At 47.5% G+C, this 57671-nt stretch carries 57 protein-coding genes and 2 tRNA genes (1 of these 59 running past the window's edge); 23 read left to right on the forward strand and 36 right to left on the reverse strand.

The features are described from left to right. A partial coding sequence (locus FJ023_07910; GenBank protein MBM4447254.1) for a phenylacetate--CoA ligase occupies positions 1-1111 on the reverse strand: 1111 nt, incomplete at its 3' end. Between the two features lie 124 nt (positions 1112-1235). Continuing rightward, a complete protein-coding gene (locus FJ023_07915; protein MBM4447255.1) occupies positions 1236-2561 on the reverse strand; it encodes a phenylacetate--CoA ligase in 1326 nt (441 codons plus the stop codon). A gap of 217 nt (positions 2562-2778) precedes the next feature. Between FJ023_07915 and FJ023_07920 the strand changes: the two genes are divergently transcribed. Genes FJ023_07920 through pfkB form a run of 3 tightly spaced genes read left to right on the forward strand, consistent with a single transcriptional unit; the run spans position 2779 to position 6156 of the window. Continuing rightward, positions 2779-3777: a tagatose 1,6-diphosphate aldolase gene (locus tag FJ023_07920; GenBank protein ID MBM4447256.1), complete on the forward strand. Its 999-nt coding sequence runs from the start codon at positions 2779-2781 to the stop codon at positions 3775-3777. Between the two features lie 10 nt (positions 3778-3787). Next, a complete protein-coding gene (pyk, locus tag FJ023_07925) occupies positions 3788-5230 on the forward strand; it encodes a pyruvate kinase (protein ID MBM4447257.1) in 1443 nt (480 codons plus the stop codon). After that, entirely contained in the window at positions 5227-6156 is a 930-nt protein-coding gene (gene pfkB / locus FJ023_07930; GenBank protein MBM4447258.1) for a 1-phosphofructokinase, read from the forward strand. Before pyk ends, pfkB begins: the two co-directional genes overlap by 4 nt. A 72-nt stretch (positions 6157-6228) precedes the next feature. On the opposite strand, the gene FJ023_07935 is transcribed toward pfkB, so the two are convergent. Next, the gene (locus FJ023_07935) at positions 6229-6870 is read right to left on the reverse strand and encodes an HAD family hydrolase (GenBank protein MBM4447259.1); all 642 of its coding nucleotides are present in this window, start codon (positions 6868-6870) and stop codon (positions 6229-6231) included. Positions 6871-7007: 137 nt separating this feature from the next. Here FJ023_07935 and FJ023_07940 point away from each other — a divergent pair, with 137 nt between their 5' ends. From FJ023_07940 to FJ023_07965, 6 genes are all read left to right on the forward strand, one after another. Next, positions 7008-8183 carry a radical SAM protein gene (locus FJ023_07940; GenBank protein ID MBM4447260.1) on the forward strand — a complete coding sequence of 392 codons (1176 nt, stop codon included), beginning with the start codon at positions 7008-7010 and terminating at the stop codon, positions 8181-8183. Between the two features lie 136 nt (positions 8184-8319). Next, positions 8320-10038, forward strand: a complete 1719-nt coding sequence (locus FJ023_07945; protein MBM4447261.1) for an ABC transporter substrate-binding protein — start codon at positions 8320-8322, stop codon at positions 10036-10038. A gap of 106 nt (positions 10039-10144) precedes the next feature. Beyond that, the gene (locus FJ023_07950; protein ID MBM4447262.1) at positions 10145-11122 is read left to right on the forward strand and encodes an ABC transporter permease; all 978 of its coding nucleotides are present in this window, start codon (positions 10145-10147) and stop codon (positions 11120-11122) included. Beyond that, complete coding sequence (locus FJ023_07955) at positions 11115-12077, forward strand: ABC transporter permease (GenBank protein ID MBM4447263.1); 963 nt, start codon at positions 11115-11117, stop codon at positions 12075-12077. The genes FJ023_07950 and FJ023_07955 overlap by 8 nt, the downstream gene beginning before the upstream one ends. 8 nt (positions 12078-12085) lie before the next feature. Further along, on the forward strand, positions 12086-13054 hold the full coding sequence (locus FJ023_07960; GenBank protein MBM4447264.1) for an ABC transporter ATP-binding protein: 969 nt from the start codon (positions 12086-12088) through the stop codon (positions 13052-13054). Further along, a complete protein-coding gene (locus FJ023_07965) occupies positions 13051-14037 on the forward strand; it encodes a dipeptide ABC transporter ATP-binding protein (protein ID MBM4447265.1) in 987 nt (328 codons plus the stop codon). Before FJ023_07960 ends, FJ023_07965 begins: the two co-directional genes overlap by 4 nt. 174 nt (positions 14038-14211) lie before the next feature. Here the strand turns inward: FJ023_07965 and FJ023_07970 are convergent, their stop codons facing one another. Then, positions 14212-15582 carry a tRNA uridine(34) 5-carboxymethylaminomethyl modification radical SAM/GNAT enzyme Elp3 gene (locus tag FJ023_07970; protein MBM4447266.1) on the reverse strand — a complete coding sequence of 457 codons (1371 nt, stop codon included), beginning with the start codon at positions 15580-15582 and terminating at the stop codon, positions 14212-14214. Positions 15583-15641: 59 nt separating this feature from the next. Here FJ023_07970 and FJ023_07975 point away from each other — a divergent pair, with 59 nt between their 5' ends. Continuing rightward, on the forward strand, positions 15642-16316 hold the full coding sequence (locus FJ023_07975) for a class I SAM-dependent methyltransferase (protein ID MBM4447267.1): 675 nt from the start codon (positions 15642-15644) through the stop codon (positions 16314-16316). Between the two features lie 82 nt (positions 16317-16398). Here the strand turns inward: FJ023_07975 and FJ023_07980 are convergent, their stop codons facing one another. The 4 genes from FJ023_07980 to FJ023_07995 all read right to left on the reverse strand — a co-directional run bounded on the left by FJ023_07980 (position 16399) and on the right by FJ023_07995 (position 23050). Then, on the reverse strand, positions 16399-19428 hold the full coding sequence (locus tag FJ023_07980; protein MBM4447268.1) for a diguanylate cyclase: 3030 nt from the start codon (positions 19426-19428) through the stop codon (positions 16399-16401). Between the two features lie 238 nt (positions 19429-19666). Beyond that, a complete protein-coding gene (locus tag FJ023_07985; GenBank protein MBM4447269.1) occupies positions 19667-21349 on the reverse strand; it encodes a GH3 auxin-responsive promoter family protein in 1683 nt (560 codons plus the stop codon). A gap of 255 nt (positions 21350-21604) precedes the next feature. After that, positions 21605-22279, reverse strand: coding sequence for a hypothetical protein (locus FJ023_07990; GenBank protein ID MBM4447270.1), 675 nt, complete (start codon positions 22277-22279; stop codon positions 21605-21607). A gap of 18 nt (positions 22280-22297) precedes the next feature. Continuing rightward, positions 22298-23050, reverse strand: coding sequence for an MBL fold metallo-hydrolase (locus FJ023_07995; protein MBM4447271.1), 753 nt, complete (start codon positions 23048-23050; stop codon positions 22298-22300). A 218-nt stretch (positions 23051-23268) separates the two neighbouring features. On the opposite strand from FJ023_07995, the gene FJ023_08000 reads away from it, so the two are divergent. After that, positions 23269-23832, forward strand: coding sequence for a hypothetical protein (locus FJ023_08000; protein MBM4447272.1), 564 nt, complete (start codon positions 23269-23271; stop codon positions 23830-23832). Positions 23833-23838: 6 nt separating this feature from the next. On the opposite strand, the gene rtcA is transcribed toward FJ023_08000, so the two are convergent. Then, positions 23839-24888 (reverse strand): RNA 3'-phosphate cyclase, encoded by a 1050-nt coding sequence (gene rtcA, locus FJ023_08005; GenBank protein MBM4447273.1) that lies wholly within the window; start codon positions 24886-24888, stop codon positions 23839-23841. Positions 24889-25012: 124 nt separating this feature from the next. Beyond that, complete coding sequence (locus FJ023_08010) at positions 25013-25867, reverse strand: hypothetical protein (protein ID MBM4447274.1); 855 nt, start codon at positions 25865-25867, stop codon at positions 25013-25015. Between the two features lie 104 nt (positions 25868-25971). Between FJ023_08010 and FJ023_08015 the strand changes: the two genes are divergently transcribed. Beyond that, entirely contained in the window at positions 25972-26457 is a 486-nt protein-coding gene (locus FJ023_08015) for an HIT domain-containing protein (protein ID MBM4447275.1), read from the forward strand. A 3-nt stretch (positions 26458-26460) separates the two neighbouring features. Here the strand turns inward: FJ023_08015 and pheA are convergent, their stop codons facing one another. From pheA to FJ023_08040, 5 genes are read right to left on the reverse strand one after another with little or no spacing between them, the layout of a single operon-like run. Further along, entirely contained in the window at positions 26461-27276 is an 816-nt protein-coding gene (gene pheA / locus FJ023_08020; protein ID MBM4447276.1) for a prephenate dehydratase, read from the reverse strand. A gap of 20 nt (positions 27277-27296) precedes the next feature. Continuing rightward, positions 27297-27959 (reverse strand): TrkA family potassium uptake protein, encoded by a 663-nt coding sequence (locus FJ023_08025; protein ID MBM4447277.1) that lies wholly within the window; start codon positions 27957-27959, stop codon positions 27297-27299. Between the two features lie 19 nt (positions 27960-27978). Then, positions 27979-28380, reverse strand: coding sequence for a TrkA family potassium uptake protein (locus tag FJ023_08030; GenBank protein ID MBM4447278.1), 402 nt, complete (start codon positions 28378-28380; stop codon positions 27979-27981). A 5-nt stretch (positions 28381-28385) separates the two neighbouring features. Further along, positions 28386-28817 (reverse strand): universal stress protein, encoded by a 432-nt coding sequence (locus FJ023_08035; protein ID MBM4447279.1) that lies wholly within the window; start codon positions 28815-28817, stop codon positions 28386-28388. Between the two features lie 44 nt (positions 28818-28861). Continuing rightward, the gene (locus FJ023_08040) at positions 28862-30403 is read right to left on the reverse strand and encodes an APC family permease (GenBank protein ID MBM4447280.1); all 1542 of its coding nucleotides are present in this window, start codon (positions 30401-30403) and stop codon (positions 28862-28864) included. Between the two features lie 150 nt (positions 30404-30553). Here FJ023_08040 and FJ023_08045 point away from each other — a divergent pair. The 6 genes from FJ023_08045 (at position 30554) to FJ023_08070 (ending at position 32831) form a co-directional block, all read left to right on the forward strand. After that, positions 30554-30630 (forward strand) — tRNA-His (locus FJ023_08045). 45 nt (positions 30631-30675) lie between these two features. Next, positions 30676-30752: transfer RNA gene (locus FJ023_08050), tRNA-Arg, on the forward strand. 112 nt (positions 30753-30864) lie between these two features. Beyond that, a complete protein-coding gene (locus FJ023_08055) occupies positions 30865-31509 on the forward strand; it encodes a hypothetical protein (GenBank protein MBM4447281.1) in 645 nt (214 codons plus the stop codon). Positions 31510-31605: 96 nt separating this feature from the next. Beyond that, positions 31606-31989 (forward strand): sporulation protein YtfJ, encoded by a 384-nt coding sequence (locus FJ023_08060; protein MBM4447282.1) that lies wholly within the window; start codon positions 31606-31608, stop codon positions 31987-31989. Continuing rightward, complete coding sequence (locus tag FJ023_08065) at positions 31990-32595, forward strand: DUF2953 domain-containing protein (protein MBM4447283.1); 606 nt, start codon at positions 31990-31992, stop codon at positions 32593-32595. Then, on the forward strand, positions 32577-32831 hold the full coding sequence (locus FJ023_08070) for a hypothetical protein (protein ID MBM4447284.1): 255 nt from the start codon (positions 32577-32579) through the stop codon (positions 32829-32831). Before FJ023_08065 ends, FJ023_08070 begins: the two co-directional genes overlap by 19 nt. A gap of 63 nt (positions 32832-32894) precedes the next feature. Here the strand turns inward: FJ023_08070 and FJ023_08075 are convergent, their stop codons facing one another. Continuing rightward, on the reverse strand, positions 32895-33803 hold the full coding sequence (locus FJ023_08075) for a diacylglycerol kinase family lipid kinase (GenBank protein ID MBM4447285.1): 909 nt from the start codon (positions 33801-33803) through the stop codon (positions 32895-32897). A gap of 181 nt (positions 33804-33984) precedes the next feature. Between FJ023_08075 and FJ023_08080 the strand changes: the two genes are divergently transcribed. Further along, positions 33985-34875 carry a PAC2 family protein gene (locus tag FJ023_08080; protein ID MBM4447286.1) on the forward strand — a complete coding sequence of 297 codons (891 nt, stop codon included), beginning with the start codon at positions 33985-33987 and terminating at the stop codon, positions 34873-34875. A 43-nt stretch (positions 34876-34918) separates the two neighbouring features. Here the strand turns inward: FJ023_08080 and FJ023_08085 are convergent, their stop codons facing one another. Together FJ023_08085 and mtaB are read right to left on the reverse strand one after the other, a co-directional pair. After that, entirely contained in the window at positions 34919-35137 is a 219-nt protein-coding gene (locus FJ023_08085; protein MBM4447287.1) for a DUF167 domain-containing protein, read from the reverse strand. Further along, positions 35127-36398 (reverse strand): tRNA (N(6)-L-threonylcarbamoyladenosine(37)-C(2))-methylthiotransferase MtaB, encoded by a 1272-nt coding sequence (gene mtaB / locus FJ023_08090; protein MBM4447288.1) that lies wholly within the window; start codon positions 36396-36398, stop codon positions 35127-35129. The genes FJ023_08085 and mtaB overlap by 11 nt, the downstream gene beginning before the upstream one ends. Before the next feature lie 252 nt (positions 36399-36650). On the opposite strand from mtaB, the gene recJ reads away from it, so the two are divergent. Continuing rightward, complete coding sequence (gene recJ, locus FJ023_08095) at positions 36651-38360, forward strand: single-stranded-DNA-specific exonuclease RecJ (GenBank protein ID MBM4447289.1); 1710 nt, start codon at positions 36651-36653, stop codon at positions 38358-38360. Here the strand turns inward: recJ and lgt are convergent. From lgt to FJ023_08115, 4 genes are all read right to left on the reverse strand, one after another. Then, positions 38329-39153: a prolipoprotein diacylglyceryl transferase gene (gene lgt / locus FJ023_08100; protein MBM4447290.1), complete on the reverse strand. Its 825-nt coding sequence runs from the start codon at positions 39151-39153 to the stop codon at positions 38329-38331. The genes recJ and lgt overlap by 32 nt on opposite strands. Positions 39154-39166: 13 nt before the next feature. Beyond that, positions 39167-40075: a signal recognition particle-docking protein FtsY gene (gene ftsY / locus FJ023_08105; protein MBM4447291.1), complete on the reverse strand. Its 909-nt coding sequence runs from the start codon at positions 40073-40075 to the stop codon at positions 39167-39169. A gap of 128 nt (positions 40076-40203) precedes the next feature. Continuing rightward, positions 40204-40821, reverse strand: a complete 618-nt coding sequence (locus FJ023_08110; protein ID MBM4447292.1) for a hypothetical protein — start codon at positions 40819-40821, stop codon at positions 40204-40206. 24 nt (positions 40822-40845) lie between these two features. Beyond that, the gene (locus tag FJ023_08115) at positions 40846-41283 is read right to left on the reverse strand and encodes a transcriptional repressor (protein MBM4447293.1); all 438 of its coding nucleotides are present in this window, start codon (positions 41281-41283) and stop codon (positions 40846-40848) included. 129 nt (positions 41284-41412) lie between these two features. Here FJ023_08115 and FJ023_08120 point away from each other — a divergent pair, with 129 nt between their 5' ends. Beyond that, complete coding sequence (locus FJ023_08120) at positions 41413-42096, forward strand: hypothetical protein (protein MBM4447294.1); 684 nt, start codon at positions 41413-41415, stop codon at positions 42094-42096. Here FJ023_08120 and FJ023_08125 read toward each other — a convergent pair. The 3 genes from FJ023_08125 to FJ023_08135 all read right to left on the reverse strand — a co-directional run bounded on the left by FJ023_08125 (position 42093) and on the right by FJ023_08135 (position 45356). After that, a complete protein-coding gene (locus FJ023_08125) occupies positions 42093-44372 on the reverse strand; it encodes a DEAD/DEAH box helicase (protein ID MBM4447295.1) in 2280 nt (759 codons plus the stop codon). The two genes, FJ023_08120 and FJ023_08125, sit on opposite strands and share 4 nt — an antisense overlap. Before the next feature lie 307 nt (positions 44373-44679). Next, positions 44680-44973 (reverse strand): DUF503 domain-containing protein, encoded by a 294-nt coding sequence (locus tag FJ023_08130; GenBank protein ID MBM4447296.1) that lies wholly within the window; start codon positions 44971-44973, stop codon positions 44680-44682. A gap of 89 nt (positions 44974-45062) precedes the next feature. After that, entirely contained in the window at positions 45063-45356 is a 294-nt protein-coding gene (locus tag FJ023_08135; GenBank protein ID MBM4447297.1) for a zinc-binding protein, read from the reverse strand. Positions 45357-45580: 224 nt separating this feature from the next. Between FJ023_08135 and FJ023_08140 the strand changes: the two genes are divergently transcribed. After that, positions 45581-46135, forward strand: a complete 555-nt coding sequence (locus FJ023_08140; GenBank protein ID MBM4447298.1) for a hypothetical protein — start codon at positions 45581-45583, stop codon at positions 46133-46135. Between the two features lie 10 nt (positions 46136-46145). Further along, complete coding sequence (locus tag FJ023_08145) at positions 46146-46856, forward strand: PKD domain-containing protein (GenBank protein ID MBM4447299.1); 711 nt, start codon at positions 46146-46148, stop codon at positions 46854-46856. 27 nt (positions 46857-46883) lie between these two features. Here FJ023_08145 and FJ023_08150 read toward each other — a convergent pair whose 3' ends face one another. From FJ023_08150 to FJ023_08200, 11 genes are all read right to left on the reverse strand, one after another. Continuing rightward, positions 46884-47606 carry a UPF0280 family protein gene (locus FJ023_08150; protein MBM4447300.1) on the reverse strand — a complete coding sequence of 241 codons (723 nt, stop codon included), beginning with the start codon at positions 47604-47606 and terminating at the stop codon, positions 46884-46886. After that, positions 47607-48020, reverse strand: a complete 414-nt coding sequence (locus FJ023_08155) for a 4Fe-4S dicluster domain-containing protein (protein ID MBM4447301.1) — start codon at positions 48018-48020, stop codon at positions 47607-47609. It lies immediately after the preceding gene. Positions 48021-48035: 15 nt separating this feature from the next. Next, on the reverse strand, positions 48036-49241 hold the full coding sequence (locus FJ023_08160; GenBank protein MBM4447302.1) for a hypothetical protein: 1206 nt from the start codon (positions 49239-49241) through the stop codon (positions 48036-48038). Between the two features lie 15 nt (positions 49242-49256). Then, on the reverse strand, positions 49257-50027 hold the full coding sequence (locus tag FJ023_08165; GenBank protein MBM4447303.1) for a thiazole biosynthesis protein: 771 nt from the start codon (positions 50025-50027) through the stop codon (positions 49257-49259). A gap of 45 nt (positions 50028-50072) precedes the next feature. Then, a complete protein-coding gene (locus FJ023_08170; protein MBM4447304.1) occupies positions 50073-51329 on the reverse strand; it encodes a histidine--tRNA ligase in 1257 nt (418 codons plus the stop codon). 433 nt (positions 51330-51762) lie between these two features. Beyond that, positions 51763-52269, reverse strand: coding sequence for a cyclic nucleotide-binding domain-containing protein (locus FJ023_08175; protein ID MBM4447305.1), 507 nt, complete (start codon positions 52267-52269; stop codon positions 51763-51765). Positions 52270-52348: 79 nt separating this feature from the next. Beyond that, on the reverse strand, positions 52349-52954 hold the full coding sequence (locus tag FJ023_08180; protein MBM4447306.1) for a response regulator: 606 nt from the start codon (positions 52952-52954) through the stop codon (positions 52349-52351). 124 nt (positions 52955-53078) lie between these two features. After that, entirely contained in the window at positions 53079-53762 is a 684-nt protein-coding gene (locus FJ023_08185) for a response regulator (protein MBM4447307.1), read from the reverse strand. Then, complete coding sequence (locus FJ023_08190) at positions 53713-55878, reverse strand: PAS domain S-box protein (protein MBM4447308.1); 2166 nt, start codon at positions 55876-55878, stop codon at positions 53713-53715. Before FJ023_08190 ends, FJ023_08185 begins: the two co-directional genes overlap by 50 nt. Then, positions 55868-56740, reverse strand: coding sequence for a heterodisulfide reductase subunit F (locus FJ023_08195; protein ID MBM4447309.1), 873 nt, complete (start codon positions 56738-56740; stop codon positions 55868-55870). Before FJ023_08195 ends, FJ023_08190 begins: the two co-directional genes overlap by 11 nt. 29 nt (positions 56741-56769) lie before the next feature. Then, positions 56770-57671: the 3' portion of a hypothetical protein gene (locus FJ023_08200; protein ID MBM4447310.1), read on the reverse strand. The gene runs 139 nt beyond the window's last position; only the last 902 of its 1041 coding nucleotides appear in the window; the start codon falls outside the window, past its right edge; the stop codon is at positions 56770-56772.

Below are 57671 nucleotides of genomic sequence, written 5' to 3' on the forward strand. Positions count from 1 at the left end.
CCATAAGAATCATCTCATCCCTATGCTGAGGACGAGTGACCACCAGCTGATACCGTCGAACCTCAGGAAATTTAGAAATCGCTTCATCCGTCTGCTTGGGATGGACAAACATCCCCCTCACCCTGACAGCCGCACCAGACCTCCCCATAATCTTCGGTAACCTGGGGGTTGTTCTCCCACAAGCACAGGGCTCATCATCAAACATAGATAAGTCACCAGTGCCAAACCGAATCAAGGGATAAACTTCGTCAAACGGCGTGACTACCACCTCACCCTCCTCACCAGGACCAAGCTGCTCCCCCGTCACTGGATCCACTATCTCAACTATGGCATCAGCAGTAATGTGCATACCGCACTGCTTATCACAACCTGTAGCTACAGTACCAATATCAGCCGTAGCATAAGAATCTCCACCCATACACATGATGCCGTATTTCTCCTGAAACATCTTCCGTAGTGGATCACCACCCATTTCCCCACCCACCATAGCAAACTTTAAGTTGAAGTCCTTCTTGAAATCATAGCCCATCTCCTCAGCCTTATCTATAATAATCTTCAGAAAACTGGGAGTGCCAACGAAACCATGTACTTTAAGGTCATGCATAATCTGCACTTGCAGCTCAGTGTTTCCTGTACCTGAGGGAACAACGGTAAACCCCAGACTCCTAAGTAACTGGTCAACCCCCAAGCCAGCAGGCGTTATGTGATACGACCACGTATTCATTACTATCTGCCCCTTGCCAATGTCTGACCCCAACCCACCTGGGCCAAAACCTCTCTTGCGTTGCGGGTCGTAGATAGGGCCTGGCGATTGATATATCCTCTCCAGACTGTCAATGGGCACAGCAAGATAGCCACCAAAGGGAGGATTCTCCTTCTGAAGGGCGATCAGGTCATCCTTTCTTAACATCGGAATCTTTTCCAAATCCTTAACACTACGAATGTCCTTAGGCTTCACTCCAGCTTTGTCGAAACGCTCTTTCACAGCCGGTGCCCGCTCATAGGCATAAGCGATTATTTCCCTCATCCTCTCCTCCAAATACCCCTGTCTCTCTTTCGGAGGCATCCTCTCCAACTCATGGGGTAAAGGCCTAGATTCTTTCTTTTCCATGTCTTCCTTTCATTACAAAATAATTTGAACGCTCAGATACTGAACTGAGCTAGCAAGTTAGTACCTGAGCGATTAGCGCTATGCAACCGCTAAAGCTGCTGAATTAACGCAGCCTGTATTATAGCTAATATGCTCTCTTATCAACAATCCGTTTGGCATCATCAGGAATGGCACCCTTGGCAACAAACTCCATGTGGTCAAACCTTACCTTACATACATCCCTGAAACTCTTATCCAGAGCACCCTTCAACTTCTCCTTATCAATAGCTGAGCTCACCACCAAGCTCATCTCTGCCTTTGTCGCACCGACACGCTTCGTATATGCATCGGCAAGCTCAACCATAAGAATCATCTCATCCCTATGCTGAGGACGAGTGACCACCAGCTGATACCGTCGAACCTCAGGAAATTTAGAAATCGCTTCATCCGTCTGCTTGGGATGGACAAACATCCCCCTCACCCTGACAGCCGCACCAGACCTCCCCATAATCTTCGGTAACCTGGGGGTTGTTCTCCCACAAGCACAGGGCTCATCATCAAACATAGATAAGTCACCAGTGCCAAACCGAATCAAGGGATAAACTTCGTCAAACGGCGTGACTACCACCTCACCCTCCTCACCAGGACCAAGCTGCTCCCCCGTCACTGGATCCACTATCTCAACTATGGCATCAGCAGTAATGTGCATACCGCACTGCTTATCACAACCTGTAGCTACAGTACCAATATCAGCCGTAGCATAAGAATCTCCACCCATACACATGATGCCGTATTTCTCCTGAAACATCTTCCGTAGTGGATCACCACCCATTTCCCCACCCACCATAGCAAACTTTAAGTTGAAGTCCTTCTTGAAATCATAGCCCATCTCCTCAGCCTTATCTATAATAATCTTCAGAAAACTGGGAGTGCCAACGAAACCATGTACTTTAAGGTCATGCATAATCTGCACTTGCAGCTCAGTGTTTCCTGTACCTGAGGGAACAACGGTAAACCCCAGACTCCTAAGTAACTGGTCAACCCCCAAGCCAGCAGGCGTTATGTGATACGACCACGTATTCATTACTATCTGCCCCTTGCCAATGTCTGACCCCAACCCACCTGGGCCAAAACCTCTCTTGCGTTGCGGGTCGTAGATAGGGCCTGGCGATTGATATATCCTCTCCAGACTGTCAATGGGCACAGCAAGATAGCCACCAAAGGGAGGATTCTCCTTCTGAAGGGCGATCAGGTCATCCTTTCTTAACATCGGAATCTTTTCCAAATCCTTAACACTACGAATGTCCTTAGGCTTCACTCCAGCTTTGTCGAAACGCTCTTTCACAGCCGGTGCCCGCTCATAGGCATAAGCGATTATTTCCCTCATCCTCTCCTCCAAATACCCCTGTCTCTCTTTCGGAGGCATCCTCTCCAACTCATGGGGTAAAGGCCTAGATTCTTTCTTTTCCATGTCTTCCTCCCCTTCGAACCTGATTCGGATATAATTATGCCTTATTTATCGAATCTACGCAAGACTGGCCAGCATCAATAATTTCTCATCTTACGTTCAAGCAGCATCTCGCTCCATATGACCCGTTCATGAACGTCACCATACGTCTGAACTTGATATATATAGCAAAAGGCTATATTCTTAATTACCAGAAAGTCACATATGGGAATGGGACAGAATGACTAGACTAAGTACTGGCAAAATCAGGGGCTTGCAGCAGATTTCAACGCCTGAAGGGATCTTCATAATCTGCGCCATGGACCATAGAGGCTCCCTCAAGGCTATGATTGAAAAAGAGCAACTTGATGACGAAGTTGATTATCAAGAAATCGTTGAACACAAGCTAGAACTATGTGCTGCTTTAGCCCCCTATACAAGCGCTGTCCTGCTAGACCCCAATTATGGTGCCGCCCAGTGCATCTCCGGAGGAGTCCTCCCCGGGCACACTGGATTACTGGTTAGCATCGAAGCTACTGGCTACGAAAGTGACCCGCAAGGACGAATAACCACCTTACTCAATGGCTGGAATGTAGAAAAAATCAGACGCATGGGTGCCTCAGCGGTCAAAATCCTGGTCTACTACCGACCCGATCTAACTGGTGTTGCCAATAGGCAATTGAATACAATACAGGTGGTGGCAGAAGAATGCCAGAAGTACGACATTCCCCTCCTCGTTGAACCAAAAACCTACCTCACAAAGGGTGAGGATACCGGGACATCCCAATTTGCTGCCCGGAAACCGAGCTTGGTAATTGAGACCGCCCGCCAGATTACGTCTTTGCCAATTGACGTACTTAAAGCGGAGTTTCCTGCCGACCTGAAATATGAAACTGACAGAGCGAGACTCATCGATTTCTGTCAACAATTGGACAAGGCTTCACAGGTGCCCTGGGTTATCCTAAGCGCTGGCGTAGACTACGAAACATTCCGAAAGGAAGTGGAAATTGCTTGCCAGGCAGGTGCTTCAGGATTCCTTGGCGGCCGGGCTATCTGGCAAGAAGCCATACATTTCGCAGACAAAAAGGAACGAATAAAATTCTTATCAACAATTGTGGCTGGCAGACTAAAGGAACTAGCCGAGATAGCCAAAAAATATGCAGTTCCCTGGTATCACAAACTTGGCATCAAGGGTCATGAATTGGTCACCATCCAAGAAAATTGGTATTTGAATTATTGAGTTAAGTGGAATGTCTCTCGATATCGCACGTACATCATACCGTAGAACAAAAATAATCTGCACGATAGGGCCAAGTACCAGCTCAACTTTAGTGATAAAAGAACTACTCCAAGCTGGCATGGATGTAGCTAGAATCAACTTTTCCCACGGTACTCCTAAGGAGCACACCAAATACATAAAAACTCTTCGCCAAGCGGCTAAAAAGGCTGGGGTACCACTAGCCATAATGCAAGACCTGCCCGGACCGAAAAATAGAACTGGCAAGCTGAAAAAAAGTGCTATTGAACTTAAAGAAAACGCCGATTTCATCCTCACTACGAGAGAAATTCTAGGAGACGAACACAGAGCATCCGTGGGCTTGCCCTACCTGCCAAGCATCGTCAAGCCCGGCGACATGATATTCCTCGATGATGGTGCTATAGAGCTTAGAGTAACAGCTCTTAGTAATACAGAGGTCAGCTGCCAAGTAGTAGTTGGAGGCATTCTTGGTGAGGATAAAGGTATCAATATACCGGGCGTAACTTGGGACGCCCCCACAATCACCGAAGAGGACTGGAATCATCTCATCTTTGGCTTGAGACATGATGTAGACGTTGTAGCCTTATCTTTCATTAGAGAAGCTAACGATGTTCTCAAGGTGAGAAAATTCCTCCGGAAAAGAAAAAAGGCCCCAGTGCTTATTGCAAAAATTGAGAGGCGCGAAGCTCTGGATAACCTCGATAAAATATTAGAGGCAGCTGATGGCGCCATGGTCGCCCGTGGCGACCTTGGTATCGAGATCCCCATACAAAGGGTGCCTATAGTTCAAAAGGAAATCATCCAGAAGTGCAACCACTTGGGAAAGCCAGTTGTTGTAGCTACTCAAATGCTGGAGTCGATGGTTAATTCACCACGTCCCACCCGTGCTGAGGTTAGTGATGTAGCCAATGCTATCTTTAACGGTGCTGATGCCATCATGCTATCAGAAGAAACCGCTGTTGGTAGCTATCCGGTAGAAGCTGTATCTATGATGACACAGATCGCTCTGGAGGCAGAGGCTACCTTACCCTACGAAGAAATTCTGGCCAACAAAGGCAAAGACCTCCAACCTGAAACAGACGATGCCATCAGCTACGCTGCCTGTCATACTGCTCATCAACTGGGAGCTGCAGCTATCATTGCCTTCACTTCATCAGGAAGCACTGCACGGCGTGTCGCTAAGTATCGCCCCAAGGTACCAATTATAGCTATTACCCCCAGCCAAACAACGCAGAGACAGTTGTCACTATCCTGGGGAGTACGCGCCTTTCAAATTCCCGAGCCTTCAAAAATAGCCGGCTTATTCTCCCGAGGAGCTAGGGTAGCTAAAAGAACTGGATTAGCTAATGATGGTGACTTAGTTGTTATCACCGGAGGTGTACCTATAGGCATTTCCGGCAGCACCAATCTACTGAAAGTGGAAAGAGTTAAATGATTGCCACGTTGACTTTGAATCCGAGCCTGGACAAAACGGTTACCGTTGAGGAATTGGTGATAGATGAAGCCAATCGTTGGACTAGCTTGCGCCGAGACCCCGGTGGCAAAGGAATCAACGTCTCCCGGGTCGTCCACGAACTCGGAGGCGAGACAATCGCTTACGGCTTCATAGGCGGCATTGACGGCGAAACATTAAAGCATCTTCTTCAACAACAAGGGGTCCCCTTTGACTTCACTCCAATTGAGGGAGAAATAAGGAGCAACTTCATCATCACGGATTTAAAAACTCGCCGCCAAACCAGAATCGACGCTCCGGGACCACATATCCCAAGATACGAACTGGAAAAATTAATACAAAAAGTAACACACATCAAGCCAAAACCTGATTTTCTTGTCTTCGCCGGCAGTGTTCCCCCCGGAATACCTGCTGACATCTACCGGCAACTAATAGAAAAGGCTAAAAATAGCGGTATAAAAACAGTGCTCGATTCGGATAATAAATGGTTACAAGAAGGAATAAAGGCTAAACCAAATGTCATTAAACCAAATGTGCACGAAGCCGAAGATCTGCTAGAAACACATCTGAGAGACGAAGCAGCAATTGTTGAGGCGGTGAAGACTCTGGTCAACCAAGGCATCGAAATTGCAACTATCTCCCGAAGCAAGGATGGGCTTATAGTCGCCAACGGGGAAAAGATCCTAAAAGTAACACCACCCCAGGTAGAGATTCGCAGCACTGTAGGTGCCGGTGACTCAACTATAGCTGGGCTGGTGCTAAAACTAAGTCAGGGGCATGGGATTGAGGAAGCCTCTCGTTGGGCAGTAGCCTCCGGAACAGCAGCCACACTGACTCCGGGCACCGAACTCTGCCGCCGAGAGGACGTAGAAAGGCTTCTCCCTCAGGTTAAAGTAGAAATATTGTGATATCTAAGGTCTCGTCAAATCGTGTTCTATGCCGCCAACAGAAATTTGCCAGCAGAGAGGTTTTTTGTTCAATCAATCTGCCAAATGGGCATTCAACTGTAGCAGGCTAGCTATAGAGTTTTGGTGGTCGGTTTGTCGTCTCCTATCAAGGTAGAATGCCTGGATACCTATTTCCCTTGGGGCGACAAAATCAAATTGCCAGTTATCGCCAACATGAACTACCTGGCTAGGCTTAACTTCCATCACCTGACACATTTTCAAGTAGAATTCGGATGTCTTCAGCTGCCTGTAATCTGTTAGCGAGGAAAAAATCTTGGTGAAGTAAGGCTCAATGTCCTGAAGAAGATGATGCAGAAAATCTCGCGTTGACCCAGAAGCTGCAACGAGTTTATATCTTGCACTTAATGATGCCAACACTTCTTTGACCTCTGGATAGTAGCGCACTTTGCTCTCACACCTCTCCATAACTAAGTCAGGCGTGCCCAAGCCAAGCTTTTCAAACCAATATCGAACATCGTACCATTCCAATCTCTGGTCACCCACCTTCCGGTATTCCTCCTCAACGGTTTTCCTGGCCAACTCGAAATCAATACCATTCCTCTCAGCATAGCGTTCAGGAATGGCTTCAAACCAGACAGCATAGCTAAAGTCTGGCGTTACCAGCGTACCTTCAACATCAAAAGAAACTATCTTGACTTCGTCAAGATTAATCATCTGGATTAACTGTCATGAAAGAGGGGTAGATGCTTCCGCTTCGCCACTTTCCCCACATATTAGCATCTTCATAAATCCGAAGTCTATTATTGGAAATTTCGCCCGATAAAGTTTAAAATTAAACACAAGCAAATATCATGAACTTGGACTATCGCACCAGCACAAATAAATTAGCCGACTGTTCCTTTGAGTTAGGGCCAATAAGACCACCTAGTGAAGCCTATTCATTACTGATAAGGGCAACCAGAAACTGCCCATGGAATCGATGCCAATTCTGTCCAGTTTATAAAGGACAAAAATTCGAACTCAGACCGGCTGAAGATATAATCAAGGATATAGAAACAGCCAAAGCCATCGCCGACGAGATAAAAGAACTCGCTTGGAGAATGGGTTATGGCAATCGACTCATGGATGTGGCTGCAACAATCTACAACGGATACCAACATAATGCCACCATCTGCAACGTGGCTCTCTGGCTGTGGGCAGGTGGCAAATCTGCCTTTCTCCAAGATGCCAATACCCTGATAATGAGGACTCCTGACTTAGTCAAGGTAGTTTCCTTTTTGAAACAAGCTTTCCCTGAGCTTAACAGGATAACCTCATATGCCCGTTCAAAAACTGCCGCCAAGAAGTCGTTAGAGGAATTGAAAGAACTCAAAGATGCCGGGCTTTCCCGATTACACATCGGGATGGAAAGCGGCTCTAACCCTGTGCTCAGTTATGTGGAAAAAGGAGTTACGGCTGAGGAACATATCGTAGGCGGCAAGAAGGTAAAAGAAGCTGGTATTTCATTATGTGAATATGTGATGCCCGGACTTGGTGGCAGGAAAATGTCATCAGACCACGTTATCGGGACAGCCACGGTTATAAATGAAATAGACCCCGATTATATCAGGCTGCGTAGTCTCCACATCCGCCCGGGTGTGCCCTTGTGGTCAAAAGTAGAAGCCGGCGATTTTGAACTCCAAACAGAAGACGAGGTGGTTGAGGAAATCGGCAAGTTCATCGAAAAGCTCGAAGTCACCAGCCAGCTTAAGAGCGACCATATATTGAATCTTCTACCCGAAGTAGAAGGTAAATTTCCAGAGGCAAAAACAGCCTGCCTAGCAACAATAAACAGATATCTAGCATTGCCGCCCCAGGAAAGGCTCAATTTCAGACTGGGAAGAAGAGCCGGCCATTATGAGAAACTGGATGACCTCTACGATACGTATAAATATCAGAAGGTCGATGAAGCTATCAAGCGTATTACCTCAGAAGCCCCAGACAGCATTGACAATATAATCCTTCAAATAAAGGGGAGTTTCATTTAGGAGTATTTAATTTTATGTCAAGCAAAGGTTTTCTTAATCTGAATCGTTTCAAGTCAAGCAAGGCAATAAAACAGCAAACGAAGCGAAGAGCAGACGACAACCGAAATAAGTCAACAAAATCTAGAAAGGGTGACAGATGAAGAAATCAGGAATTTTTATAACTCTATTAATGGCCCTGCTTACTTTGACCGCAGGTTGTGCCAAGGTCGAAGTTAAAAAAGGAGGTACCTTCATACAGGGAGTTTCGGGCGGTGATGCCGAGAGTTTAAACCGGATTCTGATCAGCGATGCCACTTCCGCAAGCTATTACGAGCATACAGTGGACTCGCTAGCCACATACGACAACAAATTCAACATCCAACTGCGCTGCTTAGCTAAAGATGTAGAGGTATCACCAGACGGCCTGGTTTACACCATAACCATCAGGGACGACCTCAAGTGGAGCGATGGCTCGCCGGCCACCGCCGAAGACTATGTCTACACACTGAAAAACCTGATGTTCTCCGACTGGCTGAACTATCCGTACAAAGGAGACTGGCAAGAGGAGATAAATGGAGAGAAAGTATTTGTCACACCTGAGGTAGTCAATGCCACCACATTCAAAATAACCCGCCAAACCGTTGACCCGGAGTTCGTCTATATCATCTACGACCTGTTCCCCTACCCCAAGTATATCGCCACCAAATACGAGGGCGATGTCAAGTCCTTTACCGAAGCACCGGAGTTCAACAACCTCACCTATACGGGAAACTTGGGACCTTACCGCTTTAAAGAATGGAACAGAAATGACAGATATGTAGTGGAAAAGAATCCTGAATATTACCTGGGGAAGGATATCGGAGCTCCCTATTTTGACCAATACATCGTAAAACTCTTCGGCACTCCAGCCACTAGGCAAGCAGCCCTAGAAGCCGGTGACATAACCTACACTGGAATCGAGCCAGAACAAGCCAACAGATTCAGAAATATGGGTAATATCAAAGTGTACACCATACCAAGCGGAGGTTGCACCCTGTTAGCCTTTAATCAGAGAGCTAACGGCTGGGAAGGGTTGAAGAAGAAGTCCATCAGGCAAGCCATAGCCATGTCAATAAACAAAGAGACCATCACGCAATCTATACTCCTCGGCTTCGCCGAGCCTGCCTTCAGCTTTATCCCGTCAATATCCCCATGGTATGACAAGGAAAACACGGTCAAATATGGAATAGGAGAGCTTTATGACAAGAGAAAAGCCACTGAGATTTTCTACCAGGAAGGCTACGGAATGAAAAAAGAAGATGGCACCATAAAGGTCACCAAAAAGGACGGTGACCTTCTTCAGCTTATCCTGGCAACTAACCAAGGTAGCAAAGTGGCCGAAGACATAGCCTTCCAAGTAAGGCGGGATCTCCTTACCTTAGGTATAGAGACGCAGATAAAGCTGGTACCATGGTCTATGCTATTGAGACAATTCATGGAGAACAAAGTACCAGGGAGTGACCAGGAACCCCGAGACAACAATGGTCCTGAAGCAGTTAGCCAGGAGGCCTGGGACATAATGCTGTTGGGCTTTGGCAGTGATGTGCTGGCACCATCCGGAAGCCGTGTCTTCTACGCCACCGATGGAGGCCTTAATTTTATGGGCTATGCTAACCCCGAAGTAGACAATTTATTCAAACAGATTAAAACAAAAGAGGCGCTAGACAAAGAGTTCCGTAAACAAATCTACGCCAAACTATCACTTCTGTTGTCTGATGACCTGCCTGTGGACTTCCTCCTTTATCACAGATCCAACCTAGGCTTTCAGAAGAACGTCGGGGGGATAGACCCTGGCCCCAGTATAGGCTACAACTACCACTTGTGGTATTTTGAATGAAGCTCCATTTCCTGCCATCCTGAGCTAGACGAAGAATCTGGAGCAGAGCGACTGAAGAGTCTAGCCCTCTTGGCTCAGTTTTATGATGATGAGGTAAACATCCTTCATGGGAAAAAGCTGGCTCAGGGATTACATAATCAAGAGGCTCATCTACACGGTCATCATCGCCTGGGGCATACTGACCATCACTTTCATCCTGGTAAGAGTCGGCCCCAGTTCGCCTGCTGATAAGTATCTGGCAAATCTCGCTGCCCGAGGACAGGATATAGCACAGATAAGAGCTGCCATCGAGGCGCGGTATGGCCTGGACAAGCCTATCTACGAGCAATATGTAGACTATATGGGCAACCTGTTCCAAGGGAACTGGGGATGGTCTTTCAGTACCTCGATGCCGGTAACCGAGCTAATCAAGTCCCACTGGATTTACTCTTTTCAGCTCATACTATTGAGCAGCCTATTCGCTGCTTTCCTTGGCATCTTAATCGGCATTTACTCGGCGGTTAAACAATACACCAAGACAGATTATGCTTTTACCTTTCTTTCCTTTATTGGAATATCGATACCAAACTTCTGGCTCGGCATCATGCTGATTTTAGCCTTCTCAGTGAAACTCGGATTGTTCAAGACTTACTACGACACCACTTTGCCACTTTTCTCCCTTGACAATCTAAAAGCGCTGGTCCTACCCGTTATAACCCTGGGCACAGGAATGCTAGCCGGCTATGTCAGATATACTAGGTCGGCTATGCTAGATAACTTGAGGAAAGCATTTGTCACCACCGCGCGAGCCAAGGGGCTGCCTGAGCGAACTGTTATCGGCAAACACGTCTTCAGGAACGCTATGCTGCCCCTCGTCACTATTATAATGTTTGATTTAGGCAGCATCGTCTTCGGTGGAGCCTATCTTACCGAGATCATCTTCGGTATCCCTGGACTGGGACAAATATCCTTTAATGCCATCTTTGCCAATGATTATCCCGTGGTAGTAGCTGTAACCCTTATCGGGACATTTATAGTGCTTCTGGTCAACTTAATGACTGATATCACATACACTTATCTTGACCCAAGGATAAGATATGATTGAAAAGCTGCAAGATATCATTAGAAGGGTTAGCCAAGACTCGTGGCGCAACACACGGCTGCTTAATTACTACTGGCAAAGGACACAAAGAAACAAGCTAGCCGTGTTTGGTCTAACCTTCATAATCTTCCTGGTTTTATTGGCAATAATCGGCCCCTTCTTTACTCTGGACCCAACAGCAGCCAATTTCGAGGAAAAAAACATACCGCCCGTGGGTTTTACAATCGAACAGTTCGTTTACAACATAGAGACTGATGAATTCACTACTAAAGAAATTCCCGGAACCTGGAAACATCCGCTGGGCACGGATAGCAAAGGCCGCGATATGCTGGCGATGATAGTCTCTGGAGCCAGGGTATCACTGCTAGTTGGTTTAATCGCTACTCTCATAGCCATAATACTGGGAACGATTATAGGCGTCCTGTCAGCCTACCTGGGTGGCTGGACAGACAACGCTCTGATGAGATTCACTGACATTATGATGACCTTCCCCTTCTTCCTACTGCTGGTGCTCATAATCTTTATTTTTGGACCAAGGCTGGCTTTCATAGTATTAGCAATAGGACTGACTGGCTGGACAGGTACTGCCAGGCTGATTCGAAGCGAATCTCTCTCGTTAAGGACACGAGAGTTTGTCGTTGCCGCTAAAGCCTTAGGCGCCAGTGATAACAGGGTCATCTTCCGCCATCTCATACCCAATGTCATCAGCCTGATTATAGTCATAGCCACTTTATCTATCCCGGGAGTAATCTTAGCTGAAGCCGCTTTGAGCTTTATCGGTTTGGGCGATCCCACAGTGCCCAGCTGGGGGATAATCTTAGAGGCCGGACAATATAGCCTTAACACTGCCTGGTGGGTAGCTGTGGAGCCAGGAATCATGCTCTTCCTAACAGTTCTTGCTTTTAACTTTTTGGGCGATGGACTGAGGGACGCCTTCGATCCCAAGAGCAACATATAGACACTACAATGGACAATGTGATACTCAAGGTTGGCAATCTAAAGACATACTTCCTCACCAGCCGTGGCGTAGTCAAGGCGGTAGATGGTGTTGACTTCGAGCTCAGGCGCGGTGAATGCCTCTGCCTCGTTGGCGAATCCGGTTGCGGCAAGACAGTAACCGCACTATCCATTTTGCGCTTATTTGATAGCCCGCCAGGAAAAATAGTTGGCGGTCAAATAAACTACGATAGCTTGGACCTAACCAAATGTTCTTCAAAGCAACTAAGACAAATTAGGGGCAAAGATATCGCTATAGTCTTCCAGGAAGCACAATCCGCCTTGAACCCAGTACTAACCATAGGTGACCAGATAATCGAGCAAATAAAACTCCACCTGCCATTGGATTACAGCAGGGCTAGAGACAGGGCTATGACCTTGCTCAACGAAATGGGCATACCTTCAGCAGATAGAGTGATGAGTTACTATCCGCATCAGCTATCAGGTGGCATGAAACAGAGGGTACTCATAGCCATGAGCCTGTCCTGCGACCCACAAGTTCTAATCGCTGACGAACCAACCACCGCAGTAGATGTTACCATCAAGGCTCAGATACTGGACATATTTCGTGAACTGAAGACCAGGAGACAAATGTCGGTAATTTTTATAACTCACGACTTAGCAGTGGTGGCCGAAATAGGAGACCGAGCCGTGGTCATGTACGGTGGTAAAGACGTCGAGACAGCACCGGTCTCTGAAATAATCGGTAGCCCAAAGCATCCCTATACTTCCGGCCTAATCGAATGCCTGCCTGATACCTCCAAATCCGCAGATAGACTGGCATCGATTCCTGGAATAACACCCAACCCCCTGGAAATGCCTCAAGGTTGTGCTTTCCACCCCAGATGCCCTAAGGCAATGAGAATCTGCAACCAACAAGAGCCATCAGAAATTATCATTTCTAAAGAGCACAAGGTAAGCTGCCACTTATACACATGAAACACAAGATAAATCACAAGCTACTACGGGTAAGTAAGCTAAAAAAGTATTATCCGATAACCGCCGGCCTATTCTCCCGGCATATAGGAGATATCAAAGCTGTAGACGGGGTAACTTTCGACATTGAAGAAAGAGAGGTCCTCGGCTTGGTTGGAGAATCAGGATGCGGCAAATCGACCCTGGGCAAAACAATCCCCAGGCTTGAGGAGCCAACCAGCGGAGAAATCCTGTACAAAGGAAAGGATGTTACTGAACTAGACAAAAGGGGGCTTAGGGAACTAAGGAGAGAAATACAAATAATATTCCAAGACCCCGATGCCTCACTCGACCCAAGAATGACTGTGGGTGATTCCATCTCTGAGCCACTGGTTATACACAAAATTGGCAACGAAAAGAAGCGAATAGAAAAGGTAGCCGAGTTAATGGAGCAGGTTGGTTTGGAAGCCAGACAAGTGAATCTATATCCACATGAGTTCAGCGGCGGTCAAAAACAACGTATCGGTATAGCTCGTGCCTTAGCCATGAACCCAAAGCTTATCATTGCTGATGAACCAGTGAGCGCCCTGGATGTATCTATACAGGCTCAAATTCTAAATTTGATGATGGACATTCAAGAAAAGTTTGGGCTGGCTTATTTGTTTATCGCCCACGACCTGTCAGTGATAAAGCATATGGCGCGCAGAGTGGCCATAATGTATTTAGGAAAAATCGTTGAGCTAGCCAGCAAAAAAGAAACTTTCGACAACCCTCTCCATCCTTATACTGAAGCACTTTTATCAGCCGTCCCCAGCTTTAAGCCAAAAGACAAAGATAGAATACTGTTGCGTGGCGATGTCCCCTCACCACTAAACCCACCAACCGGCTGTCACTTCCACCCTAGATGCCATCGGGTATTACCGATCTGCAGTCAAGAGGAACCCGAGTTTGCCGAACTATCCGAAGGTCATTTCGTGGCCTGCCACCTCTACACAGATAGGATTTGAATTGACCCCAAAGACGGCAGAAATCCTAATCCCAAATCTCTAAACTCTAAACAAATTCAAAACCACAAACACCAATGTTCAAAACACAGATGTTCCCAATTTAGAAAATTTGTATTTTGATATTGTTTGAGATTTAGGGTTTAGTATTTGGGATTTCTTTTCGCATGGTCAAGGCTACTCAACTAGCTCCTTAACCATATAGTCACCATCCAGTTCATAGCCATATTCAGAGCGGAAATATTCCCTGGCACCAACACCACTGATAACGGCCATCTTCCTAGCTCTAAATTCGTCTCGGGCAATTCGTTCAGCTTCCTTGAGCAAATCACCGCCAAGCCCTCTATGTTGAGCTGTCCCACTCCACTTCTCCCCCAGAGGAACCTCTGAACCGAAGACATGCAACTCCCTGACCATAGCTAAATCTCCGTTGCCAACTGCCGAGGAACCTACCCGCATCCGAAGCAGACCAAATACGGTCTCCTCCTCATCTTCAAAGGAAAGAAACACCTCCTTTCCTCCAGATGCCTCATAATCACGCCTTATCAGATTCGGCTCTCGTATTTTCCAGCCATCCCTCATGCGATGCCCGTATTCACGGCAACGGATGCAGTTACACCGAATGCCAATCTCTCCCATCCGTTTCTTCAGCGCGCTCCTCAATGCTAAATCTTTGCAGCCGGCAACGATGAATTTGCTAGGAATATCACGCATCACCCGAGGAATCCTGACATAGCCAGGGACCTTGGTCTTAATGCTTATCATCAAGCCTACCATCTCATCCATCGGATAAGGCTGATAACGGTCATCTCTGTACCATGCCTCAAGCTCGGTGCCAGCAATAACCAGCGTCGGATAAAGCTTTAGTCCATCAGGCCTGAAGTTATCATCATCAAAAAGTTCCCGAGATAATTCCAAATCGCGCTCTGGGCTCGAACCGGGCAATCCGGGCATCCAGTGATAATAAACTTTAAAACCGTGGTCTTTCAGTAACTTGGTAGCCCTCACTACCTCGGCTACATTATGTCCACGTTTCACTAACCGATAGATGTCATCGCCCAGTGTCTGCACCCCTAGCTCCACCCGGGTGGTGCCAAACTCCAGCATCCTCTTAATTTCCTCCTCCCGGCACCAATCAGGCCTGGTTTCAATGCAAAGCCCCACACATCTATGCTCAGCAATCTCATTCCTCTGCTTGGCTGCCTCCAAACTGGGGGACTCGTTGCCATTTAAGCCATCATAACAATCCTTTACAAATCGGTACTGATAATCTTTAGGATAAGCCAGAAAGGTGCCTCCCATAACGATGAGTTCCACCTTGTCAGCCGGATGCCCCATATCCAGAAGAATCCTCAATCTCTCCTCAACCTGTCTTCTAGGCTCATAATTACACATCTTGGCCCTGAGCACTGCCGGCGATTCCGGGGTATAGCTTTTAGGTGCATCAGGAAAAGTAGGGCAATAAATGCATTCGCCAGGACAGCCTGTTGGCTTGCCCATGACAGCCACTGGAGTCACCCCAGATATAGTCCTTGAAATTTTTTTCATTCTATGCTTTCCTTAAGCATGTAGCGCGAGGCCAAAGCCTCGCAACTACAGGGTATGCCATGACAAAGTTTATCAAATTCGTAGCTGTGTCAACAAATAGGGAGGTATTCGATGAGATAGCTGAAAGCTGGTACCGGCTCAGGCATTGGTCTCGCTTCACCAAAGAGCTCGAGAGGATGGTAAACAGATGGCACAAAGGCAGGCTCTTAAATGTCGGTTGTGCCCATGGACCGGACTTTCTCCCTTTCAAGGACAACTTTGAGCTTTGGGGAGTAGATTTTTCTGCAAAAATGGCCGAACTGGCACAGAAATATGCCACGAAATTCCACCTCAAGGTCGAATTGACAGTAGCTGATGCCACTTCTTTGCCATACATCGATAATACATTTGACTGGGCAATAGCGTTAGCCACCTACCACCACATCCAGGGAGATAAGCAAAGACAAAAGGCTTTCCAAGAACTAAGGCGCGTCTTGAAACCCGGAGGTGAAGCCTTCATAACCGTGTGGAACAGATGGCAACCAAACTTCTGGCTAAGAAGCAAGGAGGTCACTATGCCCTGGAAATCGAGGGGCAAAATCCTTTACCGCTATTACTACCTCTTCTCCTATCCAGAACTCCGCAGTTTATTAACTCGTGCTGGCTTCGAAATCGTCACCATGCTCCCGGAGAAATCATACCGTTTTCCACTCAAGTTCTTCTCTCGAAACATATGTGCCCTGGTTAAAAAATAGTAATCTTAAACATTCATCTTGGAAATTCGAAATTATGTAGGATTTCTCCGCAGTAGCGGGCACGGATGAAGATAACCAAATCTTATGAATCTGCTTTTGAACTGCCTTCTCCTTCACCTACCACCACCTCCTCCGGAGCCGTAGACAGAGCAATAGGCAAAAATGCTTCAACTAGCTTCGGGTCAAACTGAGTGCCAGAACAACGCTTGAGCTCTTGCAGTACTTTCTTATAGGACAGCTTACCACGATATGGCCGAGATGACGTCATGGCATCAAAGGCATCAGCTACAGAGAGAATTCGTGCCTCAATAGGGATAGCCTCACCCTTTAGCCCATCCGGGTAGCCAGCACCATCCCACCGTTCATGATGATAGAGAATAGCCGGAAGACAAGAAATCAAACTGACCACATGGCCAACTATAGTTGCCGACAATTTGGAATGCGATCGAATCAATTCCCATGATTCGACCTCAAGCTTACCAGCCTTATTAAGCACTTCGTCTGGAATGCCTACTTTGCCGATATCATGAAGCATAGCCGCAGTGCTGATTACAGCCACCTTCTCCGAAGGCAAACCAACAGCCTCAGCCAAAGCTACAGCATAACCAGTCACCTTCCGTGAATGACCATAAGTATACGGGTCTACAGTTTCAATAGTTGCTGCTAAGTTATAGATGATGCTCAAAACCTCTTTTTCGGTTGCAACTCTTGCATTAGCCGTCTCAGTCAAAGAAGGCAGCATCTTAGAGGCAACACAAGTCCGATTGCCTCCCGTCTCCTTAGCGTAATAGAGCGCCCTATCAGCAGCATTGATAACCTCGTCCGCTGTCACTCCATCGCTTGGCCAGGAAGCTAGACCCAGGCTGGCACTTATCCTGATATCCTTTTTGCTCATCTCAGCTGCAATCCTTCCCCGAACTCTCTCAGCCACCACAAGGGCATCATTGGTCGCCGATTGCGGCAAGATGATAGCAAACTCATCACCTCCATAGCGAAAAGCTAGGTCAGTATTCCTTACCGCCCTGTTAATCAACTTACCCATTAGTTCCAGAATTTTATCACCAGCCACATGCCCCTGCGCGTCATTGTAAGCTTTGAAGAAATCAAGGTCGAGAAGAATCAAAGACAGCATACTCCTGTAGCGAGAATGGCGGTCTATCTCCTGCTTCATGCATACATCAAAGTGACGGCGATTAAACAAATCTGTAAGTTGATCAATCCTAGCCCTCTGCTCAGCTTCAGCATAAAGACGGCTATTCTCAACCGGTACGGCAATCTGAGAAGCCAAGCGCTCCAGAAGACGAACCTGACCGGGAGTGTAAGCTTTCGGCTGACGACTAGCGATGATTAGACTGCCTATCACCTCACCTTTCACCACCAGTGGCAGATAAACAATCGACCGAATCCCCTGCTTTAAGTGATGTTCGCCGGTCCAGAACCTCCTGTTTTTCGCCAGGTCAGGCTCAACCAAAGCCTTTTTGCGTTTGGCTACCCACTCAGTCCCCGTGCCTTTAAGCGGTACCTTATCTCCCGCTTCCCAGTCTGACCCCACCCCCGTGGATAAAACCTCGAAGCACATTTCGTCACCTTCTATCAGGACAATCGTCGCCCAGTCGATGTCAACCACCTCCCTCAACTCAACTATAAAGGCATCGTACACCTCTCGTATGTTTAAACTGGAAGTAATGACTGTGGCCAGCCGGTTAACCAGAGCTAGTTCTTGCTCCCGCTTTCTGAGCTCCTCCTGGAGATACTCCTTCTCCAAGCTTGTTGCCACCTGGGCGGTGACAGTCTCAATCAGATTGACATCCTCAAGCGAGTACTTGCCAGATTCTCTTCTGCCTAACGCCAATACGGCAACCAAGTTACCGCGGCTTAGCAGAGGAAACAGTAATTCCATATCCAGAGCTTTTAGCCCATCATTTTCTTCAGCCCACATGCCACGAAATTCGGGAAGAATATCCAGATTTTCCCTGCTCAGATATCGATTTTCTCGCTTCAGCCACTCCACAACAGGACTATCCTGTCTTACCCTCAATGACAAGTCATCTTCTTTCGCAGGCTGAGCAAATTGGACAACAATGTCATTGGTGCCAACTTCAGGAAACAGCAAATATGCCCGAGAACAACCCACAGCTTTGGTGATAGGTACAAGCAGCTCCATGCCAAACTCATCTAAGTTTGAAACAACGGGAGCTTTACGCCGAAGAAACTCAACTAGGTCCTCACGATAACCATACCTCTCGCCATAGAATATTTGATCGACTCTTCGGTAAAGGTAAACACGTGCCCGTGCCCAAAAGGCAGCTGCTGCAACAGCCGTAAGCAATCCCACGGCAAGAAAAGAGGCAAGGCTGTAGTCGACGTGCAGAACTACATGAATCAAGACAAGCCATAGCAAATACACCGCCATAAATATGCCAGCCATAAGACTATAAACAATCCCCCGGCGCATAACGAAGCGCATGTCCAGCAGCCGATGTCGTACAATGACATAGCTCAAAACAAAGGCATTAGTGAGGTTACCGACATGAGCAATGGGAAACTCCCTGCCAAAGCGAGTGACACTAACACCAATGAATGCACTCAGAAGTGAAATGCCGAGAATTAAATAAACAAGTTGATTGCGCTTCTCAGGGTCAGCCAAAATCCTGAGTTTTCGTACCAGGAAATATACGTCCATAAAGGCCAAAGTGAATAGGAAAAACCCTAAAAGGTAAATCCAACTACCATATACAGGGGTAACGCCACCATTAACAATGACACTATGTGGCATATAACCGAGCGCCATCAGGACAATGCCCAATGCCGGTATACCGTAGGCAACAGGGAACTTGAAAGCCACAGTCCGGTAGAAAGAAGCTACAAAGTAGTGAGATTGCACACAAGTCAACAGGAATGCAAAGATAACAACCTGAACCAAGAGGAATTTATAAGCCATAAAGAAATCGCTACGACAAAAAATGTCGGTAAGACTCCAGAACACAGCAGCGCAAAGATAGGCGGCAAAAAGCCTTTGCTGCCTGTGCCACGGGCGATTATTAACAAGGGCAATAAATAGCGGGATATAGGCAATCGCAGCAATTAGGGGAATCAAAGCATGTATATTCATTTAAAGCATCATATTTTTACTTTGCCTAATTATGTCCCCAGCTTTGAGGGTTGTCAAGAGGGGTTGGGAAAGTCATTCAGCAATTCCCCCGTGTCATTGCGAGCCAAGCGTGGCAATCTCCACCAGCTCCCCACTGCGTCCAGGACTAGGCTTCGCCACCCCACACCCCACAACCAGAAAGGGCAGACCCTAAGGCCTGCCCTCATACAAGTCTGAAATCACCACACCAAATACAACTCTACCGCCTAGCCACTGCTTCAGCTTCAGCTTCAGCTACAACCTCTACCTCAGGCACAGCTTTCACCTTAGCTTTGAGCAGAGAGAGCTCTGTATCCGAGGGATTTATATGCCGCGGCTTCAGATGAGCTAAATCGGCACCTTCAGCCCGCCGTTGAGCTATGTAATTGTCGAAGGCACCCTCAGGCAACAGGGTAACCTCTATTGGATTTGAGTCACCCGTGCGAGCTAGGTTTCCATAGAAAGTACCCTCATCAAACTTCCTGAGTTGCTCAAGCACTGCTGTGGCGACACCTTTTTCACTGGCAATATAGCCGTCTTTAAGCTCAAGATAAAGGTGAAGTACCGGCCTGCCTTCGACCATTTCCTTCCGCGCTGTCCAGTCTGCATAAGGGATATTGGTATTCTCTACCGCTTGCCATATTGTCTTTTCGGTCAGTCGCAAGAAGCCGGCGACATCGATAACGTCATCAGCCCGCATCTCAAATGCCATTTGCGGAATACCAATGCCCATATTTTCGTTTCTTAGCGAGGTTATTCTGATTATATCTCCGACCCTGTACCTGACCATAGCCCCACCATGGAAATTGGTGACGACCATCTCATATTTTTCACCAGCTTTAACCTCATCAAGCAAGACAGTCTTCGGCTGGTAGGAATTATCTAGTTGCCATTTAGAATACTCCGCCTCCGGGATGAACTCCAGGAAATTAAGGTTAGGAATAAAAGTCATTCCATCATAGTCCCAGGTCTGAGTAGATATGACGCCAGCTTCGGTGCAAGTGTAGGTATCCAAAGGATACCTACCCCATAGTTTTTTTATCTTCTCTTTTAAGACAACACCATCGGTACCACCGCACATAATCCCACTGACTGACCACAGGTCTCTGGGCAACATCTGGCGACGGGCTAGTTTGCTCTTAGCCAGCCCTTTGATCAAACGAAGCAATACCTTTGGTTGAGACAAGAGAGGACGAATATCTCTCTTCTCCGACGGCCGGCTAAGCTTCTCCCCTACGGCAACAAGGACAATGGGTAAGCCGAAGAAGAAATCAAGCCCTCGGGACAGGGCTTGCTTGAAGCCGAGCTCAATCCTGTCTTCAAAGGACATCTTCTCAGCTTCTTCCAGAGGCGGCAAGAACTCCGGTGCGATTTCTTCCTTCATGATATAGGTCAAGACACCTGAAGTGTAAGGTCGCGGAGCTACAGTATAGACAACTTTTGGACAGTACTTAAGCCCGGAGACATCGCCCCTCTTCTTGCAACTGGCAAAAATCCCGATGCCAAACATCAATATCCCAAGTTCATGGCAAAATCTGGGAGTGACAGGTGCCCATTTATACGGGGTTAGTCTAAAACCATATTCAGCTGACCTTCCGGTGCTATGCTGCCAGATTATAGGCTTCACTGGCAATGAATCTTCCCTGTATTCGGGAAGCTCGGGATAATAGTCAGCGTAAGTAGTGAGTGGCACCTGCTCTCTGAATTCCTCCACAGTCTCGGGCGTGGCATCGCGCATCAACTTCCTGCCCAGCTCACAATGCTTCAGCATCTCAATCTGCTCCAGCAGCAACCGCTTCTGAATAGCCATGAACTGCTCCAGACTGAGGTCAATGAAACCACAGCACATCTGCCACAGCTCTTCATGCCTTCCCTGACGGAAAAGCTCAATAGGTTTAGACACAATGCACCTCCTAACTAAATCTGACACACCCTACAGCGCATCGATAAAGTACCTGACCTGCGCATAGCAATACCCGCGAACCTCATTAGGACTTTTTACCCATGACAATAGTACTATACCACCACCACAAGAGACACTGCAATAGGTTTTTAACCATTTTTACAGAAAATTTTTATGATTTGGATGCTCTGATTCAGGATTTCCCTTAGACGGGAGAGGACAAGGAGGCAAAGCAATCTGAAGATTTAAGCGGCTTTATCTTCTCCTAAACAGACTGAGAAACCTATCTTGGTACTCATAGAACAAGTCCCATCGCCTTAATTCAGCCACCAGCTCAGATGCCCAAGATGGGTCTCGTTTCGTTCTTTCAAAAAGCTCCTCGATGTGGTTCCTGGCATCCCTGGGCACACCAGCCGAATCCACATGTAAAAGCCCATGTCTTTCCAATTCAGCCACATTGCTCTGCACCGAGCCTCTGGTCAACTCGTAAGTAAACTTAAGCAACGATACATCCCACAGCCCTTCAACACCTTTAATGATAGCTGTCAATGGGTCGCGCTGGCTATCTATGCGCCGGTTGATTTTATCTACTATCGCACCCACAGGCTCAGAAACAATATTCATCTCCCTAGGCTCATTCTTGTAGGTGTAGAAAATGCCAGGCTCATGAGGGTCTCTTGCCGCCATCATCTCTATGAACCTTCTGGCCTGTAGGCTGAATCCTTCCAGATTAATAAGGTAGGACGGGGTAACAATCTTTGGCCTGGCGGCAATCACCCTCCCCTCCCTGACCACGTTCACCCATTCGGCCAACTCGGTAACCAGATAGTAGTAAACATTGGTGGTGCCAAAGGTAGCCAGGCTCTGCGTAGGTGCCCTCAGCACCTCGGTATGTTCAATAGCATATTGAATTTTTTCATCAGCTTCCATAGAAGTCCAACCTAACAGCTAAAGAAACAGCTTAACCGCCTGAAAGTTACGCTCCACATTCAGTTTGCCTTTCACAATGTTACCATACTCGGTGCTGTGACCTGGAACCAAAAACTCCACATCGAGCTGTGATAGCCTATCGATGCTTTTCTTAAGCAATGAAAGGCTGCCGCTAGGGAAATCAGTCCTGCCAATACTGCCATAGAAAACCACATCTCCCGTTATCAGAATCTTATTATCCGGCCAGTAAAGGCAAATCGAACCCGGAGAATGACCCGGAGTATGAAAAATCTGGAGTTCAACTTTGTTCTTAGCACCTAGACTCAGGTTTCCCTCCTTAAGATAAAACAGAGGCGTGAACTGTGGCACTTTCACCCCTAGCATCGAGTACAGTTTCTTCCCCAATGTGTTACGAAATTCGTCTTCCTCCTCGGACAAGGTAATCCAGGCTTCACTTTCTTTGACCACCAGCTCGTTTGCCTGGCAGTGGTCAGGATGACTATGAGTATTTATTATCAATCCTATTTCACCAACCCCAAAGCTATTCCCCTCCATAGCCTTAATCAAGTAATCAAAGCAGGCCTCGCCGAATTCATTAGTTACGTGCCCCGGGTCAACAATGACATGAGGTCGCTCACCCCGTAGCACATTAGCAAACAAACAAGTATTACAATTATTACCGCTTCCCTGCCAGACATAGCAGTAAAAGTCATCAGCAAGCTGCACAGACTCATAAGGTCTCGACGACCGATAAATCATATCCTTTACCAATCCCACCTGTCATTTTGAGAGAACAGAGTGACTGAAGAATCTCAGTCAGGATGATAACTAAGCATCCTCGAACAGTAACTTTGAATATATTAAAATTATAAGGTAAAATTCAAGCCAAAACCAATTCACAGGATTTTCCCTGTCATCGCGACAGGTATAAGTCTAGAAGCAATACCAAAAACTTTCACGCTTCGCTCGCAATGACAAAGAGTAGACAAGTGAGAGAGATTAAGAGCGCTTGGGAAATCGCCCAGGAAAAGGCTAGTAAACTAGGCGAGCTATCACCTGAAGAACGGGAGAAACAAAGACAAGACCGGTGCCGCCTAATCGGGAAATCGCTGGCTGAGAAGTACCTCAGCCAGTATGATACCCACCTTCTCCAAGCCGAACTCAGCAAACATAGTGCCCAAGATAAAGACTTAATAAGCGAAGCAGCAATTCACCGACTCATTAAAGGGATCGACCTAAAGTACGACCAAACGTTAGACAAAATAAGTCAAGGTATTCTAACCCTAACCAATACTGCAACGGCTATAGAAACTCTAGGCAAAATAAAAGAGCTTTTCCAGGAATATGATGAGGCTGAAAACAGAGAAGGCCAAGAGATAGAAAAGGCTGGCAGGGAGTTACTCCACCAGTTAAGAATCTCTGGCTCCGCCATCAGCCAGATTAATATTCGAGCCAAAGAGGAATGGGATAAAAAGCTGAACCAATTGACTGGTCCCTTTGAAGAGAGCTTGAACCGCCTCAAACATGATTTCTTAAGTAATGCACGTGTTTAAATTCGCCTAACGAGAGCTATAACCGATGCCCTTTATCTTGATATGATTGCCAACTATCTCCGTCTTAGCGCCAGAGCTACCTAAAATATGTTCTACAAGCCATAAGTTAGCCTCAACATGGTCGGTCATTCGGGGTATAACATACTCTGTTACACCATCAGCCAAGGCGGCATAGATTACCAACTGGTCTGCTAAAAACCTATCAACTGTGGCCCCAGACCTGATATCTTGAATAAGATTGTTCGCCACATAACTGCCGATGCTCTCAGCTCGCCTTCCTTTCTTCCCAGCTCTATCCGAGCCAAAAAGACAGGCTTCAGTTTCCGCCCAAATGGCTAAGGCAGCACCTTCATGACTAGCTGAAGTATCATAAATCACCTCTATTTTGGCATTATAATCCTCTTGCTTGAGTATTCGGTGACACTCCCTTGCCATTCGGTCACTAACACTAGCCTGCTCCAAGTGGGAACAAATGGCAATCCCTTTTATCCCACTGTCTCCACCACAGCCAACAAGCTCGATAGGCTTAATCCTCCCTGCCACCGGCTCGACGCTAACCTTGATGATGCCGCCGCCTTGTTCGGCATAGCCGGGGCGCCTGAGCTCTAAATCAGCCTTTATTCCCATCTTATACAAGGTAGGGAAAAGAACGTATTTCATGTGATATGCCGAAGGGGCAAAATCCTGGAAGAGTCCACCTGATATATCAAAGGTACTTGGCCCTCTTGCAAAACAAGCTAAAGGCAACAAGGTCATAGCCAGCATTGTAGTTGAGCCACCGGTACCTATATCCCATTTGTAGTCGCCGCCTTTTATCTCCCGACCCGGCTTGTATCTTATCTCCATCGAGCCCACATCTGCCCCTTGAACTACACCCTGCGATATATCGCGGCAAGCCAGAACTGATTGATGATGCTGATGCCGTAAACCAGGCTTATCCCTGCCCGCCCGGATATTACACATGCACAGTTCTTCAACGAGCAAAGTAGCCAGACTTATACCATAGCGCAGCAGTGTCCCACTACCTGACTTGACTGAGCCGTCTAGTTCTATCACCTGAGTCCAATGTTACTTTTATCAGTGCTTGTAAAGTCTGATAGATTAGAAGTTAAAGTCACCCAAAATTACCGCATGAGGTCAAGGAACTATACTACACCTGAATTATTACGTGGTTGGCAAACTAAGCCAAGTTCATAACCTGACGCATAGCAGAATCAACATTCCTATGCGTATCCTCGGTAGCGTCCTCAATTATCATATTGGTCACTTGTAATAATCTATTCTGCTCGGCGCTCCCCAAGCACTCCAACAATTCCTCCACCCTTCTCGCTAACTGTACTTGGTGTTCTAAAGAAATATTCTTCGACGACCGTGGCAGTGCCAATAAGGGATGAGCAAAAAGTGTCGGCTTAAGCAAAGTTGTCAGGTAGATAAATTTAGCCTGGCGATTTGTCTGAGCCAACTTCCAAGCTGATTTATCCTGTTCTGAAGGTTGTAGCCACTCTAAGCCAAAAGCAAACTGGGAATCAATGAAGTCATGCTGAACTAGAAATCTCGTGGCTTCGAAATCTTTAACCGCCACAGATACATAGTAAAGAGCCTGGTCCAGTACAGGCGAATCAAGTGCCTTAATCACAGCTATATTACGGCAATCCTCGGGAACTTTGAAAATATAATACTCAAGCGAACCATGGATGGCGCTATGAGCTACTACGTGCCTCACTGCTCCCAACCTGGCCAATTTGCTAAGCTTGGCCAATTTCTCCAAGCAGCAAATTACCCGAGGATAACCGCGCCAGGCATCATGAGTGCAAAAGAAACCCTCGTCACCGCCAGTAGTAATGCCTAGTCTAAGCTTATCCTCTTTAAGCAAGCCTCGCATGTTGGATTCCCTATCCACCACATGAATTTCAACTTTGTACGGAACTCTAGGCCCGAATCCCCGATAGCAATCGCGGAATGTGCTTTCAATGTCCCTCTTAAAAGCCCAGGGGATACCACCACTGGTAATGATATTTAGCTCAACGGTCGCCATATCTGCCGATAACAAAGATAACAATGTTAGTCAGCAAAGTCAATATCATTGCAATTAGCTATGAAGACATGTAAGATAATGCGAGATAGAAACAGAAGACAAAAATGGAACAAATCTGGGCGCCATGGCGAATAGAATACATACGTCAAGCTGAAAAAGGCGGCTGCTTTCTGTGCGAGAAACCTAAAGAAGCCAACGATGAGTCCAACCTAATCCTTCGGCGGGGCAAAGGCAACTTCATAATTCTGAACTTCTTCCCCTATAATCCAGGACATCTGATGGTAGCACCTTATCGCCACATAGGCCACCTTGACGGGCTGACAGATGAAGAGGCAAAGGAGCACTTCGAACTGGTTAAGCAGAGCCTCAGATTGTTAATCGAAGTAATAAAACCAGCCGGTTTCAACATCGGCATGAATCTAGGCAAGGTAGCTGGGGCTGGGGTAGATGACCATCTTCACACCCACATAGTACCTCGATGGCGGGGTGACACAAACTTCATGCCGGTGATTTCGAATACCAAAGTTTTACCTGAGGCATTAGCAGCGACTTACAACAAGTTGAAGGATGGTTTGCGGATTGTCTCTTAGCTGTCAATCGCCGGCACGGGGATAAGAGCCAAGTATTTTAATGAAATTGGTTTTCTGTTTAAGCTCCGTCAGGGCTTCCTGCCAAACTCTATCATCTATGTGCCCTTCAAAATCAACATAGAATATATATTCCCATGGTTTATCTTTACTGGGCCTTGATTCCAACTTTGTCAGGTTCATGCCCCTGGTGGCAAAAGCCCCCAAGCAAGCATATAACGCTCCAGGAAGGTTCTTGGTGCCAAAGACCAGAGACGTCTTACTTTTCGGTGCAGGCTGAGCCTTCTTCTTGGAGATAACAAAGAATCTGGTGTAGTTATTGACATTGGTCTCAATCTTCTCCGCCAGGGTCTCCAGACCATAAATCTGAGCTGCTCGCTTGCTTGCCACAGCAGCACATCCCTTCAGACCAGCTTCCTTTATCCTTTTGGCGCTACCAGCAGTATCATAGGTAGGCACAATGTCAGCCTTGAGCCTCCTCAAAAACTCCTCGCACTGGGCTAAGGCCTGAGGGTGTGAATAGATCACCTTTATTCTATCCAGACTTTCCCCAGGCAAAGCCATCAAACAATGGCTTATCCTGAGATGAATTTCACCGAAAATATTTAGAGGATAACTTAACAACATATCATAGGTATCATTAATGCTGCCGGCTTGAGAATTCTCCACCGGAACCACACCGAAATCGACATCATCTCTAAGCACAGCTTCAAAAACATCGCCTATATAACGGTTGGGGGAAAGCTCGGCATCCTCAAAGAAGGTGACTACGGCATCTTCACTGAATGCTCCACTCTCCCCCTGAAAAGCAACCTTAGTCATTCCTCTGCCCCACACCAAGGCTAGTCGCTAGCCAATTTCTCTTGCAGAGTCTGCTCGCTGTCAGTAGTTGTTAAAGCGATGATGCGGTCATTAACCTCCAGGATAGTATCGGCTGTAGGCACTTGAGGCTTCTGTCCATTGCGTATTAGCAGAGCTAAAATAGAATCGGAAGGTAATGACAGCTCCTTAACCGACTTACCCGCTGATTTCGACCCCTCCAGTATTTTGACCTCAACTATTTCCATCTTCTCCTCCCCCATGGTCAAGAGGTGAATTAGCGGATGCGTGGGTATTTTCTCTTCGATATGCTCCAGAATAAGGTTGGTAACACTGATGGGACAGTCAACACCCAGCTTCCTAAAGATTTCTTCATTTTTAGGATCGTTGACCCGAGCTATGGTCCGCGGTACACCAAATTTGTGCTTAGCCACCTGGCAAGCCACCAGGTTATCTTCATCCTCATCGGTAGCTGCTATAAATACCTCAGCCCTAGATACCCCAGCCTCGGCCAGAGTAGTTACTTCACAACCGTCACCCCTCACACACACACTTCCCAGCTCATCCTCAAAATTTTCACACTTAGTGGCATCCCTATCCAGCACCAATACCTCGTGCTTCTCCTTGAGTAGCGCTTTACACAAGTGATAACCAACGCTGCCCCCACCGATGATAATTATGTACATCTCTGCAGTTTCACCTCTTTCACGTAGCCAGAAGCTTATCCCTTAGCAATTGGGCAAAGACAGTTGTCGGGCTGACAGCCTCAAGCCCAAGCGCCTCATACACGTCTTTGCGCAACGGGTCGTATATGCGACAGATTACCTTCGGAACATTAAATATGTTTTTAGCAATCTGGGCTGCCATAACGTTGCGATTATCGCCTTGAGTCACTGCTACAAAGGCATCAGCTTCCCCGATACCAGCTTTCCTTAGCATCTCTTCGTCAGTACCATCACCAACCAGCGCTGTACCTCCGAAACTTGGCGGCAACCGTCTAAAACTATGGGCATCCACATCTAGAACAGTTATCTTATGCCCATCAGCATCGAGTAAGCTGGCCAGTTGAGCGCCAACCCGACCGCACCCCATAATAATAATCTTCATAATTCTCACCTCAAGCCCATCGGTTCGCGGTACAGCAGGACACGGCAAGGCGCTTCCTCTAAAACATAAGGTATGACTCTGCCCAAGTTAAAAACACCGAAACGCTTCTTGTGCGTAAAACCCATCAAAATTAAATCAACCTCTTTTTCCATTGCCTCATCTACAATAGCCGGCCCTGCATCTCGTCCCTGAATTAAATCCGTCTCAATTTCATAATCCCTGTTAGAAGCAATATCTTCAGCACGAGCTAATGTCTCTTCAGCCCTACGTATTTCAGATTCGATTACAGCGTCCAAAGGCAGACTGCGCTTGACTTCAATGACATAAACAACAAAAATCTTTGCCTTAGGTTTCTTAGCCAGGTCGCAGGCTAACTTCACAACCTCCACATCAGAATCCTTGCCGTTTACCGCGACTAATATTCTTTCAAGTCTCATCAGACCGCGTTATCCATTATAGTTTTGCCCGACAAGTTGTGCAATCATTCTTTATCACCCGTAAGTCCAGTCGGCGAACCATCTGTTTGACTTGGAGACACGCGCCTCAGCCGGCGAAAAAGAAAATACATACCAAACCCGAACGCCATCCAGGCCAAGCCGACCCAGCGACTATACGGTTGCATTATCAACACTACTATCCAGATAGCAGTAGTGCCTAACAAGCCAAGGATTGTTGTAACAGGTAAATCCCGTTGACCAATCTGAACATTCCAGCCAAGTTTAAAGGGTCTGGGAATATCCGGCTTCCTTACTCGTAAAGCCAGGATGGATAGGTGCGCCAGGGCAAAAGAAAGCATTGAGCCGAAAGCATAAAGCCCACCTAAGTTAGCGAACACATCGGGACCAAAAAAGCCTGGCATCTGCAAAACAAGCGCTATTAGAGTAAAAACGATTATAGAAATATAAGGAGTTTTAGAACGAGGATGTACACGGCTCAGCTCTGCCGGTATAAGCTGAAACCTTCCTAGAGAAAATGCTAGGCGGGAAATGCCCAATAGTCCAGCATTTGTGGCTATAAATAATATGGTTGCCGCTAACAACGCTACCAGCACCGGAAGCACACTGCGCAGCCCCTGTAAAACATAGGCAACAACAATCTGATGAGCTGGCTCAGAAAACCCCTTTGTCAACTCGTTAGGAACAATAGCTGCAGAAAGGTTGTGGGCAATGCCAGCTACAGGGTCCGTTGCCCAATTAGAACCCAACTCAGCCGGTGTCATTGCTGAAAAAGCAGACACGGAGATACCTGCGAATATGACTAAGACAACGATAGTCATTAAAACTAACGCTCTGGGGGCCCTCACTTGAGGACGCCTGGTCTCTTCAGCCATCTGTGACACAGTCTCCAAACCGGTAAAAGCAATAGCGGCTATGGCCACGCCGAAAATCAAATTTGGAGTCGATGGCCAGTAACCGGTAATTCGTTCCCAAAAGACTACCGGATTGAAGAGAATCAACAAAGCCAACACTATGATCAACACCTGAGTAGCAATGTCGAGAATAGCCAAAGAGAAGTTCAGCCGTGATGACTCCCTGACGCCGATGACGTTAATCATCATAAGTATGCACACGATGCCCATGGCAGCCCCTGTATGGATTATCGGCGATGCTTTCAGTGGTTCCCAGAAATAACCGAGGTAGGAAGGGATGGTGTAGGCAGAAATGGAGATAGTAACAATATAACCGAACATGAGAGCCCAGCCGGCGATAAACCCCGTTAGGTCATTAAAACCATGGCGAGCAAAGCTGGCAGAGCCACCAGCTTCAGGAAACATGGCTGTACCTTCGGCATAAGTGAGAGCGGTGAAAACGAACAAGATGCCAGCTATACCTAAGACTATAGGCGTTGCCCCCAGAGCCACCAGAGCCACAAGACCCAAAGCATAATAAATGGAGGAGCCGACATCGCCATAGGCGGTACTGAACAATCCGGGAATACCGAGGACCCGCCGTAGAGGATGTAATTTAACTCGGGGACTGCGGACGAACTTATCGCCCAGCTTGGGCTGCCAATCATTACGCACAGATAATTGTTTTTGCTCCCGTTATCGGCGAATTGTAGTCTTGTTCTCAATCGTTGTCAATAGGTTTTCACCCTCTAGAGGCCTTTGGCTATATTTTGTCAATTGAATCGCATATAGCCGCTCAGCTATAATAACTAACTGTGACCCATGGTGAGCGTAGCCGAGTGGTTTAAGGCGCCAGGTTGTGGCCCTGGAGAACGAGGGTTCGAATCCCTCCGCTCACCCCAATTTTAACAAGCCTTCAAGAAAGCGGGGAGCCCACAGCATCACTTGCGCCTATAGCTCAGCGGACAAGAGCACCGGTCTTCGGAACCGGGGGTCGTGGGTTCGAATCCCTCTAGGCGCGCCATTTATCTATTTATACCAGCACCCCTCGCACTGCCTAATTTCATCTCCATTAGCTTGCTTCCGTTTTTTTAGGGAACAAGCTGTATGATAAACTAAGAGGAAGGAGCACGAACATGACACAGGAATTAGGCAAAATAGAAAAACCCGAAGCTGCAAGCTTCAAAAAGGGAAGGAAACTTTTACTCGTTCCATTGATATACTCACACAAAGACGCCCCCTCTGAGTACACCGAGAGATATGAACTCTACTGGAAGCAGGTGGCAGAACACGTAGTCAACCTTGAAGCGAAAATAGGCACTGTTAACCGGGTCTACCACGAATCAATCAGCTTAGGTGGCGATGACGGCCTCAAGATTATGGAGAGACTGAACCCAAAAAGCTATCAAATCGCCAAGCAAAAGTGCCAAGATGGTGCCAAACTTGAGGTGATAGAAGATAAGGAATTAGCAGAGGAAACCATCGACTGGGAGAGATGCTTATTTATCGGATTCCTGAGCGATAAAGTAGCCAAGAAAGTGTCTGAATTCTACATCGAAGCTTCAAGGAAAAGATATGAACATATCAGCAAAAGCATAGACGAAACGCTGAAAGCCGATGAAACAGCCATGCTGTTCATTAGAGAGGGACACATACTACAATTTACCGAAGACCTAGAGGTATTCAGTGTGTCACCTCCGGCCCTTGATGAAATTCACCGCTGGCTTCGCGACCGCGCACCGGCAAAAGAACCGGAAGGCGATAGCCAATCAGAAACTTGAATCTGCTCTAACATTTTGATAACCTGCTCTTCTAGGCATACTTTTACACCGTGGTATAATATCCTACATTGCAGGAGAACGCCCTAGGAGGAAATTATGGATGACGTTGAGAAACTAATTAAAACAACACTCGGAGAAATCGAGAAAGTTATTGACGCCAAGACCGTTGTCGGTGAACCCATAACTATCGAGGGTACAACTCTGATTCCCTTGATGAGCGTTGGCTTTGGCTTTGCTGCCGGCGGTGGCTCGGGTAAGGGAGAGACCAAAGAGACCTCAGAGGGTGGAGGCAGTGGCAGCGGGGGCGGTGCCGGGGTAAGACCCATTGCTGTCATAGTCATCGATAAGGACGGCGTCAGGATAGAGCCAATAAAGGGGGGTATGGCAACAGCCATAGAGAAATTGAGCGAAACCATACCTGATATTGCGGCAAAACTCACCGAAAGATGGGGAGAAAGGAAAAAAGAAGGGGAAAAATAGTTGTGGGCAATTGTTGTTCTAGCTAGCCTAGCGGTACTCATCACACTTCTCCTCTGTGTTCCACTCGACCTGGTACTCCGTACAAACATGGCCGGAAGACCCAAATTCAGCATGAGATTAGTATGGCTCTTCGGCCTGATCAGTCACGAATTAAGGCCAGGAGAGAAGAGGCTTGAGAAAGAGAAAGCTACTGAACATAAACAGAAGCCAAAAAACTGGACACTGGGGATAAGACTCACGTTAGAAGTCCTGCGAACCAAAGGTCTCCTAAGACAATTTGGTAGCTTCCTGAAAAGAATTCTCAGACACATTAAGATTAGGGAACTCGTAGCAAACCTCAAGGTAGGGCTTGATAATCCGGCTGATACAGGCTTACTATTTGCCTTTGCAGCACCAGTTAATCTACTTCTGAGTTATTTCTCGCCTCACCCGATAAAGATCGAGCCTTCATTTGCCGGCGAGGCTATTATCGAAGGTCATCTTTACGGAACGTTAAGGCTGAGGCCTATCCAATTGGCTGCACCTCTGATTGGATTCGCCTTCTCATTGCCCACATTGCGAGCTGCGAAGAAATTGGTTTTGTCTAAATGGAAAAGAAAAAGGTAACAATCGGCGGCCCTGTCGCAATAGCCGGAATAACTCTAATCTTGGTAACAAGATTATCGCTTAACTGCCAGCCCAGCGGCAGCAGTATCTTTTTCTCTGGCGTTAAACAACCTGTCAGAGTAGTGGTGGCTTCGCCATCAGCAAAGAAAGCCTTCGACGTCACCGGAAAGGAAATTTCACTAGACCAGCTTTTAAAAGAAACCCCTGGTCTAGCCGGTATGCTGGAAAGAGCGTAACTCGTTCCACATCTGGTACTGCGGAAGTGCTACTGACTAGAATCAACCGCGAAACTGTGGCCTCTAGATGACAATGTTCAGTGCCCCAGGTAGTACACTGAAGCGGGCTGGTGCTTCTCCAAGAAGTTCACCATCAGCCTGGACAGCCGACGTTAATGTCGGACTTATCTCTACCTCCCGTGCTCGCATCAAGGTCACCTTCGGGTGGGTGAGGTGAGTGCCTCTGTAGATTCTGGGAATTGACATGATAAGGTCCGGCTTGGTTATATCATCTATTATCACCAAGTCAAAAAAACCATCACCCGGGTCAGCATTAGGTGCCGGCATCATACCTCCACCTCCATACCTGCCGTTGTTCAGCAGGACAGTGCAAATCCTTCTTTCCCCATGTTCTCCATCCACTGTGATGGACACATCCCTGTTTTCGTAGGACATAAGGGTAGAGAATAGTCCCATCAGATAGGAAGGCATATCACCCAGAGCCTTAAATTTCTCAGTAGTTGCCCTAACAACTTCAGCATCGAAACCAATGCCGGCAAAATTCACAAACAACCGCTTCTTCCGTTGTCCATCCTTGGTATATTCAACGACACCGAGGTCTACCGTGCGCCTGCCAGGGCTTAGAAGACATTGACAAGCTTCTTTATAACGACGAGGCACACCGATGGTACGGATGTAATCGGCGCCCGTTCCTGTATTTACGATACCCACTGCCACATTAGCACTGCCACCAGCCTCATGTAAGCCATTCACTATCTCATGTATAGTTCCGTCACCACCCACAGATACCACGATTTCATAGCCCTTCTTGACTGCCGATTTAGCCAGCTCTATGGCATGACCAGGAGCTTCGGTAACATCATGCTCGAAGTCTAGCCCCAAACTCTTCAGCAGGCTCATAATCTGCGGCCATTTCTTGGCAGTCTTTCCCGCACCAGCGGCTGGATTAACTATAACTCTCATACGTGCCACGTTCGCTTTCCTCCTCGTGCATTAGGTTTATGTATCACACGCTTTACCCCAAAAGTATAACATGCCAGTCAATGCCTAGCATAACAAGGACAATTCTGCTACATTTCTTTACCATTACCAGTTATGTTAGACTGAAAGGACAGAAAAAGGAGCTTTAGTCGTTTCTAAACTTGGAACTGAGATGGAAATAAGTGAAACAGCCATACACAAACTGCCAGAACTTCGCAATCCCGATTTTATAGCTGCCCTTGCTGGCTGGTCTGATGCCGCCCAGGTTGCCACCGGAACTGTCCTTTATTTAGCCAGGGGCCTGAATGCCACCGGGTTTGCTCATATAGAAGGTGACCAATTCTACGACTTCTCCACTACACGCCCTGAGGTAACTGTTGACAGGGGATTAATAACATCGCTACAACTGCCACACAACAGTCTTCTCTTCTGGAGAAACCCGAAAGCTGACCATGATTTGGTTTTGCTTCACGGCATCGAACCTCAACGCCACTGGCAGAAATTCATTGACACAATCCTGGACTTAGCCAGCAAACTCAAGGTCCGGAGAATGTACGCCTTAGGTGGGCTCCATGACAGTATCCCTCACACAAAAGAGCCGAGGATATCCGGCGTAGTAAATAGAGCCAGCCTCTTAAACGTGCTCCAAAAGCATCATATTGAACCAATAAACTACCAAGGACCAAGCGGCCTGCACAGCTTGCTGCTGACCAACTGCGCCCGGAGAGACATAGAAGCCATCAGCCTCTGGGGGCATGCTCCCTTCTACGTCCGGGTCGAGACCAATCCCATGGTCTGCCTCGGGCTCGTCAAAAAGTTGACCGAGTTGCTGGAAATTGAAATCGACTTTGCGGAACTCATAAAAGCTGGCGAACACCTGCAGGATATGCTGAACCAGCTCTTGGCTGACAACAAGGAACTGCAACTCTACATCCAGAAGCTGGAGGAACAATACGAAATTGAAGGCATCACGCCTAGAGAGCCATCGCCCGGTGCCGACAGGATTATCAAGGAGGTAGAGGACTTTCTGCGCAGTCAACGCCGCAAGGGAGAAACACAATAATTAACTCGCCTGCTAAACTTATAGCAACTATGTTATTTATTAACTATCGTGAAATCTCGATAACTTTGTCGCGGCTTCCGAAGCCACTTGAGATGGTTACCTGTTTCTGCGGAACTTCAAAATAGTCGGCCAACAATTTAATGACTGCCTTGTTGGCCTTGCCTTCTTTAGCAGGTTCCTTTACCCTCACCAGAAACCCACCACCTTCCCTAATAACTTCATCGGTTTTCGAATTGGGAACCACCTTGACTCTAACCTTCACTTATAATCTCCCCCCATAACCCCTGATCATGCAATCGAACCAGACGTGCCGATCGAAGCTGATTGGTCAATGGCTCACTGCTTTGAGTGAAAACCCGAATATAGTTGTGGCTAAGTCCGGAATATATCCCGCTGCCGGGAGTAACCTCCTTTTCCCACAAGACAGTCATGTTCTGCCCCAAGAATCGCTGACAGAATTTGCGCACACTCCGTTGAGCCAGCTCCAGCATCCGCTGACTGCACTCTTTCTTCAGCTTGTCATTAATCTGCCCTGACATCCTTGCCGCCAACGTCCCCGGTCGGGAGGAATAACTGAAAACATGAATATTAGCAAAATCAATTTCCTGACAAAAGCGATAGCTTCCCTCAAACTCCTCAACGTTTTCACCGGGAAAACCCACCATAATATCTGTAGTTATAGAAGTATCAGGTACAATCTTTCGAATCAAAGACGCCGCTTGCCTATAATCAGCAACTGAATAACGGCGCCTCATCCGTCCAAGAACACTGTCACTACCACTCTGTAATGCCAGATGGAAGTGACGACATAAACGAGGGTCTTGCCACAGGCTGAGGAGCTCTGGCGAGATGTCCTGAGGCTGTAAAGATGAAAGATGCAGCCGTTCCACGCCCGTAACTTCAAGAACCTGCTCAACCAATTGCTTAAGATTCATCCCGTTGTGCTTATAGCCGCCGATTTTAGTCCCAGTGAGTACCACTTCCTTATAGCCAGCAGCGACCCTTGTCTTCACCTCGCTAACTACATCCGCCATCGGCAGGCAATGCTCTCGGCCACGCACCTGAGGCACAATGCAATAGGTACAGAAATCGTTACAGCCATCCTGAATCTTTATGAAACTGCGAACCCGACTAACGCCATCGGCCACAATCTGCCCCGGTGAATAATGAGCCACAGGAGCATGCCCATCTTTTAGCATGTCCAGAAGATGCATCTTCCGCTCATTGCCCACAACAAGACCAGCACCGACCTGAGCCAGTTCCTGAGGAGTTCTTTGTGCATAACAGCCGGTGGCGATAATTAAGGCTCCTGGATTTCTTGCCCGCCACAGCCTCACTAAATGCCGTGATTTGCGGTCGGCGATGTGAGTAACCGTACAGGTGTTTAAGACATAAATATCTGCCCCGTCACCGCTAACAACACGATATCCGGCCTCGGCAAATTGTCTAGCCAGCAATTCGCTCTCGGCTTGATTAAGTTTGCATCCCAGGGTATGAAAGGCTACTTTTAAGTTATCCTCCATAATCTTAACTCATTACTGAATCCACTACTAATAGCAATAGTGTCCCGTAGCAATTTATTCGGTAGGCTGCAACATCTTTAGATTACTTACCCCCCATGTAGCAGCGACCCTAAATGGTCGCTTCGGCGAGGCTAAAGCCTCGCCACTACATATCAACAAACAGACTAGTAACAATTATATTTACCTCGTGCTTACCAGGTCAATTAAGATTTCCCCGTTCTGACTTGCGGGCGGTAATAACTTGTGGTATAAATCAGGCAATCGGATGTCCGAGGCACAGGCTTGAGCCGCACCCATTGGAGACTACTAACCCCAGCCAAACCAACGAGCGACATACCTGGGATTCACCAGCTATTGGCTCAACTGCTTTGCAATCGAGGCATCTCAGAATCCTCCCAAATCGAGGCCTTCCTGAATGCTGACAGCCGACTCGAAGCCGACCCATTTCTTCTCCCTGACATGCCTCAAGCGGTAAGCAGGACTTATCAGGCTCTACTTTCCGGTGAGGAAATCGCCATCTACGGTGACTTTGACGCTGATGGCATAACCGCCACGGCATTACTCGTTCAAGGGCTTTCAGCACTTGGGGGCAAAGTCATTCCCTATATACCCCACCGTTACCGTGAAGGCTACGGCTTGCAAGTAGCTGCTCTGGAAAAGCTCCGCAAACAAGGCATCAGCCTTATCATCACCGTCGACACTGGCATTACTGCCATTACTGAAATCCAAAAAGCCCGAAAGATGGGAATAGACATAATCATCACCGACCACCACCTACCGCTAGCTTCTCTGCCGCCAGCCTTGGCAGTGGTTAACCCTAAACGAAGCGATTCCGCTTGCCAATCAACCGAACTTGCTGGGGTAGGTGTCGCTTTCAAACTTTTTCAGGCACTCCTTAAGGGCAGTGGCCGGGAAGAATTACTGAACAGGTTATTAGACCTGGTAGCTTTAGGCACCGTAACCGATATGGTGCCACTGACTGGCGACAATCGCTACTGGGTGAAGCGTGGGCTTGAACTTCTTAACAATACCGAGCGCCTCGGGCTTCAAGAGATGATGCGCGGTGCCAGCCTAAAACCGGGTAATCTCGATACTGAAAGTATATCCTGGATATTAGGACCTCGCCTCAATGCCGCCGGTAGACTTGATGATGCTGCCACAAGCTACCAATTGCTCCTCACACAAGACCCAAAAGAGGCTGCCTCACTGGCTTTAGAGCTAGAGGGAAAGAATGCCAAAAGGCAACGGCTAACCAGCGAACTGCTGGAACGAGCCAGAAAAAGGATAATTGCTACCGGAACCGACTTCCCGCTGCTGATGACAGGTGAAGAAGACTACCCAGCAGGTGTTATGGGGCTTGTCGCCGGCAGATTATCGGAAGAGTTCTACCGCCCGGTACTCATTTTCAAATTTGGTGCCGATATATGCCGTGGCAGCGGGCGGAGCATACCTGAGTTTGACCTAATGGCCGCCCTAAAAGACTGCCGCGACCTTTTATCTAACTTTGGTGGCCATACTAAGGCAGCCGGCTTCACCGTACCCACCACCAACCTCACTCAACTCCAAAAGCGGCTCCTCACTCTGGCTGAAGCTCAACTGGCTGGCCTAGACCTCCGTCCTCACATTGACATCGATGCGGAAGTGCCCCTATCGATCTTCACCGGGGAAACCTTCACTCAAATACAACGGCTGGCCCCGTTTGGCTCCGGCAATCCATTACCCGTCTTTGTCAGTCGCCATGTCGAAATCGTTGACCAGCGTCAGATTGGCAGCCAGGGTGAACATCTGGGACTAAAACTGAAACAAGCAAATATGGTCTGGGACGCTATCGGCTTCCGGCTTGGCAACCGTGCTCAAGAAACAACCACTTATCTGGATATCGCCTACAATTTGGAAGTGGACCGCTGGAACGATGGGCACAGGCTTCGACTTAAGCTCCTCGATTTTGACCCGTCTCATTGACCTCGCTGACACCTGCTGGGGACGGTTGCTTCGCCCGATAACGCCACATCCTGACAATAAGCCAAGGCACTGTTACCAGAAGTATTATTATGCCAATTAACTGAGCCTGCTGCAAACCGAAAAGGAAAGGCTCTCCTGCTCGCACAAACCTTATGCTCAGGTCACCAGCAGCATACAGGGCGAGGTAGAGTAGAAAGAGCGAGCCCTGCGGCTTGAGTCGGGTGCGTAACGACCAGAGTATGCCAAATCCTATCAAGTTCCAGAGCAGGTGATAAATCTGTGTAGGCTGGAATGTCTCATCAAGGGGACAATAACTGCCCGGATTCGTATAAACCACGCCCCAGGGCAAAGACGTAGGCAACCCGTAGCAGCAGCCATTTATGAGGCAGCCAATCCTGCCTATAGCCTGCCCCAGAATTGCCCCTGGAGCAGCAACATCGCCTATTTGCCAAAAGGAGAGCTTCTTAACCCAGCAATAAATCAACACTGCTATTAAGGCGCCCAGAACTGCTCCGTAAACGGTCAAGCCAGCAAAGTTAAGTATCTGCGTAGGATTAGCCATATAATAATCCCACTTATCAATGACATGAAACAATCGTGAAACTAAAACACCACCGATGACCGCCCATAAGCCCATACTATAAATGTGGTCCTCAGCCAGACCGACACGTCTCGCCTCCAGCAAAGCGATGGCAATCACTGCCACAATAGCCATGACCACCATAATCCCATACCATCTCACCTCAAAAGCACCAAGGCTGAAAGCCACAGGACTGATGTTTATAGTAATCATTCTTTTCTCCTATCTACGAAAAAATCGCCTCGACAAAGGTGTTAGCATCAAAGGTAGCTATATCGTCAAGCTGCTCGCCAGTCCCAATGTAGGTAATGGGAATTTTCAGCTCATCACAGATCGCCAGTACTATCCCACCTTTGGCAGTGCCATCAAGTTTAGCCAGAAAAATTCTATTCACTCCCACCGCTTCAGTGAAATGTCTAGCCTGAGCCAGGCCATTCTGACCGGTAGTGGCATCAATTACCAGCAACACCTCTTGAGGCATCTCGTACTTACCGGACACACGCTTTATCTTTTTGAGCTCCTCCATGAGGTTAAACTTGGTATGGAGACGGCCGGCGGTGTCAATTATAACCACCTGAGCCTGTCGGCTTTGAGCTGCCTGAAGAGCATCATAGACCACTGCACCCGGGTCACCGCCAGGTTGATGAGCCACGACCTCCACCTTTACCCGTTCACCCCAGTGCTTAAGCTGGTCAATAGCCGCAGCCCTGAAGGTATCAGCAGCAGCCAGAATGACTTTCTTACCCTCATTCTTGAAACCATGGGCGAGCTTAGCAATGCTCGTCGTCTTGCCCGAGCCATTTACCCCCACTACCAGAATAATTTGCGTACCGGCTGACTTCGAAATATTCGCCACTCCAACTTCTGCCTTCAGCAGGTTCACCATCTCCTCCTTTAGGACTGCACGTATCTGTGTCCCTTCGCTCAGCTTTTCCGTTCTAATTCGCTGCTTTACCTTTTCGATTAGCTTCTGCGTGGTAGCCACACCAACATCTGCGGCAATTAGCAACCCCTCCAGCTCATCCCAAACCTCATCTTCTACCCTGGTTCGGTCGAAAAGACTGGCAACCTTACCAAACCAGCTCTCCCGGCTACGCTTCACACCTTGTTGAGTCTTATTCAGTGAATCCAGCATATCAGCACAACGACTTCTCAAATCTCAGCCATATTAGCACACAGTCTGAGAATGGGCAAAAAGATTTAACGAGTTTCCTGTAAATTGAAGGGGATTCAAACTACGTTAGACTGCACATTCGATCAGAGCTAATGGTCTATTTCGTCGTGATGATGCTGGTCGCCACCCACAAAGAGATGAGCATATACTATATCGCTGAAGCAGCAAGGAAGCCAAACTGCAAGAAATAGAAACAAGAAGACAAAAGGAAGTAAAGGAAGCCAGTTCGCCACACTAAATGCGGTGAAATAGAATAGAGATGCCCAGGTACTCAAAAATATATGTGCCGCATGCGGGAGTTTGGTTGCAGGTCGCAGATAACCTATGGCAATACCTAGAAACGCCGCTGGATTTACCAGCCACCACTCCTCTATAAAAGGTACATGAAATTCTATCGTGATTCTGAGTGACTCTCCACCGAGATAGGGAATTATACAATCGCTTAATGTGGCTATACCAATCGAGCCGGTATAACCGACTAAAATCGCCGCCCAGAGCTTACCCACGCTGTACCGCTTATACATTGCTGTGGTGACAATGGCACTGAATAAAACATGGGCGGGATGTAAAATATAAAAAATGGTCTCAGAGATATTAGAAGGTGTCTTGGCAAGAATTACGATAGCCATTACAACGATGCCGGAGACCGCTCCAGCAGCGGTAAATGGGGCATGTTTGGCTAGTTCAATTCCTATTCTTCTAAGCATGAGAGCCACCAAATAAGTCTGGAATCAAGACCTCGCCGAAGCCATACATCCAGAGCAAATACCGGAAAACTCGGAGAAGTGTTGCTCAGCCTGAAAGCCAAACTCCTGAGCAATTGCATTCTCCTCTTCACACAGTGCTTTGTCTGCATATTCACGAAGAGCGCCGCACTGACGACAAACCACGAAGCGATGGCACCCACCCCCTTCTCCAAGCGTACATTTCACAAATCCCCCCACCAGCAACACCTTGTGCGCCAGGTGAAGAAAGCAAAGAAGGTCAAGTACACGGTAGATGGTTACGTGGTTAAGATATTCGCCTTTTCGCTGCAGAATTTCTTGTATATCGTAAGGCGAGACAGGACTCTGCACCTCCGCTAAAACCTTGAGCACGCGCTTTCGCGGCTCAGTTACCCTGTAGCCTCTGCTCCGCAAGACCTCGAGCGCAACATGAATCTGAGCCATAGTCTCAATTTTATGATATTGCTATTGTAAATGCAACAATGTTGCATTAGTATTCACACCTCAATACTTACTGCCAAAGAAGTGGTAAAATGGGGTCATAAGCAATATTGAGGATGAAGGAGGCAGAACATGACAATACAGCTACGGAATGGAATGATGATAAGCATCGACGCAGCCAAGAAAGTTATAATCAATTATTACAGTAATATGGGAAAGGAGGAAGAGGAAAAGGGAGTTCATGGATATGATAAAGCCAAATTGCAAGAGGATAATCTCTTTCCTGAACACCAGATAATGCAAGCAATAGGTCTGATGTATAAACTTGGCGGCCACGGAATACCACACAAATATGTTCAGTTGCTTATTCAAAAAAGATGTGAAATCGAATCTCAGCTACAAAGAGTACCCACCAAGATAAGCATATTAGACAGACATGATGAAATTCCGTGGAGTGAACTTAAGTCGCTCTTCGATATTTTCCGTATACCTTACGTGAGCATCCCACGCCTGACAAAAATACTACACAAAAAACGGCCAAACATGATACCTATTTTAGATAGCGTTGTGGTAGGAAAATACCTACAGCCTCTCCTAGAAAAACAAGGAGTAGCAAGTATTCGTGAAGAAACACTGAGGGCAGTTTATTGTATTAAAGAGCTTAAAAAAGATGCAGACACGAATAAGGAAGCTTTGACAGAGCTTCAGAATTATTGCAAGAAAAGATGGTACGATATTTCAGTCATAAGAGTGCTAGACATTCTACTGTGGTCATGTCTCGGCCCCTTCAAAGAGAGACTATGCAAAGATTGTTAAATGCCCAGCAGCCCCTGCAGCAATACCAAGGCTGCTTTTTTATCCAGTGGCTCGTTGTTATTGCCACACTTGGGCGATTGAATGCAGCTAGGACAGCCTTCCTGGCAGGGGCATTCCTCAATTGCCTGCAAGGTGGCTGACCATAGCTCTTTTACCATCTCAAAGCCCTTTGCAGCAATACCGATCCCACCGGGATAAGCATCATAGATAAAGACTTGTGCCTTCCCCGTGTCAGGATGAAAAGGAGTAGAGACACCGCCGATGTCATTGCGGTCACACAAGGCAAATAGAGGCAGCATAGCGATAGCCGCATGTTCGGTGGCGTGCAAGCCGCCGGCAAAATCCAGTCCAACCTCAGCTACCCTCTCAATGGCTGCCTCCGGCAAGTCAAACCACAGAGCCTGGGTGAGGAAACGCAGGGGCGGCAAGTCAAGAGGCTCCTCACCAATGACCTCTTCCGTAAACTGCATCTTCTTCTTAAAACCAACTACAGTATTACTCACATCCACTTCCCCAAGACGGACTTTTATACCTAAGCAATCCCTCTCATGCTCAGTCTTCAGAATCCTGATGTCGGTTAATTCTTTTGTTTGTGTGTAATAGGGAACATCGGTCGGCATTACTATAGCCGCGCGATTCTCGAGGTCGAGCTTCTGCACCAAATATGACTCACCCTGGTGGAGATAAATAGCTCCGGGATGTATTTGGAAAAAGGCTACACTGGCTTCTACTGTCTCCATTAAATCGTAGCCGCGAGAAGCATCGATAACAGTGTAATTCTTACCCGATGTAGACCTGATGTTAATCTCCCGGGCCGGATGCGAAATTCTGGGAGAAAGATACCATCGCCCGCTGCTTTTTCTAAGCCTGCCCCCCCTTTCCAACTCGGAGAGCGCTCGATCAAAAGCGACGCCAAAAACCGCACTATCCCCATCAGCCAAAGGCTGCTCCCAGGCAGCACAAAGAAGATGTGGCTTCAGAATATTGATGTTCTCCGAGTTTATCAACGCATTCTCAAAATTTTTTTGGAAAAACAAAACGGGGTGGTGCATGTAATACTGATCGAGTGGATTATCCTGAGCAATAAGAAAGCTCAAAGAGTCGCCGACCCCTCTACCACTCCGGCCTGCCTGCTGCCAGGCGCTGGCAATGCTCCCCGGATATCCGACAAGCACGGTGGCTTCAAGGTCACCGATATCAATTCCCAGTTCTAAGGCAGTGGTTGCTACAACACCAAGAAGATGGCCGTCGAATAATTCCCGCTCAATCTGCCGCCTGTCTTCGGGAAGATAACCTGCTCGATAAGGCTTAATTAGCCGACCCAGAGAAGAGCCCAGCTGCTCCCGAGTATAGATATAAATCAGTTCGGTCAGTTTCCGGGTTCGGGTAAAAACAAGGCTACGGATACTTTTTCGGACGAGTTCAGTGAAAAGAAAGGTGGCTTCGCTATTGGAGCTGTGTCGGCCTGTCTCTATCTCATCAATAAGCGGTGGATTCCAGAAGACAAAAGACTTGCCTCCGTGAGGCGAACCATCCTCATTGATTACCTCGAAAGGCAGCCCGACGAGCCTTTCCGCATGTTCTTTAGGATTGGCAATAGTTGCCGAGCAACAAATAAACTGGGGATTAGAGCCGTAAGAGGCACACAGGCGGCGCAGGCGGCGCAAAATATTGGCTACATGAGAGCCAAAAACCCCACGGTAGACATGAGCTTCATCAATCACTACGTATTTCAAGTTGCGAAACAGCCTCGACCAAGATTTATGATTAGGCAAGATGCCCAAATGAAGCATATCAGGATTGGTGAGCACAACCTTAGCTTTCCTTTTTATCCCAGCTCGCTCCGATGGCGGCGTATCTCCATCAAACGTAGCACAGCCCCCAAAAGAAATAATCTCGGGACAACCCAGTTCATTCAAGCCCCTTAGTTGGTCTTGAGCCAAAGCCTTCGTCGGAAAAAGATACAAAGCCCGGCTGCTCGGGTCTTTTAGCATCGTCTCTAAAACCGCCAGGTTATAGCACAATGTCTTGCCGCTGGCACTGGCTGTGGCGACCATTACATTCTTGCCACGGCGAGCTTCATTAATCGCATTCGCCTGATGAGTATAAAGTGACAATATACATGAAGATTCAAGGCGCGCTTGCAAAGCAGGATGGAGAGGCTTATCTAATTCGCCAAAAGTGGCATCATGCGGCGGAATAGGCTGGACGTGGACAATCTGTTGCTTATAATCAGGTAAAGTCAGGAGGTGATGAAGAAAGGCATCAACATACATTGAAATCTACTAAATATAATTGATACTTCAGCAGAGACCAAAATGTCATTCTGAGCGCGGCGAAGAATCTCCCATTTGAAGGGACATCAAAATTCAAATACCAAAAATCAAAATGACAGGTAAAAATGCAAAAATTTAATTTTGTTCTTTACACGCGAACTTGTTTGAAGCCATATCCTTATTTTTGACTTTTGCTTTGTCATTTTGCATTTTAATGTTTAATTTTTACATTTAATCCAAGAGCGCCACATCACCCCAATGCAATCGGGGCTCCTCGCAATGACAGGCAAGCATTACTAAGCACTCTCTATGGGCCAGATAAAATCTCTATCTGCTGGTCTACGATTTCCAGCTCTGAGTAATTATTGACTATAAAGCTGATCACCTTCGATAAAGTCTCATCAACATGCTGGTTGTGGTTGCTAACGCAGGTTATACCCAAAGTTGCCAGCTGCCACAAATCTTGGTCATCCACCTCAGCTATAGAGATATTGTAATGGCTCCGAAGCCGAGAGATAATAGATTTCACTATTCGCCTTTTATCCTTAAGCGATTGACTCTCCGAAAGATGAAGTTTTATCCGGCAGATACCAGCATTCATTTCTTCACAACAAGCGGCAAATAAACCAGCTTTATCGAAAAAAAGACCCCTCTCAGCGGGGAGACTGATGAGAGGGGTGTCGGGCTATTTTAGCGACTCTCTTTCACTTCCGCGTAACAGGTGCTACAATAAATAGGCCGGTCATCTCTGGGTTCGAAAGGCACCTCGCATTCAGTACCACATTTGGCACATACTGCTTTGTGCATCTCTCTAGGTTGACCATAGCCCCGGTAGCGACTCTGCCGTTTAGCTGCTCGGCACTCTGGGCACCGACCAGGCTCATTCTGTAGCCCTCGTGACTTGTAAAACTCTTGCTCGCCTACGGTAAAAGTGAAGCTACTACCGCAGTCTTTACAAGTCAAAGTCTTGTCCGCTAGAGCCATCTATGCCTCCTTATGAAAGTTATGCCCTGTTTCTGTTGCAGTCTCTAACGGCTCAAGACCTCTATATCCATTGCCAAGAAGAATACCCTGGCAAGCTGGTCTCCCCACTATACGAGGAAGCCGAGCTAGGAAACGGCACCAGCCAGGTTTTTGCATACATTACCTAGTGTAGTTTATAATAATGAGTCAAGTCAAGTCATCACAATTGGTCGGAGATTGGTATTATGTCAGACGCTACTGAAGCAAGCCGTCAGCGGGCGAGGTCAATAGTAAGCCTAGTAGCCGGCATCATAATAGGGCTTACTCTGTTGATAGCCGGCAGTGGTAAGGTATTTGCTTTCGGTGAGATGCCCGGGCAAACCATGCAGTTCATCGGTGCCATTCTGCCGGATGCCTGGCTAACGCCGGGAGTGGCTTATTTCATTGGTTATATATTCTTCCCGTATATCATCCCTTGGACAGAGCTAGCCTTAGGCATACTCCTTCTCCTGCGCATTTGGCCACGCCTCATCGCAACTCTCTGCCTGCCTCTCACTGCAGCCTTTATGGCCAATAACTACTGGCTCATCAGCCACGGAACTACAAAATTCTCTTCCTGCGAATGCTTCGGTATATGGGAAGAGCTGTTTGGGACACCGACACCCCTGCAATCGCTCTCAATTGATATTGTACTTTTCGCCCTGGCTCTGATTATAATATTCGTGCATCCAGGCGGTTTCCTGTCTTCGCCACCGTGGCTAGCTAAGGTCAGGAAGGTAGCAAAAAGGGAAGATAAATAAGGAATACATTATGAGAAGATTTATATTAAACACATCACCAATGCACTATCCTTACAGGTTAGGCATCTTGCTGCTGATTACTGCTCTGCTTCTGAGCAGCGCCTGCAACATATCATCTCCACCGCCCACGCCACCGCCCCCACCAAACCAACCACCCACCATTAATTCCCTAACAGCGGAAAATGAGGCCCTCACTTTATCGGAATCCCAGATAATATGTGAAGCCAACGATGCCGATAGCGATAATTTGACGTATCAGTGGTCGGCTGATGGTGGGATCATTAAAGGGGAAGGCAGTAGTATCACCTGGGTCGCTCCCGATACCGCCGGCAGTTACACTATTGCAGTCACGATAACTGACGACAAAGGTGGTACGGTTGGTGAGTCGACGACGATAGCTGTTATAGACAAGCCCAACCAACCGCCAACCATAACCAGTGTGACAAAAGACGGAAATCCGCCGGACGAGGAGAATCGAGTCAGACAATGGACAACAGTGACACTTCAATGCAACGCTCAGGACCCGGATGGTGACAATTTAAGTTACCTGTGGAGAAGCACAGGTGGCCCAATTAGCGGAGAGGGGAGTACGGTTGGCTGGACTTCCCCCGGTGTTAACGGCGACTATACAGTCACCGTCGTGGTAACCGATGGTAGAGGTGGTAAGACTGAGGCGTCTATTGTCTTTAAAGTGCTTTGCTGCGGCGGCGGTCGAATCTAAAGCATTTGCATAAGCTGTTGCACCAACTCATAAAGATACAAGCTTCACGTCACCCCACATACCTATTCTATCGTCTTTGATTATGACTACGCCAACCAGCCCAGCAATAGCCTGAGCCTGTTCAATCGCCACATCAATATCGTCGGCAGTTCTAACTCTATTACCAATGGCCGTAGCTGTAGCATCAGCCAGAGTCGTGGAATGCGAAAGGACAACCACGGCATCAGCAGCACCAAAACTTAGAGAATGTCCCACAGTTCCTGAAGAAGTGCATACCCCCAAAGGCATTTCACCAGGACTTATCTCCAGAGCAATTCTGCCAGTGAAGGCAGACTCGCCGGCATAAACACCAATCAGCCTGGGTTGTGAAATCTTCATAAAGATATCACCGCCATTTTCAACAATTACCTCTGGTGTGTGGGCAAGAAGGTCTTTGCCCACAGCCTCAGCAATAGCGCCAGCCACAGCTGCCATTGGCCCAACGCCGGCTATCTGACCAGCTTGTGCCATATCTCTAACAATAGCCGGAGCATCATCACCGACAAAACAGGGCTCCAGGCTGTGGAGGAAAAGCGGATGGCTTGTGATATACTCTTCAAGCGGCGTGCGGTTTTTGATGACTGCTGCCATGGCTTCGGCCTCGAGGTTGCTTGCCGCTCGAATATAGAGGTCAGTCTCCTTAACAGTGACATCGAAGGAAACTAAACCATCGTCTTTAATCCAGCGGCGATAGGTCCTCGGCTGGTACATTCAGAAATACAGCTCCATGGCTCGAGGCGGACAGGCTTTGACACATAGCTCGCAGACAACGCACTTGTTATTGTCGAAAGTCACCTTCCGAGTCTTCGGCTCAACAGAAAAGGCTCCGGTAGGACACAAAGTAATGCAGGCGCCACAATGGGTACATCTCGATTCATTCCAAACCACATCCTGGCTCAGCGATTGAATCTTTACCCCGGTCTCAGTCAGATACTTCACCCCCTTGTCATAGCTCCTCTGCTCTCCGGCTAACTCCATGACCAAAAGCCCCTCCTCCCCAGGGGTAACTGAAGCCTTGAGAATATTAAACTCCAGGTCAAAGTCTTTCACCAATTTGTAGACTATGGGCTCATTTGTCAAACGCTTCGGAAAGTGCAAAACCAATCTCTTCGAAACAGTAGCCATACTCTCCCTCCTTCGTTACGGAATCGGACGTTCCTCAAGCGGCTTAAAGACGATCCCCGATTCCACACCGGGCAAAGGTGCCACCGGCTCAGTCAGCAAGAACTCACCCTTCTTTATCCACTCCTTCAAAATGCCGGCAATTTCCACTGCTCCTGGGTAGCTGGACAGAGAAGCAGTGGGAACTTCCTGACCCTGAACTTTTATCGTTCCGCTCTTGAGCTCAGCATAGCTGATCTCAGTCAGAATGTCCGGCTTTCTTTGGGGATAAGCTTCGGCGTAGTCGACCACAGGCGCAAAAATCTCAGCATCTGTCACCAATGTGTAGCGGAGTATTTCTTCAGATAGAACAGGTATGGGTACACCGATGCCCACGGTCAAGGTGCAGCCATAACCAAGAAAGCTCGTGCCCACTAGCCATTCGGGTTTCATTTGCTTCAAATCACCGATTACGGCAAGTGTGCCGGCACCTCTTCTCGGCACGCCATTGTCGCCTCGCAAAACACTAGGATTATGCTGTGTGCCCTGCCAGGCAACATAACCAATGCCGCCACCGAGAAATATCTTAGTGCCGATGCCGATAGTTTTATAATATGGGTCATTAAATAACGGAGAAAGTTGACCGGAAGTTGAATAATTGGCATTGCCCAGCTTCGGTTTGAGCACCCCCATGTAAGTATAAATAATTCGGTCAGACAGATTGACCGCCACATTGTAATTCTGGTATGCATTCCTCATATTAAATAAAACTGCCTCATTCATATCCTTGATACTAATCAAGGTTTCCAGCTTCCGTCTGGGGTAGCAATCGGTGCCATAGGCAGTAGCCACCAGCCTGACATCCTTGCCGGCCACTAGCTCTTCTATTACATGTCCGCCGCCGTATCTGAACTCGCCGGGATAGATTCTATTCTTGGGGTCATCATCAGGCAAAGCCGTTGCCCCCAAGAAGACGTCCACAGCGGCTACTCCTGTATAAGCAGGAACATCATTTAAATAGACCTTGCCTCCACCGAGCTTAATCCTCGGCTTGGTATGCCCGACGTTGAAATAAGCGCCCGAGGAGCACATAGGCCCGAAGGTGCCAGTAGTTACCACATCAACTTCGTTAGCCGCCTGGCTGATACCCTTTTTCTTGGCGATATCAATTATTTCCTCAGCAGTAACTACTACTGCCTGACCCTTTTTGATTTTTTCATTAATTTCAGCAATTGTCTTTGCCATATTGCCTCACCCCCCCTAGCGCTTAGTTTTCTTAAGCAAATCCATAGCCAGCTCCGCAGCCTTTCTGCCCGAAAGAAGCATACCACCAAAGATGGCTCCCATCCGGGAACCACCAAAGACGGCGTTGGCTGCCATACCAGTAACCAGAAGGCCGGGACAAACCTGTCTGGTGTTTTTCACTATTTCCTTTTCGCCAACTTCAGCCCACATCGACTTCTCACCACGAACTTCCACCCCAGCTCTTGTTTTTCTGGCCACTATGCGGCAAACCTCAGCATCATGACCCGTGGCATCTATTGCCAGCTTGGCTCTTACAGCCAGCGGGTCAACATGCAGGTTCGCCAGAGACACAGCACTCCAGTTTAGCACCAGGCCAGTTATTCTGTCATCCTGGCGAATCATAACATCCTCAACGCTCAGCAGATTGAATATCTTGACCCCGGCCTTTATGCACCGGGAGCACAGGGTTGACACCGCCTCAACGGCATCAGCAACGTAATAACCCTTTTGATACTGCTTGGCCGAGATGCCTAGCTCGTCCAGAATCTCTTTTGCCTCACTTTGAACCACAATACGATTAAACATCATGCCACCACCCCACATGCCACCACCAACGCTTAGCTTTCTCTCAAATATAGCTACTTTCACATTGCTCTTCGCCAGGTAATAGCCAGCAACCATGCCTGACGGCCCGGCTCCGGCTATAGCTACATCCACCTCCATCGAATCGAGCAAATCTTCCAGATAACTCTCAGCTATCGCCTTAGATATAATTACTTCATCCATTTTTCTACCTCTCAAAACACAGCCCGGAGATAAACAGAATCACTCCTATGTAGCTCTTGTGAGCAATCTAATAAGCTCCGCTGGTAACACAGTCTTTTGCTCGCCGGTCACCATATTCCGCAAAGTCACCGCGCCGCTTTTCACCTCATCCTCGCCAATAATCGCCACGTAATTACTGCCAAGGCTGTTAGCCTGCCTCAACTGACCCTTTAAACTTCTATCGCCAGTAGCTACTATGGCCGCAATGCCGTCTTTACGTAGAATGGAGGCAATCTTCACTGCTTCCAGATTAGCCTCATTCCCTAGATGAGCAATAAAAACCGGCGATACCTGCAAATCCGGCACAGGGACTTTCTGCCTCTTCAAATTGAGCACAATCCGCTCCATACCAGCAGCAAAGCCGATAGCCGACGTAGGTTTACCACCTAGTTCCTCGATAAGGTCATCATATCGTCCACCACCACCTAGAGCGCTTTGAGCTCCTTCTCCCAAAGGCTGAATCTCAAAAACCGTCCTCGTGTAATAATCCAAACCACGCACCAGCCTGTGATTTATGTCAAAGGGAAGCTTCAAGGCCTCCAGGTATCCAATTACAGCTTCAAAATGTGCCTTACACTCCCGGCACAAATAGTCGGTGCTCTTCGGTGCCGCCTCTGCCACATCGTAGCAAGAAGCCTTCTTACAATCGAGCAAACGCAATGGATTCTTCTCAAACCTGGTCTTACAATCTGAACACAAGCCGCCCAGACGGGCAGAATAATAATGCTTCAAGCCCTCCAGGTACTTGAGTCGGCATACCTTACAGCCGATGCTATTGAGATACAGGTAAAGACCGCCAAGCCCCAATGACTTAAAAAACTGCCATGCCATCTCGACAACCTCGGCATCCAGAGCCGGGTCGGCATCACCGATAGCCTCAAAGCCGAACTGATAGTGCTGTCTGTAGCGTCCCGCCTGCGGCCGCTCATACCTGAAGATGGCAGCCAGGTAGTAAAGCTTGACCGGCTGAGGCAAATTGTCCATGCCGTGTTCAAGATAGGCTCGGCACACCGGTGCCGTACCTTCCGGCCGGAGAGCCAGCATATTGCCACTCCTGTCTTCGAAGGTATACATCTCCTTGGTAACGATATCGGTGCCTTCGCCTATGCTTCTGGTGAAAAGCTGAGAGTCCTCAAAAGCGGGGGTATCGAGGCGCTGGTATCCATAAAGTCGGCACAGGGCGATTGCCCTGTCCTCAACATACCTCCAGTAGCCCTGCTCGTCAGGCAAAATATCCGCAGTACCTCGAGGTGCTTTATACAACAGAAGTAATCCCCCTTTAGAAGCTACATTATAACAGATAGCTTCGATGAAGGCATTCAGAGTACAGGAGGTTGTCTACAAACGGTGGAATGTCATTCTGAGCGAAGCGAAGAATCTGTGAGATTCTTAGTCGTCCCAATTTGTTGGGACTCCTCAGAATGACATTAATAAACAATCTCGTACTGAAGGAGTTCAGATGTCAACCAACCTGGAGAGAAAATCTCAATAGTCCATGCGGCAGAGCGATACCACCTCCTGACCAAAACGATGGATTGTGTTCCCTAGTCTTGGCACAGATTGCGCTCCTCGCTACCTGCTAGGCGGGGTGTCCTGTTAACTAATTTGACTTTACGAAAACACTGACTCAAGGAGTGACTTGTTATCGTTGTTTATAGGGTTCGAACCAAGGTTGATTGGCCCCCAACCAGCTCTGTCATCTTCTCTGGGGTTCACCCCACGCGCTGGAACCTGTAGGCCCAGGGCCGCTCTGCCATTCCGCAATTAAGCTCTGCCTCATTTGTATTAGCCTGGCACCAATATCGGCGGCAAGATTTTCCATGATTGTGTATCCTATATGAGGATGTTGGTGAAGCAGAGCTAGTAAATCAGTACCCCGAATACGGATTTCCTCACCATCCTCAGCACATATCGCACTGGCAGAATGATTATATGGCGCTACCAAGGCAGACCATCCAAAGACTTCTCCCGGCAGGGCTTGATGAACCCTGACGTACTTGTTCCACGGCTTTTTAACCCAGGTCACGATATCGACCTTGCCGCTACAGCATATATGTAGATTCGTTGCCCTGGTCCCCTCCTCCAAAATACGATCACCCTCATGTAAGGTGTGCAGGTGACAAAGCTCCGCTATTTTATCTAAATCACTGTCAGTTAGACCTTTGAAGAGTTCAAACTCCTTCACACGTTGTACAGTAACCATTCCTTATCCCTCCTTCTTTTTTTGACACAATTATGCCTGCTTCGCTAACATCCTATTTTGACGCAACACGTATTTGAGACTACGTTCCTGAACGAGTCCCCAACCATTCTCTATACGGGCACAGTCTTTCGGTAACAGGTAACTGTCTGAGCTCGTTGATTTCGTCTTCGCTGACAACTGCTATGGTTCCGTATCTATCATGTATATCTTGGGCAAATCCACAGCAGCTACATTCATAATTGTGTGTGCATAGCTGGAACGATACAGCTCCAAGTTCCAACCAGTCTTCCTTCTCTGGCAACTTTTTTTCCACTACCTCTTGCAGTGCCCCTTTGATTGTCTTTTCCAGATCCTCAACCTTGAAAGGCTTGGGCAAATATTCGAGAAGGCCTAAACGTCGTGCCTTATCTCGTGTTTCGATTGAAGGATAAGCAGTAATCATTATCCCTTTAGTCTTAGGCTTAAGGTTTTTAGCCTGCTCGAATACTTGCAGACCATCTACACCCGGCAGCCTTAGATCAAGAACCAGAACGCCAAAGTCCTCTTTCGCGATCCTTACTAAGGCTTCTTCTCCGGTTTCAACACACTCCACATCATACCCATCATCCACCAGCCAGTCCCGCACACTTTCTCTCACCACAGCCTCATCTTCTACGAGCAGTATCTTTCCTTTCTTAGCTTCCATGTTTCCCCCCTTGTGAAATCTATAGAAATACTCGCTTTATCAGTACGCTAAATATTATTTCTTTCACCTCCCTCCACTTCGATCTTACTTATTGTGTAATACGCCTCCGAACGCCTTTTTGTTGCTACACAGATACTAGATCAGATCTTTCCTTCTTCACAAAATGCACTGATGTATAGCGGCACAACCTTTGACTGCCGGGTAATTGCTTAAGCTTTGCAACTTCATTCTCGCCAATTACTGATATAGTGCCGAATCTATCCTGTATGTCCTGGGCAAACGCGCAGTGGCCGCACTCATAGTTGCGAGTGCATAATCTAAAAGATACAGCTCCGAGTTCTAGCCAGACATGCTTATCCTTTAGCTTCTTTTGTTCAACTTCGTCCAACGCTCCACTTATTATCTTTTCCAAGTCCTCAATCTTGAAAGGTTTAGGTAAATAGTCGAGAAGCCCTATTTCTTTTGCCTTTTCCAGTGTCTCCTTGGAAGGATAGGCAGTAATGATTATCCCTTTGATCTCGGGTTTTACGTCCTTAGCTTCCTCGAATGCGTGCAAACCGTCAACTCCTGGTAGTCTTAGATCAAAAACTATAACACCGAATTCTTCCTTCTTTATTCTCTCAACGGCTTCTTCTCCAGATTCAGCAACTTCAACCTCATATCCATCACCCACTAGCCACTCCTGCAACGCCTCCCTCAACACTGTCTCATCTTCTACCAGCAGAATCTTCCTTTTTTTGACTTTCATCATCTTCTCCCTATAAGCTGTCAACCGTGACGGCATTACCTCTTTCGGAGGTTTCCTCATGGTGTAGGGGTAAATAGATAGTAAAGGTAGCCCCCTCCCCCTCCTTACTTTGTACTTCTATTCTTCCATGGTGCCGTTGGATGATTCCATAAGATATAGCCAAACCCAGACCTACGCCCTTTACCTCATGTTTTGTGGTGAAGAAGGGTGTGAATAGCTTGCGCATATTTTCTGAAGAAATCCCACAACCTGTGTCCTGGACCTCTATCTTGAGCTGACCATTGTTAACTGAGGTGCGGAGGGTTAGCTTGCCTCCCTGAGGCATTGCCTGAATAGCGTTCAAAATAAGGTTAGTGCAGACCTGATAAAGCTGGTCAAAGTCAGCCATTAGATTAGGCAGGGAGGGCTCAAGCTCTTTTACTATTTGGATGTGCTGTAACTCAGCCGAGTGAGCAGCAAGGTCAAAGGCTCGGTTGATAACGTCGTTTAGGTTCAACTGCCGAAACGCTGGGGGCGACTGCCGAGCGAAATCAAGGAGATTTCGGATTAATTTTGTGCTGCGAGTGAGTTCTGCTTCCATTTTAGATAGGTAGCCGAGGGCAACTTCCTTGGGAATATTGTCGCCTCCTACCTTCTTGGCCAGCAATTGGGTATAGGCGAGTACACCGGAGAGAGGATTGTTGACTTCGTGAGCAATGGAGGCAGCTAACTGACCCAGCGATGTCAGTTTCTCAGCCTGGATTAGCTGCTCCTGGCTTTCCTTTAGCCGCTGATGAGACTCGCTGAGCTCTCGGTAAGCTGCACTCAATTTGTCTTGCATCTCTTTTTCTTTGGTCACATCCCTGGCAATATTCTGGAAACCCTTTAGCTTGCCGTCTTCTCTAATCAGGTTGGTGGTCAGTTTTAGAATCCTTCCGGTTTCATCTTTGCTAATCAGGCGCTGCTCGTATGGTTGTTCTACCGTTTCTCCCAAGAATAGTTTACGCCTAATTTGTCTGGCTAAACTGAGACCTTCCTCCGCCAGGAAATCTCTTACATTCATCCCTAGCAGTTCTTTGGAGCTATAGCCGGTCAATTCCTCAGTAGCTTTGTTGGCAGCTATAATATTACCATGTGAGTCATGTATCCAGATGGCATCGTGTGCATCTTCAAATATCTCGCGATACCGTCTTTCTGAGGCCAAGGCTTGTCGTGCTGCCAAACGCTCTCTTTGGTAAAGCTGGGAATTCTCAATACCAATGCCAATCTGACTACCTATGGTAGTAAGCAACTCCACTTCCTCACCCAAGAATTGTCGCGACTCACGCATAGCCCCGGCGAGAGTACCCACTACTTTCCCCTTAGATTTCAGCGGCACAATAACCTCGGCTCGCATTCCCTCTCGTCTCACTATCCCCCTAGTAAGTCTAGGGTCTTGAGCGGCATCCTCTATCAGCAGTGGTTCCCCGGTCTGGGCAACGCGGCCGTTGAAGCCCTCCCCTACCTTTAGTCCTTTTAGCCCGGCAACAAACTCCTCAGATACTTCCCGGTAGGTTATAAGCTTAAGCTCTTGCTTATCTTCGTCCAAAAGAAATATCAGGACAATATCCAAGCCCATTACCTGCTTAATCTTATCGACGACTGCGCTTAATATATCCTCCAACTCCAAAGATTGACTGACGATGTCTGAAATCTCATTTAAGGCAGAAAGTCGTTTCTCATTACTTCTTGCGACCTGATATGCGGATTCAAGCTGCTGGTCAGCCGCCTCCAGCTTTGACAGCATTTGTTGCCGGCGCTCCCTTTCTTTTCTGAAGCGGTCAAACCACAGATTTATTAGAACGCCCAAGAGGATGACAGCAGTGGTCTCAAGCAAAGCATCAGGGAAATATTCTGAGACTAAGAAAACCCGAGGTAGCATAATGACAGACGCCATTGCTAAGCTGACAAATCCCGCCGTCGTGCCAAAGACAAAAGCGGCGTAGCTGACCGGCACCAGAAGGAGAATACGCTCCAAAGCGTGCCGGCTGAGACCCAGAAATGAGAAGAGAGATGATGAACTGGTCGAGAGTATCTGCTGCGGGTAATACAACACTATGACAATGGCAAAGATTACTACCACTGCCCAGAAATGGGGATTGGTTAGGATATTGAGGTGGCGACTAATCGTATGTACATCAAGATGTTTAGTATTCATCAGATATAAAATTCCTTATCTGGGCATAGGTGAACACCGGCCCATCACGGCACACATATAAGTTTCCGATATTACATCGCCCGCACTTGCCTATTCCGCACTTCATTCTTTTTTCCAGAGTAGTTATCATTTGCCCTGGGACGAAGCCGAGTTTTTCCAGAACTGGAAAGGTCAGCCTTATCATAATGGGTGGGCCGCAAACAACGGCTATTGCCTTTTTAGCTGAAGGAGCTATTTGCTCCAATACCGCTGGGACAAAACCCTCTCTTCCCATCCAGTTCTTATCACCTTTATCAACAGTAGTTATCATGTTTATTGTTTTATCCTGATTCCAGATATCAAGATCATACTTGAAGCACAGGTCTACAGGACTACGTGCTCCATATATTATATCTATATTTTCGTATTTATCTCTATTGTCTAATACGTTCCAGATGAGAGAGCGAAGCGGCGCTAGACCGATTCCGCCACCAACGAAAACGAGATTCTTGCCCCGCATCAGCTCAAAGGGAAAACTGTTACCATAAGGCCCCCTGAAACCAATCTCGGTACCAATGCTGAGGCGATGCATGGCATTGGTTACCACCCCCACCCTGTTGATAGTGCACTCTAAATGGCCGTTTCTGGTAGGGCTGGAGGAAATGCAGAAGGTGGCTTCTCCTATGCCAAAGATAGAAAGTTCGGCAAATTGACCTGATTCAAAGGTAAACTCTTTACGCAGTTTCCCGTCCTTGAAATTGAAATGGAGGGTTCTGATAGAGGGCGTTTCTTCAATAATTTTGTCTATTACTACTAGATGTGGTAAATAGACATTGTCTTGGGCAAGAAGTTTTTTTCTTTGGTTAATATCAGTAATAGCCATCTTTCACTTACCCAACTATTTTGTCCATGTTATTTCTCACTCCGAGATGTGGCACTGGCTGGTAAACTACTTAGGACTTGGCTAATATCCCAATTCACTGGACACAACCGTATACACCTGCCACAACCAGTACAGGCAGTAATGTCAAAGTTCATTGGGTAAAATTCGTATTTATGGCATACCCTTTGCCTTACCCGCCTCCATTTTTCCTCTCTCGGATTTTCCATGGGCATCTTGGTATAAAGTCTGAAACTGCAACTATCCCACCCTCTATATCTTGCCCCTTGCTTCTTAATCAACTCATCGCAAATATCGAAACAGAAACAAGTGGGGCAAAGGAAAGTGCAGACACCACAGCTAATACACTTGGCGGCGACTTTCTCCCAATAATCCTTGTCGCTGAAGCAAGCCTGTAACTTCTTCGCGATTTCTTTTGTATCGACCTTTTTTATCACCATGTCGGAAAGTGCTGCTTTTTCCGACTTCGCTTTAGCACCATCAGCTTTAGTGGCCTGTTTCACCAAACTGGTCGCTGCCAGCAACTCTTCACCCTTATCAGTAATTTCTTCGATTAAGAATTCATCCCCAATATCGGTGAACATCAGGTCAACATCGGCTGACTCCGTGGGTTTGAGCCCTAATGAAGTACAGAAACAGCTATCATAAGGATTGGTGCAGCTAAGACCGATGAGCACGGTGTTCTTTCTTTTTGATACGTAGTAGGGGTCTTCACATGTCTCGGTAAAGACCTTATCTACCATAGCTATGCCTCTGGCGTCACAGGGCCGGATGCCAAAAATAAGCTGCTTTTGCTCATCTTGCGGTATTTCTATATGGTAGCCATCTTCGTTTTTCTTGAAGCTGAACATTCTCTCCATGGAAGGGAGAAAATTAGCTTTACAGGGGATGACTGTGTTTCTATACCAATCTA

It is taken from the genome of Chloroflexota bacterium, from assembly GCA_016875875.1.
Lineage (GTDB): Bacteria > Chloroflexota > Dehalococcoidia > GIF9 > UBA5629 > 9FT-COMBO-48-23.

Coding starts and splice junctions, on each gene's coding strand:
- FJ023_08175 (MBM4447305.1), bottom strand. CDS start 52,269: ATGGTTACTGTACAACGTGTGAAGGAGTTTGAACTCTTCAAAGGTCTA.
- FJ023_07965 (MBM4447265.1), top strand. CDS start 13,051: ATGAAACACAAGATAAATCACAAGCTACTACGGGTAAGTAAGCTAAAA.
- FJ023_08190 (MBM4447308.1), bottom strand. CDS start 55,878: ATGAATACTAAACATCTTGATGTACATACGATTAGTCGCCACCTCAAT.
- FJ023_08195 (MBM4447309.1), bottom strand. CDS start 56,740: ATGGCTATTACTGATATTAACCAAAGAAAAAAACTTCTTGCCCAAGAC.
- FJ023_07975 (MBM4447267.1), top strand. CDS start 15,642: ATGACAAAGTTTATCAAATTCGTAGCTGTGTCAACAAATAGGGAGGTA.
- FJ023_07950 (MBM4447262.1), top strand. CDS start 10,145: ATGGGAAAAAGCTGGCTCAGGGATTACATAATCAAGAGGCTCATCTAC.
- FJ023_07970 (MBM4447266.1), bottom strand. CDS start 15,582: ATGAAAAAAATTTCAAGGACTATATCTGGGGTGACTCCAGTGGCTGTC.
- FJ023_08160 (MBM4447302.1), bottom strand. CDS start 49,241: ATGGCAAAGACAATTGCTGAAATTAATGAAAAAATCAAAAAGGGTCAG.
- FJ023_07935 (MBM4447259.1), bottom strand. CDS start 6,870: ATGATTAATCTTGACGAAGTCAAGATAGTTTCTTTTGATGTTGAAGGT.
- FJ023_07980 (MBM4447268.1), bottom strand. CDS start 19,428: ATGAATATACATGCTTTGATTCCCCTAATTGCTGCGATTGCCTATATC.
- FJ023_08140 (MBM4447298.1), top strand. CDS start 45,581: ATGTCAGACGCTACTGAAGCAAGCCGTCAGCGGGCGAGGTCAATAGTA.
- FJ023_07990 (MBM4447270.1), bottom strand. CDS start 22,279: ATGGAAGCTGATGAAAAAATTCAATATGCTATTGAACATACCGAGGTG.
- FJ023_08055 (MBM4447281.1), top strand. CDS start 30,865: ATGACACAGGAATTAGGCAAAATAGAAAAACCCGAAGCTGCAAGCTTC.
- FJ023_08125 (MBM4447295.1), bottom strand. CDS start 44,372: ATGTATGTTGATGCCTTTCTTCATCACCTCCTGACTTTACCTGATTAT.
- FJ023_07960 (MBM4447264.1), top strand. CDS start 12,086: ATGGACAATGTGATACTCAAGGTTGGCAATCTAAAGACATACTTCCTC.
- FJ023_08150 (MBM4447300.1), bottom strand. CDS start 47,606: ATGTACCAGCCGAGGACCTATCGCCGCTGGATTAAAGACGATGGTTTA.
- pyk (MBM4447257.1), top strand. CDS start 3,788: ATGTCTCTCGATATCGCACGTACATCATACCGTAGAACAAAAATAATC.
- pheA (MBM4447276.1), bottom strand. CDS start 27,276: ATGACTAAGGTTGCTTTTCAGGGGGAGAGTGGAGCATTCAGTGAAGAT.
- FJ023_08080 (MBM4447286.1), top strand. CDS start 33,985: ATGGAAATAAGTGAAACAGCCATACACAAACTGCCAGAACTTCGCAAT.
- pfkB (MBM4447258.1), top strand. CDS start 5,227: ATGATTGCCACGTTGACTTTGAATCCGAGCCTGGACAAAACGGTTACC.
- FJ023_08070 (MBM4447284.1), top strand. CDS start 32,577: ATGGAAAAGAAAAAGGTAACAATCGGCGGCCCTGTCGCAATAGCCGGA.
- FJ023_08135 (MBM4447297.1), bottom strand. CDS start 45,356: ATGGCTCTAGCGGACAAGACTTTGACTTGTAAAGACTGCGGTAGTAGC.
- FJ023_07915 (MBM4447255.1), bottom strand. CDS start 2,561: ATGGAAAAGAAAGAATCTAGGCCTTTACCCCATGAGTTGGAGAGGATG.
- FJ023_08060 (MBM4447282.1), top strand. CDS start 31,606: ATGGATGACGTTGAGAAACTAATTAAAACAACACTCGGAGAAATCGAG.
- FJ023_08165 (MBM4447303.1), bottom strand. CDS start 50,027: ATGGATGAAGTAATTATATCTAAGGCGATAGCTGAGAGTTATCTGGAA.
- FJ023_07955 (MBM4447263.1), top strand. CDS start 11,115: ATGATTGAAAAGCTGCAAGATATCATTAGAAGGGTTAGCCAAGACTCG.
- FJ023_08010 (MBM4447274.1), bottom strand. CDS start 25,867: ATGGCGACCGTTGAGCTAAATATCATTACCAGTGGTGGTATCCCCTGG.
- FJ023_08110 (MBM4447292.1), bottom strand. CDS start 40,821: ATGCTTAGAAGAATAGGAATTGAACTAGCCAAACATGCCCCATTTACC.
- FJ023_08025 (MBM4447277.1), bottom strand. CDS start 27,959: ATGTACATAATTATCATCGGTGGGGGCAGCGTTGGTTATCACTTGTGT.
- FJ023_08180 (MBM4447306.1), bottom strand. CDS start 52,954: ATGGAAGCTAAGAAAGGAAAGATACTGCTCGTAGAAGATGAGGCTGTG.
- mtaB (MBM4447288.1), bottom strand. CDS start 36,398: ATGGAGGATAACTTAAAAGTAGCCTTTCATACCCTGGGATGCAAACTT.
- FJ023_08030 (MBM4447278.1), bottom strand. CDS start 28,380: ATGAAGATTATTATTATGGGGTGCGGTCGGGTTGGCGCTCAACTGGCC.
- FJ023_07920 (MBM4447256.1), top strand. CDS start 2,779: ATGACTAGACTAAGTACTGGCAAAATCAGGGGCTTGCAGCAGATTTCA.
- FJ023_08145 (MBM4447299.1), top strand. CDS start 46,146: ATGAGAAGATTTATATTAAACACATCACCAATGCACTATCCTTACAGG.
- lgt (MBM4447290.1), bottom strand. CDS start 39,153: ATGATTACTATAAACATCAGTCCTGTGGCTTTCAGCCTTGGTGCTTTT.
- FJ023_08120 (MBM4447294.1), top strand. CDS start 41,413: ATGACAATACAGCTACGGAATGGAATGATGATAAGCATCGACGCAGCC.
- FJ023_08115 (MBM4447293.1), bottom strand. CDS start 41,283: ATGGCTCAGATTCATGTTGCGCTCGAGGTCTTGCGGAGCAGAGGCTAC.
- FJ023_08035 (MBM4447279.1), bottom strand. CDS start 28,817: ATGAGACTTGAAAGAATATTAGTCGCGGTAAACGGCAAGGATTCTGAT.
- ftsY (MBM4447291.1), bottom strand. CDS start 40,075: ATGCTGGATTCACTGAATAAGACTCAACAAGGTGTGAAGCGTAGCCGG.
- FJ023_07940 (MBM4447260.1), top strand. CDS start 7,008: ATGAACTTGGACTATCGCACCAGCACAAATAAATTAGCCGACTGTTCC.
- FJ023_08185 (MBM4447307.1), bottom strand. CDS start 53,762: ATGAGGAAACCTCCGAAAGAGGTAATGCCGTCACGGTTGACAGCTTAT.
- FJ023_08015 (MBM4447275.1), top strand. CDS start 25,972: ATGGAACAAATCTGGGCGCCATGGCGAATAGAATACATACGTCAAGCT.
- FJ023_08155 (MBM4447301.1), bottom strand. CDS start 48,020: ATGGCTACTGTTTCGAAGAGATTGGTTTTGCACTTTCCGAAGCGTTTG.
- FJ023_08130 (MBM4447296.1), bottom strand. CDS start 44,973: ATGAATGCTGGTATCTGCCGGATAAAACTTCATCTTTCGGAGAGTCAA.
- FJ023_07945 (MBM4447261.1), top strand. CDS start 8,320: ATGAAGAAATCAGGAATTTTTATAACTCTATTAATGGCCCTGCTTACT.